A 56,977-nucleotide genomic window follows, 5' to 3' on the forward strand; every position below is an offset into this window, starting at 1 on the left:
ACCTGGACCTGATTTCCCGACAGGTGCCATTATCCAAGGTCGCGATGAGATCAAGAAAGCCTATGAAACTGGTAAGGGACGGGTGGTTGTCCGCTCTAAGACAGAGATCGAGCAACTCAAAGGCGGTAAGCAACAAATCGTCGTCACTGAGATTCCTTATGAGATCAACAAGGCCGTCTTGGTCAAGAAGATCGACGATGTTCGTGTCAATAACAAGGTGGCCGGTATTGCAGAAGTTCGGGATGAGTCTGACCGGGATGGTCTTCGCATTGCCATTGAGTTGAAGAAAGATGCCAATGCAGATCTAATCTTGAACTACTTGTTCAAGTACACAGATTTACAGGTCAACTACAACTTCAATATGGTGGCAATTGACAACTATACCCCTCGTCAAGTGGGGATTCTACCGATTTTATCAAGCTACATTGCTCACCGTCGAGATATTATTGTCGCTCGCTCGCGCTTTGACAAGGAAAAGGCTGAACGACGTCTTCACATTGTAGAGGGACTGATCCGTGTCATTTCCATCCTTGATGAAGTCATCGCCTTAATCCGTGCTTCTGAAAACAAGGGAGATGCTAAGGAAAACCTTAAGATCAGCTATGATTTCACAGAAGAGCAAGCAGAAGCCATTGTCACCTTGCAATTGTACCGTTTGACCAATACAGATATCGTCACCTTGGAAGAAGAGCATGCTAACCTCAAGGAGCAAATCGCGACCTTGGCCGCTATCATTGGGGATGAACGGACCATGTTCAATCTCATGAAGAAGGAATTGCGTGAAGTCAAGAAGCTCTTTGGCAATCCGCGTCGTAGTGAGCTACAAGATACTGCTAAAACAATTGAGATTGATACAGCCAGCCTCATTGTCGAAGAAGAAACCTTCGTGAGCGTGACCCGTGCTGGTTATATCAAACGAACCTCTCCTCGTTCTTTCAATGCATCTACGGTTGAAGAAGTCGGTAAGCGTGACGACGATGAATTGATTTTCGTAGAGCCTGCTAAGACTACCCAGCATCTCTTGCTCTTTACCAACTTGGGAAATGCCATTTATCGACCTGTTCATGAATTGGCAGATACCAAGTGGAAGGACATCGGCGAGCACCTCAGTCAAACCTTGACCAATTTTGATCAGGAAGAAGAAATACTTTTTGCAGAGATTGTGGATCAGTTTGAGGGCGTGACCTACTTTGCAGCAACTCAACAAGGGCAAATCAAGCGTTTTGAACGTAAGGAATTGAGCCCATGGCGGACTTATCGTTCTAAATCAACTAAGTATGCTAAGCTAAAAGACCAAGACGACCGTATCGTAGCAGTAGCGCCAGTTGTCCTCGAGGACATCATGATCATTACTAAGAATGGTTATGGTCTCCGATTCAATATTGAAGAGGTTCCGGTTGTAGGTGCCAAGGCAGCAGGTGTCAAAGCCATTAACCTGAAAGACGGGGATAAAGTTGCAGCTGTCTTTAAGTCTACAACACCAAGTATGTACATTCTGACACAGCGAGGCAGTCTCAAACGGATGTCCCAAGATGATATTCCAGTGACCAGCCGTGCAAAACGTGGTCTTCAAGTCTTACGTGAACTGAAGTCTAAGCCACATCGTGTCTTCATGGCAGGACCAGTCTATACAGATCAGGGAGATTTTGATCTCTTTACGAGCCAGGAAGAAGTGGGAGAGCAGGATCAAATCCTTCAGATTACCTCCACAACAGGTCAGGTGACAGAGGTTGATCTGACTCAATTAAGTCTTTCAGAAAGAACAAGTAATGGATCCTTCATAAATGACACCATTTCGGATCATGAAGTTTTTTCTGCCACCATCAAATAAAAGAAAGTGTCGGTCTGTTACAAGACTGACTTTCTTTAAAAATAAATTTTCTGAAAATTGAAAATATCACTTGAAATTCTCATGAAATGGTGTACAATAGTCTACATAGATTGAGAAATTGAATGGACCTGAACCAGGTCGAATAGAAAGAATTTAAGGAGTACGATCATGACAGTATCACTTGATTGGGAAAACCTTGGCTTTTCATATATGAAATTACCCTTTCGCTATTTAGCTCATTACCGCAATGGAGCATGGGAAAAAGGCGGATTAACTGAAGATGCGACTTTGCATTTGTCAGAGTCGTCTCCTAGCTTGCATTACGGTCAGCAAGCCTTTGAAGGGTTGAAAGCCTACCGTACAAAAGATGGAAGCATCCAATTGTTCCGTCCAGATGAAAATGCCAAACGTTTGCAACGGACATCCGATCGTTTGCTGATGCCACAAGTTCCAACGGACATGTTTGTCGATGCTTGTAAGGCAGTTGTGAAAGCCAACGAAGATTACGTTCCACCGTATGGTACTGGAGGAACTCTTTACCTCCGTCCGCTATTAATTGGGGTTGGAGATATCATTGGAGTCAAGCCTGCTGATGAGTATATCTTTACCATCTTTGCTATGCCAGTTGGAAACTACTTTAAAGGTGGTTTGGTGCCGACTAATTTTTTGATTCAAGATGAATATGACCGTGCTGCTCCTCATGGTACAGGTGCAGCCAAGGTTGGAGGGAACTATGCAGCTAGCCTTCTACCTGGTAAATTAGCTAAATCTCGGAATTTTTCAGACGTAATTTATTTGGATCCAGCAACCCACACCAAGATTGAAGAAGTCGGATCGGCCAATTTCTTTGGAATCACAGCCAACCATGAATTTGTGACCCCATTGAGTCCTTCTATCCTACCATCGATTACCAAATATTCCTTGCTCTATCTAGCAGAGCACCGTCTTGGTATGACACCGATAGAAGGGGATGTTTATATCAATGAATTAGATCGCTTCGTTGAGGCAGGAGCTTGTGGTACCGCAGCTGTCATCTCCCCAATCGGTGGTGTCCAACATGGAGATGATTTCCATGTCTTCTATTCAGAAACAGAAGTAGGACCTGTCACACGGAAACTTTATGATGAATTGACAGGGATCCAATTCGGAGATGTTGAAGCGCCTGAAGGATGGATTATCAAAGTGGATTAACATTTAGGAATCTGCTACTAAGGTTCTCATTCAAGCTCATAAGGGTTCAAAATACCCTTGTGGGAGTGGGATTACGAAGGAATTCCTTTCTAACCCATTCCCTTTTTTCTTGCGTCATTATAAGAATTTTTGTAAAATAGAAAAAGTGAAAAGAGGTTTGAAATGAGTAAAAAAGATAAAAAAATTGAGATTCAAATCGTGGATAGCAAAGTGACAGTTGGTAAAGATACCTTCGATGGATTTACCTTGTCTATTGGAAAGAAAACGATTGGTGAAATTGCAGATATGGGAGAGCAGTTTGCCATTATCAAGAATGGAAATGTTGATTCCCTTTACAAAAAACTTGAAAAAGCCGTTGAAATTTTAATAGAAAATTATAATTTGAACAAATAAGGGCTTGCAATCATAATAAATCAATGGTATAATAGATCCTGTTGATTTATATGGAGAGATAGCGAAGAGGCTAAACGCGGCGGACTGTAAATCCGCTCCTTCGGGTTCGGGGGTTCGAATCCCTCTCTCTCCATTTCATTCTTGGGGTATAGCCAAGCGGTAAGGCAAGGGACTTTGACTCCCTCATGCGTTGGTTCGAATCCAGCTACCCCAGTTCTAGGTAATATCAGATAAGGTGGTAAAATATCTACTCAGGTATTTTATTTCTTTATATGAAGATGTCGTTGTAGATCATTTTGATTACGTTGCGAGTGCTTGCTTAGGAAAAATAATTATAAGTATGTCAAGTTTAGAAAACTTGATTGTTGGAGGATTTTTTAGATGAATGAATTTGAAGATTTGCTAAACAGTGTTAGCCAAGTTGAACCAGGTGACGTTGTTACTGCTGAAGTATTGACAGTTGACGCTAACCAAGCTAACGTTGCAATCTCTGGAACTGGTGTCGAAGGTGTTTTGACTCTTCGCGAATTGACAAACGATCGTGATGCTGACATCAACGACTTGGTAAAACCAGGTGAAACACTTGAATTGCTTGTTCTTCGTCAAGTAGTTGGTAAAGATACTGATACAGTAACTTACCTTGTATCTAAAAAACGTTTAGAAGCTCGCAAAGCATGGGACAAATTGGTCGGACGTGAAGAAGAAGTTGTGACTGTTAAAGGAACTCGCGCTGTTAAAGGTGGCCTTTCAGTTGAATTTGAAGGACTTCGTGGATTTATTCCAGCTTCAATGCTTGATACTCGTTTTGTACGTAACACTGAACGTTTCGTAGGTCAAGAATTTGATGCAAAAATCAAAGAAGTAGATCCAAAAGAAAACCGCTTTATCCTTTCTCGTCGTGAAGTTGTTGAAGCTGCATCAGCTGCTGCTCGCGCAGAAGTATTCGGTAAATTGAATGTTGGTGATGTTGTAACTGGTAAAGTTGCCCGTATCACTAGCTTCGGTGCTTTCATCGACCTTGGTGGTGTTGATGGATTGGTTCACTTGACTGAATTGTCACATGAACGCAACGTTTCACCTAAATCAGTTGTTACTGTAGGTGAAGAAATCGAAGTGAAAGTTCTTGACTTGAACGAAGAAGAAGGTCGTGTATCACTTTCATTGAAAGCTACAACACCTGGACCATGGGATGGTGTAGAACAAAAATTAGCTGCTGGTGATGTCATCGAAGGTACTGTTAAACGTTTGACTGACTTCGGTGCATTCGTTGAAGTATTGCCAGGTATTGATGGACTTGTTCACATCTCACAAATTTCACACAAACGTGTTGAAAATCCAAAAGATGTTCTTAAAGTTGGACAAGAAGTAACTGTTAAAGTTCTTGAAGTAAATGCTGCTGATGAACGTGTATCACTTTCTATCAAAGCTCTTGAAGAACGTCCAGCTCAAGAAGAAGGCGAAAAACAAGAAAAACGTCAACAACGTCCACGTCGTCCAAAACAAGAAAAACGTGATTTTGATCTTCCAGAAACTCAAACTGGATTCTCAATGGCTGACTTGTTTGGTGATATCGAATTATAATATTTTTAAAGCTTACCTTTTGGTAAGCTTTTTTTACTTGTAATATACTTAAAAATTTGATATACTATAACAGTTGCCACCCTTAGTGTAATGGATATCACGTAAGATTCCGGTTCTTGAGATGGGGGTTCGATTCCCTCAGGGTGGAAAGAAAAAAAGGTTGAGTTTCTCAACCTTTTTTGTTTTTCCAGAGTAAAAAAAGACTCTCTATCATTAGAGAGTCTTATCACTGATTGATTAGTTTTTAGATGCTTCTTGGAATTCAGGGTTTTTCCATGCTTCATCAATGATGGCTTGTAATTCTTTTGCAGAAGCGTGCATTTTTTGAAGTTCAGCATCATTCAATGGGATATTTACTGGACGTACGATACCGTGTCCACCCACAACAGCTGGTTGACCGATAAAGACATCGCTGATACCATATTGGCCTTCTTGGAATACTGAAAGTGGAAGCACTGCATTTTCATCATCAAGGATTGCTTTAGTGATACGAGCAAGGGCAACTGCGATACCGTAGTATGTAGCACCTTTTTTGTTGATGATAGTGTAAGCAGCATCACGAACACCTTCGAACAATTCTATCAATTCAGTTTCTTGAACGTTTTGAGTGTCTTTAAGGAATTCTTCAAGGTTTACACCGGCGATGTTAGCGTGTGACCATACGGCGAATTCTGAGTCTCCGTGTTCACCCATGATGTAGGCGTGCACTGAACGAGCATCGACATCCAATTTTTCAGCAAGAGCTTGACGGAAACGAGCTGAGTCAAGTGAAGTACCTGAACCAATAACGCGTTCTTTAGGGAATCCAGAGAATTTCCATGTAGAGTATGTCAAAACGTCAACTGGGTTAGCAGCGACAAGGAAGATACCGTTAAATCCTGATTCAACAACTTGTGTTACGATTGATTTGTTAATGGCAAGGTTTTTACCAACAAGATCAAGACGAGTTTCACCTGGTTTTTGAGGAGCACCTGCAGTAATTACAACAAGATCAGCGTCTGCACAGTCAGCGTACTCAGCCGCATAGATCTTCTTAGGTGAAGTAAAGGCAAGGGCGTGGCTAAGGTCAAGCGCATCTCCAACAGCTTTTTCGTGCAATTGAGGAATTTCAATAATTCCAAGCTCTTGTGCAATTCCTTGGTTGACAAGTGCAAATGCGTAAGATGAACCTACAGCACCGTCACCGACAAGGATAACTTTTTTGTGTTGTTTAGTCAAAGTCATGAGTCTAAACGTCTCCTTCTTATTTTTTTGAGATAGATTCTCATACGATTTCATTCTACCACTTTTGCCAGTCTTTGTCATCTGATATAGTGGCAATCCTTTATGTAAACGTTTTTACTCTTGTGTTCGTTAGAAGAAAAAAAGGCTAAAATGTGTTATAATAGTATGGTGAATTAAGTAAAGAGAGGCATTTTTTGAATGCAGGATAATAATCTAATTGATGTTAATTTAACATCAGAAATGAAGACGAGTTTTATTGATTATGCCATGAGCGTAATCGTGGCTCGTGCGCTCCCTGATGTTCGTGATGGCCTGAAACCCGTTCACCGTCGTATTTTATACGGAATGAATGAATTGGGTGTCACTCCTGACAAACCACATAAAAAATCAGCCCGTATTACAGGGGATGTTATGGGTAAATACCACCCACACGGAGATTCCTCTATTTATGAAGCCATGGTTCGGATGGCGCAATGGTGGAGCTATCGCTATATGCTAGTGGACGGACATGGGAACTTTGGTTCTATGGACGGAGATGGGGCCGCTGCACAACGGTATACAGAAGCCCGTATGAGCAAGATCGCACTTGAGATGTTGCGGGATATCAATAAGAATACAGTTGATTTTGCAGATAACTATGATGCCAGTGAACGGGAGCCCTTGGTGCTACCAGCACGCTTCCCTAACCTTCTTGTAAATGGAGCTACAGGGATTGCTGTAGGGATGGCTACTAATATTCCTCCTCATAATCTCGGTGAAACGATAGATGCCGTCAAATTGATGATGGATAATCCTGAAGTGACCACTCGTGAACTCATGGAAGTGCTGCCTGGTCCAGATTTTCCAACTGGAGCCTTGGTCATGGGAAGATCAGGTATTCATAAGGCCTATGAAACAGGGAAAGGCTCAATTGTTCTTCGCTCTCGTACAGAAATCGAGGAAACAAAGAGTGGCCGTGAACGCATTGTCGTAACGGAATTTCCTTATATGGTGAATAAGACCAAGGTCCACGAACATATCGTGCGCTTGGTGCAAGAAAAACGAATCGAAGGGATTACCGCTGTACGAGATGAGTCTAACCGCGAAGGGGTTCGATTTGTCATTGAGGTACGTCGAGATGCCTCTGCCAGTGTTATTTTGAACAATCTTTTCAAGATGACGCAAATGCAGACCAACTTTGGTTTCAATATGTTGGCCATCCAAAATGGTGTTCCAAAAATTCTTTCTCTTCGCCAGATTTTGAGTTCTTATATTGAGCACCAAAAAGAAGTAGTGACTCGTCGGACCATCTTTGATAAAGAGAAGGCGGAAGCTCGTGCGCATATCTTGGAAGGTCTCTTAATCGCTCTTGATCACATCGATGAAGTTATCCGGATTATCCGCAATAGTCAGACTGACGCGGAAGCCCAAGCTGAATTGATGTCTAAATTCAAACTCTCTGAACGCCAAAGCCAGGCTATTTTGGATATGCGTCTTCGTCGTTTGACTGGTTTGGAACGCGACAAGATCCAAAGCGAATACGATGATTTGGTTGCCTTGATTGCTGATTTGACGGATATTTTAGCAAAACCAGAGCGTGTGGCTGCAATCATCAAGGAAGAATTGGAAGAAGTCAAACGCAAGTTTGGTGATCCTCGTCGCACAGAATTGATGGTTGGAGAAGTTCTTTCTCTTGAAGATGAGGACTTGATTGAAGAAACAGACGTCTTGATTACCCTGTCCAACAAAGGGTACATTAAACGCTTGGATCAAGCTGAATTTACTGCTCAAAAACGTGGTGGTCGTGGGGTTCAAGGTACAGGAGTCAAGGATGATGACTTTGTTCGTGAATTAGTTTCTACAAGCACCCATGATCACTTGCTCTTCTTTACTAATAAAGGGCGTGTCTATCGTCTAAAAGGCTATGAGATTCCCGAATATGGTCGAACAGCCAAGGGTCTACCGATTGTTAACCTGTTGAAATTGGACGATGGAGAGTCCATACAAACCATTATCAATGTTGAGCAAGACCGAAGTGATGAAGCCTATCTCTTCTTTACGACTCGACAAGGTTTGGTGAAACGGACCAATGTAGCAGAATTTTCTAATATCCGTCAAAATGGGTTGAAAGCCTTGAACCTACGAGACGAGGATGAATTGATCAACGTCTTCCTTACAGACGGAAATACAGACGTTATTATTGGTACCAAGTATGGTTATTCTGTCCGCTTTAACGAATCTGTTGTACGTAATATGGGACGCTCTGCCACAGGGGTACGTGGGGTTAATCTCCGCGAAGGTGACAAGGTTGTTGGTGCAAGTGTCGTCACCGATCAGGATGAAGTATTGATTATTACCGAAAAAGGTTATGGAAAACGCACCATAGCGAGCGAATACCCAACTAAAGGCCGTGGCGGTAAAGGAATCAAGACAGCCAATATTACAGAGAAAAATGGTGCATTAGCTGGTCTTTTAACTGTTAAAGGAGATGAAGACCTGATGATCATTACTGATACTGGGGTCATGATCCGGACGGGTGTAGCCAACATTTCTCAGACAGGTCGTTCCACTCAGGGAGTGAAAGTGATGCGACTTGATCAGGATGCTAAAATTGTGACCTTTACAACGGTGCAACCTGATGAAAAGGATGAAGAAGTAGTGGAAGAAAACGAATAGATAAGGGGACAGCATGTCACGCAAAAGAAAAAAGAAAAAGAGTTTACGTAATACTCTTATCAATATCGTTGCAACACTCTTGATTATTCTCTCACTTCTCTTGATTTTCAATGCTCCGATCCGAAATATGATCATGGTATGGCATACCAACCAATACCAGGTTAGCAAGGTCGACAAAAAGACCATTGATAAGAATAAAGAAGTGAAGACGAGCTTTGATTTCCAAGATGTTGAGTCGCTCTCAACGGAAGCTGTTATCAATGCCCAATGGCAGGCTCAACAGCTTCCTGTAATCGGGGGGATTTCGATTCCTGAATTGAATATGAACCTTCCAATTTTTAAAGGACTGGAAAATGTCGCGCTCTACTATGGAGCGGGTACCATGAAGGAAACTCAAGTCATGGGACAAGGGAATTACTCTCTCGCTAGTCACCACGTATTTGGCTTAACTGGAGCAAATGCCATGTTGTTTTCACCGTTAGAGAAAGCCAAAGCTGGTATGAAGATCTACATCACAGATAAAGAAAAAATCTATACCTATGTGATTTCCTCTGTGGAGACAGTGACACCAGACCGTGTCGATGTCATTCAAGACCGTGAAGGTGTTAATGAAATTACACTGGTGACCTGTGAGGATGCGGCAGCAACTTATCGTACGATTGTAAAAGGAAATTTGGAAACTTCTGTTGACTACGACAAAGCTCCAAAAGAGATCCTGGATTCATTTAGCAAGTCCTATAATCAAATGCAACTATAAAAAAATAAAGCCCAAGGCAGTAATGCCTGGGCTTTATGTATATGGCTAGAACTTTGTGAAGGAAGAAGCATTCTTGTAAAATTGTAAGAGATTGGTAATATAATGTAAGGAAGTTGTCATAATATAGAGGGATTTACAGTATATAATAGGATTAGAAAGAGTATGATAAGGAGGTAGAGTAGTGACGAAAGAGCGAATTTATCATCTCTTGCATCATTTCTACAATCTCTTAGTAAATGATTTTCCGCGAAACGGATTAATTACGAAAGGCATCTACGAAGTAGAGCAAGTCTACCAAGCACTAGAGGCGATTCCTCAGAGTCAGGAGTACTTGATTCGATGTGAAATTCAACAATTTTTGAAGGAGTTAGAACAAGTTCAAACGGGTTACCAGATTCGTTTCAATAAGGATGAAGTCTTAGTGTTAGACAATTTGAAACAAGAAATCGCTTGTAAATAATGAAAAGTCGTCATTTTCTCATTTTATTACGAATTAATAGGTGAGGAGGAAATTATGTACGACATTTCATTTATTGAACCATCTTTACTTCCCAGAGAACGTTTGATTTCTGAAGGTGTGGAGAAGTTGAGTCATCAGGAATTGCTATCTATTCTCTTACGGACTGGCAATAAACAACAGAGTGTTTACGAGATTGCACAAGGTCTTTTAAGTTCAGTCACTAGTTTAAAGGAATTGGGGCAATTGACTTTGGAAGAACTCCAAGAAATCTCTGGAATTGGTCGTGTTAAGGCCATCGAACTTCAGGCTGTTTTTGAGTTTGGTCGGAGGATTCATAAAGATGAATTAATGAGTTCTGAACAAATCATGAGCAGTCAAAAACTGGCCCATAAAATTCAACAGGAAATCGGCCATAAGAAGCAGGAGCACCTGGTTGCCCTCTATCTGAATACACAGAATGAAATTATTCATCAACAGACCATTTTTATTGGAACGGTAAATCGGAGTATTGCAGAACCACGAGAAATCCTACATTATGCACTGAAACACATGGCAACCTCCATTATCTTAGCGCATAACCATCCGTCTGGTGCTGTATTTCCCAGCAAGAATGATGATGAAGTAACGCATCGCGTTCTAGAGGCCTGTGAGTTGATGGGCTTAACCTTATTGGATCACTTAATTGTATCCGAAGATGACTATTATAGTTATCGAGAAGAGACGGATTATTTAGTTTAAAAAGGGTTGGAACTAGCTGTTCCAACCCTTTAGTTGTTATTGTTTTAATGCTGATCTTTATTCTTCATTTTTACGCATGAAATAAAGAAGTGTCTGTAATTCACTAGTAAGGTCGACATATTGAACGACGACGTCTTTAGGAACTGTCAAATGTACTGGTGAAAAGCTTAGAATGCCTTTGATACCAGCTTCTACCAAGAGGTTTGCAACTTCTTGAGCCTTGACACTTGGAACCGTTAGGATAGCTGTTTTAATCCCTTCTTGTTTGAGTTTTTCTTTAATGGTTGAAATACCAAAAATAGGAATACCATCTTTACTCTTAGTATTAATCAATTCATGATCATCTAAATCAAATGCCATGACAATTTTCATTTTATTGCGCTCATGGAAACGATAGTTGAGGAGGGCACTCCCCATATTTCCGATCCCAATGATAGCAACATTGGTAATCGCATTGTCATTCAAAAGATCTGCAAAGAAGTTCATTAGTTTTTTTACGTCGTAACCAAATCCCCGTCTTCCCAATTCCCCGAAATAGGAAAAATCTCGGCGAACGGTAGCAGAGTCAATCCCTATCGCATCAGCAATTTGTTTGGAATTGGCGCGCTCAATTTTTTCAGAATTAAACCGTTTAAAAATCCGGTAGTAGAGCGATAAGCGTCTTGCTGTTGCACGTGGAATTGGAGTATTTTTATCATGTTTCACAATATCACAACCTTTCCCTCTTATTGTATAGAAAGATTGTGAAAAAATCAACTATCTACAATGATTTTTCAAAAATATTTTTATGGAAAGAAAAAAGCTGATGGCGGTGGAGAGGTCCATCAGCATCAGCTTAGTTTTCAGCTTGTTCTATCTTTTTCAAAAAAGCGTAAAGTCCATCGACACGTCCAGTATAGGGGAGGGAATCTCCCTTGTATGTAATCGATACGATCTTATAATTGTCTGGTAAGGTTACACAGCCCGAAAAAGCTAGAATGCAGGCTGCAAGGTTGGAGTAGGTAATGGTCCGTTCCACTTGATAAGCATCGATATAAGTTAGGGTTACCATATTAGGCCTCAGTTTTGTTAAAAATTTCTCTCTCTACGAGACTATCCATTAAGAAATAGAATTTTTGTTGAATGATATCATTCTCTGGATTTTTAAAGATATTAACCAGGCGAAGTCCAGACTTGTCTGTAATATTGATTTTAAATCCAGTCAGATCTTTGTTGAAGATGATTTTTAACAAGAAACCTTCCCCGCTGTTTGGAACAGCTTCAAGCAAACGATTTAACTCGTAATTACCAACTTTTGTGACTGCAAAGGTATTGTCACGAAGGGTATATTTCTTAACGTTGGGATGTAGACTATAGGTATATTTGCAGTCTTTCAATGAGACACTTGTTTCAAATGCCATATAATTCTCCTATGATAAAATTTCTTTTAGTTTTGAGAGGAAGTGTTGAACCTCCTCTAAAGTATTGAGTTCTGAAAAACTAATTCGAAGGGATTCTTTTAAGCGTGAACTATCTTTTCCGTAAAGGGCCTCAAGAACATGGCTGGGTTGCACGGTACCAGCAGTACAAGCAGAACCAGTGGATACGGAAATACCAGCTAAATCCAGTCTCATCAGTAAGACATCATTTTGCACCCCTGGAAAACCAAGGTTCCATACGAAGGGAAGATGATGATCACTCGCATTTAAGTAGTAGTTGTAATCAGCTAACCCATTGAGCAATTCCTGACCTAGTTTTTGAACCTGGTGGAAATTTTCTTCTTGATGAAGGGTAGCTTCTTGGAGAGCTGTCGCCATTCCAGCAACGGAAATAAGATTTTCGGTACTAGCTCTCATCTTGCTTTCTTGATCCCCACCATGTAAGAGGTTGTCAAAATCAGGGATAGAAGCATAAAGAAAGCCAACTCCCTTGGGACCATGGAATTTATGAGCAGAAGCACTGAGAAAATCGATTCCAAACTCTTCAGGATAGACAGGAAGCTTTCCGATTGCTTGGACAGCATCGACATGAAAGGCAGCTGGATGATCTTCTAACAGTTCTCCAATTTGCTTAATTGGCAAGAGATCCCCAGTTTCGTTATTGGCAAACATGGTAGAGACGAGAATGGTATCTGGTCTAAGTGCTGCTTTGATATCACTTGCTTGAATACGCCCTTCTCTTGGTTGAACGATCGTGACTTCAAATCCGAAACGATCCACAAGGTATTCAATGGGTTCTAAAACAGCATGGTGTTCCAAAGCGGTCGTAATGATGTGTTTGCCATCTGCCTGGTGTTTCAAGCAATAGCCTTTAATAACAGTATTATTACTTTCTGATCCCCCAGAAGTAAAGAAAATACGATTTGGAAGGGTATGGAGAGACTGAGCAATTTGCTCACGAGACTCTCGGAGGAGCTTACTAGCCATTCGTCCATGAGCATGAAGACTGGATGGATTTCCAAATGTGGAAGCCATCGTTTCCGTCATCTTGGAGATAACTTCTGGAAGCAGGGGGGTTGTTGCGGCATTATCAAAATATATCACATTCAGACCTTATTTCTTATGGTAGGCAAATAGAGGACTAACAGGTTTTCTTTCTTGAATGCGAACAATAGCTTCAGCGATTAGTTCGCTAGCTGTCAGATAGTTAATGTTTTTAGGAGTTGGTCCATTTGGAGCAACAGAATCCGTTACCAAGATTTCCTTGATTGGAGCTTGGTCTAGTAGTTCAACAGCGCCTTTTACAAATAAGCCATGGCTTGAAACAGCATAAATCTCAGTAGCGCCTTCGCGTTCAACGATTTTCGCAGCTTCTGAGAAAGTTTTCCCAGTATTGAGGATATCGTCAATCAAGATGGCTTTTTTATCTTTGACATCTCCGATGATATAGCCATAATCACGATTAGCATCATCTTGTTCATAATCAATAATCGCGATTGGAGCATCAAGATATTCAGCCAAACTACGAGCACGTTTAACTCCAGAGTTTTTAGGACTCACGACTACGACATCTGGACCTGTCAGGCCTTTGTTAATGTAGTGCTCTGCAAAGAGTGGAATGGTAAAGAGGTTATCCACGGCAATATCAAAGAAACCTTGAACTTGCACTGCATGGAGATCTAGTGTTACGACGCGATCTACCCCAGCTTTGACCAACATGTTTGCAACGAGTTTAGCTGTAATTGGTTCGCGAGGAGCGGCAGTTCGGTCTTGACGAGCATAACCAAAATAAGGCATGACCACATTGACAGTATTCGCACTAGCCCGCTGGCAAGCATCGACCATGATTAACAGTTCCATCAAGTGATTGTTGACAGGGAAACTGGTTGATTGGATGATATAAATATCATATCCACGAACACTCTCTTCAATATTGACTTGGATTTCCCCATCTGAGAACTGACGGGATGAAATTTTCCCAAGTGGAACCCCAGCATGATCCGCTATTTTTTGCGCAATCTCTGGGTTTGAATTGAGAGAGAAGAGTTTCATATTTTTTTTATCTGACATGTGATTCTAACCTCATTTAGATTTTTAATCTTAGCACTATTTTAGCAAAAATTTGCGATAATTTCAGCTATTTTACAATCTTTCCGCTAATCTAGCGATTTTATTTTTTGCAGCCTTGTAGACGATTCCATGGTCTGAAATGAACTGATGAAAATTTTCTTCCTGTTCAGCAGTTTCCACCTCAATTTCCAACTCATAGTCTTCAGTGTCTAGATATAGACTGTGGTCGAGTGCCACCAAGCCTGCAGCTGTTTCTTTTTCGAATCGTTCTGTTGTCAGGCTTCCCCAGACAGCAAGTTGTTCAACTGGGATTCCTTTTGACTCCAAGAGGTTTTTGATTTCTCCATCAGGAAACTCTTTATGCTGAAGGATGGCTTTGGTTTCTTCTTGACTTAGATTTTGATTGTATTCAAAATGGCCAACTGTTTCTGGGACTTTGAGAGTCAATTCCGCCTGATTGGTGAAGGTACGAACCCGTAAGGCCATTTTTTCTTGGCGGATGAGCTGGTCTGGTGTGTCGATATAGTGGTTGGTTTGGACAACCAATTCTGTATCTGTAAAAAGTGGAAGGAGGGATTGGTATTCGTCCTTGTCTAGCAAGGTTTTGTATTCAATTTCTAAATGATTCATTTTATAGTCCTTTGCTTTTTTTCGAAAGCGATTCATGATATAATAAGAGATGTGTTTATTGTATACAAAAATGGTTCAGATTACAAGGTGGTAGGATGGCAATTGATTGGGAAAACTTCTTAGACCCTTATATCCAAGCAGTTGGGGAATTAAAAATCAAACTGCGTGGGATTCGTAAACAATATCGTAAGCAACAAAAGCATTCTCCAATTGAGTTTGTCACTGGCCGTGTCAAACCGATCGAGAGCATCCGAGAAAAGATGATCCGGAGAAATATCTCTGAAGAAAATCTGGCACAGGATATGCAGGATATTGCAGGTCTTCGCATCATGGTCCAGTTCGTAGACGATGTCGAAGAGATCCTAGAAGTTTTGAGACAACGGCAGGACATGCACGTGGTCCAAGAGAGAGATTACATCCGCCACAAGAAATCAAGTGGTTACCGGAGTTACCACGTTGTGGTAGAGTATCCGGTCGATACCATTGATGGTAATGAGACAATCTTAGCAGAAATTCAAATTCGGACCTTGTCCATGAATTTTTGGGCAACGATTGAACACTCGCTCAATTATAAATATAAAGGAGACTTTCCAGACGAGATCAAAAAACGCTTAGAGACGACTGCAAACCTGGCCTATCTCTTGGATGAAGAGATGGGAGCGATTCGGGATGCGATTCAGGAGGCTCAAGCCCTGTTTGATCCACTTCATCGTAAGTTAAATGATGGCGTTGGAAATAGTGATGACACAGATGAAGACTACAGGTAAAAAAGTATCCATTATTCGCAATCGCAAGCGTCAAAGTGAAGAGGTTTTTCAGCAGTTGCGCTACAAGCTTCGAAAAAATAATTTTATTTTGACGGAAAAGCATCCGGATATTGTGATTTCCATTGGTGGAGATGGGATGTTGCTATCGGCTTTTCACAAGTATGAACACCAGTTGGATCGGGTTCGCTTTATTGGCGTCCATACTGGACACTTAGGATTCTATACGGATTACTTGGATAGTGAGATCGATAAGCTAGTTGAGAATTTAAAGTATGATACCGGGGCTAAAGTTTCCTACCCTATTTTGAATGTCAAGTTAACGTTTGACAATGGTGAAACCCGTACCATGAGAGCCTTGAACGAAGCAACGATCAAGAGAAGTGACCGGACCATGGTAGCGGATCTTACCATCAATGGAGTTGATTTTGAGCGCTTCAGAGGAGACGGGATTACTGTTTCGACTCCTACAGGAAGTACGGCTTATAATAAATCCTTGGGAGGAGCCGTTCTTCACCCAACCATTGAGGCACTGCAGATTGCGGAAATTGCCAGTCTCAACAACCGAGTTTACCGTACCTTGGGTTCTTCTGTTATTGTCCCTAAAAAGGATAAGATTGAGATTACACCGACGAGACCTGGCTTCCACATTATTTCTGTTGACAATTCAACTTATTCCTATCGCAATATAGCAAAGGTGGAGTACCAGATTGACAACCATAAGATCAATTTTGTGGCTAGTTCTAGTCATACCAGCTTCTGGAATCGGGTCAAGGATGCCTTTATCGGAGATGATCGGGAATGAGATTTGAATTCATTGTCGATGAGCATGTCAAGGTCAAGACTTTCTTGAAAAAGCACGAGGTTTCTAAGGGGCTCTTAGCCAAGATCAAGTTTCGTGGTGGCCAGATCCTTGTCAATGGTCGGCCAGAAAATGCTGTTTATTTGTTAGATATTGGCGATCACTTGATCATTGATATTCCAGCAGAAGAAGCTTTTGAAACCTTAAAACCCCTGGATCGTCCTTTGGATATTTTGTTTGAAGATGATCATTTTTTGGTCTTAAACAAACCCTTTGGCATCGCCTCGATTCCAAGTGCAATTCATTCCAATACCTTGGCAAACATTGTGAAGGGCTATTATGTAAAACAGGGATATGAGAATCAGCAGGTACATATTGTTACGCGCTTGGATAAGGATACGAGTGGCGTTATGCTCTTCGCCAAACACGGCTATGCTCATGCCCGTTTAGATAAGCAATTACAGGCCAAGACCATTCAGAAACGCTACTATGCCCTGATTAAGGGAGAAGGCCAGTTAGACCCTGTTGGTGATATCATTGCACCCATTGCACGGGATGAAGATTCGATTATTACTCGAAAGGTCGCTAAGGGTGGTAAATATGCCCATACTAGCTACCAAGTCGTTCAATCTTTTGGCAAGATTCATCTGGTAGATATCCAGTTGCACACAGGTCGGACCCATCAAATTCGGGTTCATTTTTCCCATATTGGTTTTCCACTGTTAGGGGATGATCTTTATGGTGGGAGTTTAGAAGATGGCATCGAGCGTCAGGCTCTCCATTGTCACCGTTTATCTTATTATCATCCATTTTTAGGGGAGGAGTTGGTCATAGAAAGTCCCCTGCCTCCCGATTTTCAAGCTGTATTAGAGCAGCTCAAAAAGAGTCATTAATTATTAGAAGGAGAAACTCATGGAAGTTTTTGAAAATCTCAAAGCCAATCTTATTGGTAAAAATGCTCGTATTGTATTACCAGAAGGTGAAGAGCCTCGTATTCTGCAAGCAGCAAAACGCATTGTCAAAGAAACAGACGTAACACCTGTATTGCTTGGGAATCCTGACAAGATTGGTATTTATCTTGAAATTGAAGGAATTTTAGAAGGATATGAAGTCATCAATCCTCAAACGTATCCCGATTTTGAAGAGATGGTAGCTTCCTTAGTTGAGCGACGTAATGGGAAAATGACAGAAGAAGAAGCCCGTCAAATCTTGAAAGATGACGTTAACTACTTTGGGGTTATGTTGGTTCATATGGGAATTGTCGACGGTATGGTCTCTGGAGCCATCCACTCAACAGCTGCAACCGTTCGTCCGGCTCTTCAAATCATTAAAACACGTCCAAACGTTAGTCGGACATCTGGTGCCTTCCTCATGGTCCGTGGTTCTGAACGTTACTTGTTTGGGGACTGCGCTATTAATATTAATCCAGATGCTGAAGGCTTGGCTGAAATTGCCATTAACTCTGCCATTACAGCAAAAATGTTTGGTATCGATCCCAAAATCGCTATGTTAAGCTATTCTACAAAAGGTTCTGGTTTTGGTGAGAGTGTTGATAAGGTAGTTGCAGCGACCAAAATCGCTCATGAGCTTCGTCCTGACTTAGAAATTGATGGAGAATTGCAATTTGATGCTGCCTTTGTACCGGAAACTGCAGCTTTGAAGGCTCCAGGAAGCAAGGTAGCAGGACAAGCCAATGTCTTTATCTTCCCTGGTATCGAAGCAGGTAACATTGGGTACAAGATGGCAGAGCGTCTTGGTGGTTTTGCGGCGGTTGGTCCAGTATTGCAAGGGTTGAACAAACCAGTAAATGACCTCTCTCGTGGCTGTAATGCTGATGATGTTTACAAACTGACCTTGATTACAGCGGCTCAAGCAGTTGAACAGTAAAAAAGAATTAGACTCAGGACTTCCCTGAGTCTTTTTATGTGCAAATCAGAATTCCTTTCCTCAATACGATTCTGTGGTATACTAGGAATATGATGGATTTAAAAGACTATGGGATTACCATGTGGGAAGAGGAAAAAATTGCCTCTTTCCGAGAAAAATTATTAGCTTGGTATGATGGCAATAAACGAGATCTTCCTTGGAGAAGGACGCAGGATCCTTATAAAATATGGATCTCAGAGATTATGCTCCAACAGACACGAGTGGATACAGTCATTCCCTATTATGAGCGTTTTTTGGATTGGTTTCCGACGATCGCTGATTTGGCTCAAGCTCCTGAAGAAAAACTCTTAAAGGCTTGGGAAGGCTTGGGCTATTACTCACGGGTCCGTAATATGCAGAAAGCTGCACAGCAAATCATGGAGGACCATGAGGGTGTGTTCCCAGCCACTTATGAGGCTATCTCTAAACTCAAGGGAATTGGACCTTATACAGCTGGTGCCATTGCCAGTATTGCTTTTGGCTTACCAGAGCCAGCAGTGGATGGCAATGTCATGCGGGTTTTAGCTCGTTTGTTTGAGGTGGACTACGATATCGGAATCCCGACCAATCGCAAGATTTTTCAAGCCATGATGGAAATCTTGATCGATCCAGAGCGTCCTGGTGATTTCAACCAGGCTTTGATGGATTTGGGCTCAGATATTGAATCTCCAATCAATCCACGGCCGGAAGAGAGTCCTGTAAAAGAGTTTAGCGCGGCTTATCAACATGGAACCATGGATCGTTATCCCATTAAGGCTCCTAAGAAGAAACCGGTACCTGTCTATCTAACAGCCTTTATTATCAAGGATAGCCAAGGGCGCTATTTGCTGGAGAAAAATGAGCGAGAAGGGCTTTTGTCAGGTTTTTGGCATTTCCCTTTGATCGAAGTGGGTAGCCTATCTGAGAACCTAGGCCAATTGTCACTACTGGATGGGCAGGGTCATTTAGTAGACAACCCCGAAATTCTCTCCTTTGAGCAGGACTATGATTTGGTCATTGATTGGCAGGATAGGTCTTATCCTATCGTTCAGCATGTTTTTTCGCATCGCAAGTGGCAGGTTCAACTTCGATACGGCTTGGTAAAAGAAGGAGAGCAATCAACCAGTGAATCGACTGTTTGGTTGCTACCAGAAGAATTTTCGGCCTATCCTTTTGCCAAACCCCAGCAAAAGATTTGGGAAGCCTTTAATAAATAAAGGTTCATCTCAATTTAGAGCATAAGTTTATGAAGAAAGAATAGGATTATGTAACTTATATGGAGTATAGACCAGATTATTCAGATAAAAATTTTATTGGACCTCGTAGTATATTTGCTAGTATTCTCTATTTTATATTAGCTTGTTTCAATTATTTTTTAGGTCTTGTATATTTCATTATCATTCGTCAATTATATACGAATCATGCAAACATCATTTCTATTCTAATTTGTTGTTTTATCTGTTACAATTTATTTTTCTTGATTCGTGAGTTGAATTTTAAAATCCTTCACTGGTGTGGTTACCACGCCTCACCAAAATATAATAGATTTGGCAGAGGGAGATTTCCTTTATTTAATAAAATAACAAGATCATATAAAATGCATTACATGAAAAGATCAAAGAAACACCAATTTCTATTCCTACTCAGTTATTTGCTTTATTTAAATTTATTACCCATCTGTACCTTTATATATTTTTATTTTATAATACATTTTAATATAACAGAGTTCAATAACGAAAATAAAATCTATTTTTGTATCATCTTCATCCTGTTATTTGTGCTAATCGCTATATTAGAATTACTTTTTAAAAGATATAGAAAATGGTATACAAAACATTTTAATCTTGATGATAGGCTAGAGGAGCATGAATTTCCAATATTTTTCTTAAAAGAAAAGGATATTTATTATAATAGTTCGATTAAAAGATTTTGACAATTTTTATTGAAAACGAAAAATAGCTAGAGAATCATCTCTAGCTATTTTTTCTTATAAATGAGCAAAGACTTTGATTTCTTCTTCTGACATAGAAGAGTCACAACGCACGCTGACTTTTCCGTCTTCTGTATGAAGGAAGCCTGGAACAGTTGGAATACCATAGGTAGAACGGAAGGCTTGCAAAGCATCAAGTTGACTTGGTTCTTCACTATTAATAAAGTAGATATGAGCTTTTGTTTCAGCTACGACTGTTGCTAGTTTAGCAGCGAACTTCCGGCAGTAAGGACAAGTCTTGCGTCCAATAAAGAAGGTCGCTGTTTCTTTTGTGTCGATAGCTTCTTGCGCACGCGCAACAGTGGTTACTTCAAGATCTTTAATATCTTCTAAAAATTGTTCCATGAGATTACCTCGCTTTCTTATAAATCTAGTATGCCATAAAGGACGAAAAAATGCTTTATTTTGATACGAAAAAAGATGAGATTGCTTGATCTCATCTTTTATCTTGCTCATTTTACAAAGGCATTGATTTCTGCTTCGATGTTAGCAATTTTTTCTTTAGCATCTGCTTCAGATTCACCAACTGTAGCGATGTAGAATTTGATTTTTGGTTCTGTTCCAGAAGGACGCACGGCAAACCATGAATCATCAGCCAAGATGTATTTCAATACGTTACTTGGAGGAGTTGTTAATTTTTCAACGCCGTCAGCAGTAGTAGCTGTTTGTTCTAAGAAGTCTTCTGTCTTAGCAATGTCAGTGTTGTTGAATTGTTTAGGAGCGTTACCACGGAATTTATTCATGATTTTCTTGATTTCAGCAGCTCCATCCACACCTGAAAGGGTAACAGAGATGGTCTTTTCTGCGAAGTAACCATATTGTTTGTAGATTTCTTCGATACCATCTGCCAAAGTCATACCACGTGAGCGGTAGTAAGCTGCGATTTCAGCAACGATCAATACGGCTTGGATAGCGTCTTTATCACGTACAAATGGTTTGATGAGGTAACCGAAGCTTTCTTCAAAACCGAGCATGTATGTGTGGTTGTGTTGAGTTTCAAATTCATGGATTTTTTCACCGATAAATTTGAAACCAGTCAAGACGTTAAACATGGTTGCGCCGTAGCTTTCTGCAATCTTAGTCACCAATTCAGTTGATACAATTGATTTACAAAGGGCAGCATTAGCAGGGAGTGTGCCTGCTGTTTTGTGGGCTTCAAGGATATATTTGGCAATGATTGCCCCAATTTGGTTACCGGAGAGGTTGAGGTAAGAACCATCTGGTTGGCGGATTTCGACACCAAGGCGGTCAGCGTCTGGGTCTGTTGCAACTAAGACGTCGGCATCCACTTCTCGACCAAGTTCTTCAGCAAGAGCAAAGGCTGCTTGGCTTTCAGGGTTAGGAGATTTAACAGTTGAGAAGTCAGCATCAGGAACCGCTTGAGCTTCAACAACTTGAACTGCTTCAAATCCAGCTTGAGCAAGGGCACGGCGTGCCAACATTTCACCAGTACCATGAAGTGGCGTGTAGACAATCTTCATGTCGCGACCGTACTCATTGATCAAGTCTTGGTTGATGTTAACGTCTTTCACTTCTTTAAGGTATTCGGCATCAACTGCTTCACCAATCACCTCAATTAAGCCACTGGCTTTGCTTTCTTCGAGGTTAGCTAATTGAACAGTGAAAGGATTCTCAATGGCACGGATGTAGTCTGTCAAGGCATCGGCATCTGCTGGTGGCATTTGTCCACCGTCTTCGCCATAAACTTTGTATCCGTTAAATGGAGCTGGGTTGTGGCTAGCAGTTACCATGATCCCAGCAAATGTGTGGAGATGACGTACTGCGAATGACAATTCAGGTGTTGGACGAAGGCTCTCAAATACATAAGATTTAATACCGTGAGCTGCCAAAACTTGAGCGGATTCAAAAGCGAACTCAGGAGAGAAGTGACGGCTGTCATAAGCGATAGCAACACCGCGTTTTTTAGCTTCCTCCCCTTTTGAGTCAATCAATTGGGCTAAACCTTCAGTTGCTTGGCGAACCACATAAATGTTAATACGGTTAGTACCAGCACCGATCAAACCACGCATACCTGCTGTACCGAATTCAAGGTTAGTATAGAAGGCATCTTCTTTGGTTTTTTCGTCCATTGCGACCAACTCTTCACGAAGGTAAGCTGGTAATTCAGCAAAGTCGAGCCATTTTTGGTAGTTTTCTTGATAAGTCATGCAAGCGTCTCCTTTTTGCTATATATTTAATCGCTTTCATTATAGCAAATTTTTTCAGAAAATTCTAGCGATAATTGTAAATCTTTTCAAAAATAAAGAGGGAATTTTGGATAGAAAAAAGGTCCAGACAAATCTGTCTCGACCTAATTTTCTATTTTAATTTTTCAAGGGATGGGACGACTGCACTAGTAATGAGTACTGTCGCAATGACTTCGATGAGTGAGTTAGTAGACACAATCAAGCCAAGGAAATTTTGAATTCCGCCTCCAAAACTGTTCCCAAAGAAGAAGTAAATCCCGCTTAAAACGAATACAGTATTGGTCATAGAACCGATCATCCCCGCTACCATAAGTCCTGTACGATTGTGGAACCATCGATAGACGAAATAAGGTGTTACCCCGATGAGAATACGTGGTACTAAAGCGATGAGAAGGGAGTAGAGATTTCCGTGAGGGACAAAAGGACTAAAGAGATAACTTGCTGGGGTTAAAACCAGTGTATTCATGGTGAGGCTAAAGAGTCCCATGAGTAGTCCTAGAATAGCACCTGTACGAGGTCCATAAATGATAGATGCGATCACGACAGGGATATGAACCAAGGTTGGTTGGATTCCTGATGGAACAAATTGCAGAATGAAGGATGTCACAAAATGAATGGTAATCATGACTGCAAAGAAGATGGCAATTCGTGAAATAGAAGATGATTTTCTCATAAACAATGCTCCTTAACGGCTTTTACAATAGATTCTACAGTTGCTAGAGCTCCAGACCCTTGATCGCCACAAGCGAGAGTAGCATGGCGAGGTTGAATAATCTGATAGCCGTAGTCTTGTAAGAGTTTTAGATTTCGTTGGGTAGCTGGGTGTTCCAGCATTTTTGTATTCATAGCGGGGGCTAGTAATTTTTTTGTTCTTTGAGGCAAGGCTAGAGCTGTACCTGTCACCATATTATCTGCTAGCCCCATGGCAAGTTTAGCAATCGTATTGGCACTAGCCGGTGCTACAAGAAAGATGTCCGTTTCTTTCCCGATGTCGATGTGCTCAATCCGCTGTGGATCCTCTTCAATCATGACATCTAGACCGACTGGATTTTTTGAAAGAACCTGAAGAGTTAGGGGAGTAATAAATTTTCTAGCTGCAGGAGTCATAAGAACTTTGACTTCCAGTCCTAATTTGGTTAGTTGACTGGTAATATCAGCTGCTTTATAGGCGGAAATACTCCCGGTAACGGCTAATGTAATCTGTGTCATATATTCCTTCTTACTCTATAAATCTTAGAATGGTTTCTGCGATTTCATTTTTGGTCGAGGCTTCTAGGACGCGATCATCTGTCACTAGATAGGCTTGATGCTGACCATCTTGTATCTTGGTAAGATCATTGGCTACAATCATGTTGGCATGATTTTTCACTAAACTTTCAAGTGCTACCTGAATCAATTCTTCAGAAGGAACAGCAACTAAGAGTTTAAAGCCAATCAGTTGAATAGAGGGATTCCATTCTTTGACAAGTGAAATAATCTTTGGATTTTTCTTTAGAAAGAGCACTTGATACTCTTCTTTTGAAGAAATCTTGGTTTCCTGATTCTTTTGTTGTAAAAATCTATGAAGATCTGGAGCTTTTTCAACAGCCTCAAGTCCAGTCATATAAACCGGTGTGTAGTCTGAAACAGCCATGGCATGAATCAAGACTTGATGATGTGGAACTTCCTTTTGCATGTGTGTGTGAAGCTCCTCGACATTATTGATGACTAGAAGTTTGAGCTGTGGGTGAGGTTGAGGTTTGAGGGCAGTAGGGGTTGTGATCAAAGTTACCTGATGGCCCTTTGTAAGAGCAGTTTCTGCTATGATTTTGCCCAGACTCCCAGTGGAATGATTGGTGATCGAACGTACGCTGTCGATGGCTTCGCTAGTCCCACCAGATGTAATTAAAATATGCATATGCTTATTTTACACAAAAAAGATACGTAAGTAAAGTTCTGAAGATCTAAAAAATAGCTATGGAAAGATATAAAATTTACATAAATAACGAACGTTTCATTCCAAATATGGAAAAACAATTTTATTTTCGCGAATTTTAGGTATAATAGGTCTATCAAATATAAAGGAGTCCCTTATGAAAACAGATATCGAAATTGCTCAAAGCATTGAACTTCAACCGATTGTGGATGTTGTGAAGAAAATTGGTTTGGAAGACGATGATCTTGAATTGTATGGAAAATACAAAGCAAAATTGAGCTTTGATAAGATTCGAGAAGTTGAGAAAAATCCGGTTGGAAAGCTCATTTTAGTCACTGCCATCAACCCGACACCTGCTGGAGAAGGGAAGTCAACCATCACCATTGGTCTAGCAGATGCTTTGAACAAAATTGGTAAAAAAACCATGATTGCCATTCGCGAACCTTCTTTAGGTCCAGTTATGGGAATTAAGGGTGGGGCTGCTGGAGGTGGTTATGCCCAAGTTCTACCCATGGAAGACATCAACCTTCATTTCACGGGTGACATGCATGCTATTACAACGGCAAATAATGCACTTTCAGCTTTAATCGACAATCATTTGCATCAAGGAAATGAGTTAGGTATTGACCAACGCCGGATTATCTGGAAACGGGTAGTGGACTTGAATGACCGTGCTTTGCGTCACGTATCGGTCGGTCTTGGTGGACCGCTCAATGGGATTCCGCGTGAAGATGGGTTCGATATCACCGTTGCTTCTGAAATTATGGCTATCCTTTGCCTGGCGACAGATATTGAAGACTTAAAACGCCGTTTGGCTAATATTGTCATCGGTTACCGCTATGATCGAAGCCCAGTTTATGTCCGCAACTTAGAAGTGGAAGGAGCGCTTGCCTTGATCCTGAAAGATGCGATCAAGCCAAACTTGGTTCAAACCATCTATGGAACGCCTGCCTTTGTCCACGGAGGTCCTTTTGCTAATATTGCTCATGGATGTAACTCTGTATTGGCGACGACAACAGCTCTTCACCTAGCTGACTATACGATTACAGAAGCAGGATTTGGTGCTGACCTTGGTGCTGAAAAATTCCTCGATATTAAAACTCCAAACTTGCCAACCTCACCAGATGCTGTCGTCATTGTTGCAACCCTTCGTGCTCTTAAGATGAATGGAGGAGTTAGCAAAGATGCTCTTGCACAAGAAAATGTTGACGCTGTTCGTGCTGGTTTTGCAAACTTGAAACGCCACGTTGAAAACATCCGTAAGTTTGGTATTCCTGCAGTAGTAGCTATCAATGAATTCATCACCGATACAGAAGCAGAAGTTGCTGCTTTGAAAGAATTGTGTGCTGAAATTCAAGTACCAGTTGAGCTTGCGAGCGTATGGGCGAATGGTGCTGACGGTGGGGTTGACCTTGCTGAAACTCTGGTTCAGACCATCGAAACCACTCCAGCTCAATACACACGCTTGTATGATAACAACCTTTCTGTAGAAGAAAAAATTGAAAAGATTGTGACGGAGATTTACCGCGGGACTAAGGTGAACTTTGAGAAGAAAGCCAAGACACAAATTGATCAAATTGTTAAAAATGGTTGGGACAAGTTGCCGATCTGTATGGCCAAAACCCAATACAGCTTCTCAGACAATCCAAATGCCTTGGGAGCTCCTGAAAACTTTGAAATCACTATCCGTGAAGTAGTACCAAAATTGGGAGCCGGCTTTATCGTCGCTTTGACTGGGGATGTCATGACCATGCCTGGTTTACCAAAACGACCGGCTGCATTGAATATGGATGTGGCTACTGATGGAACAGCCATCGGCTTGTTCTAATAGACGTCTTAAAAAAACAACTTCTGTTCAATGGAGCAGAAGTTGTTTTGCTGTTTACTAGTAACGTTTTATGGTGCAAGAAGCTTTTGTCTGGCTTTCTGGTAGGTAAACCACAGTTGAAGGGTCATTGGAATCCAAATCAAGGGCTCACAAAGGATGACTCCTATATAGCCTGTATGAGGGATAATCAAGAGCACAAAGAGAATTTTTCCAGTCAACTCAATAACGCTAGAGATCAAGGGGGGCAATTTGTGGCCAATACCTTGAAGGGTGTTTCCTAAAATTAAGAGACAGCCTAAAACTGGATAGAAGAAAGAGCTGATCTGCAGATAAAGACTGGCATTTGCGATTAATTTAGGATCGCTAGATCCAGATATGAGGCTTGTAAAGAAGGGGCTTGTAAAGAAGAGGAAAACTGCAACAAAAATGGACCAAATAAGAGAGAGGAGACAAGCTTGTTTAACGCCTTTTTGAATGCGTCGGAATTGTTTAGCACCAAAGTTTTGCGAGGTAAAGGTCGTCATACTTGTAGAAATAGCGGCCATTGGCAGAAGGGCAAAGGACATGATCCGGCGAGCTGAGATTTGAGCACTAATGATGGTCATTCCAAGCTTGTTGATAGCTGATTGCAAGATGACGGTTCCAATAGAGACAATCGAAGACATGAGGCCCATGGTCAGTCCTTGGCTAATCAAATCCTGATACAGCCTTTGATCCCAGACAAAATCTTTTCGACTTGGTAGAAGAAAAGGGACCTTTTTGCGGATATAAAAGAAACAAAGAAGTGCGGAGAAACTTTGAGCAATAATAGTCGCAATTCCAGCGGACTGGACTCCAAGATGGAGCTGGGTAATAAAAAGAAGGTCCAGAAGGATGTTGAGGATGGCGGCGATAATCAAGAAGTAGAGAGAGGCCAAGCTATCACCAACTGCTCTAAGAAGTCCGGCACAAAGATTATAGGCAAAGGTTACAGCCACACCATTCACAATGGTGGAGATATAGAGATAGGACTGAGCTAAAATAACAGAAGGTGTCCCTAAAAACTGAAGGAGAGGATAGAGTCCGACAGCACCGATAAGCATAACAAGGAGACTTAATACTCCACCAATCATAGCAGTTGCTGCAACAGATTTTCTTAATTGGTCTTCGTTTTTTGCTCCGTAATTTCTCGCAATAATGATGCCCATCCCATTGCTAACACCGACAGAAAATCCGACGATTAAATCAAAAATGGCAGAGGTCGCTCCAACAGCAGCTAGTGATCTTTGACCTAAAAAACGACCTACAATCATAACATCCGATATATTGTAGACTTGTTGGAAGATATTGGATAAGAGAATAGGGAAGGCAAAACTCAAAAGAGCTGGTAAAATAGGATCATCAGTGAGATTGACACGTTGAATTCTTTTCATAGTGCCATTATACCAACTTCACAAAACAGCGACAAGCGTCTTTGGTTGAATGCCCTTACATTTTTTGGTATAATCAGGGAAGAAACGGAGGCTTTATGAGCTTAACCAGCCAATTAATTACTGAAACATTTCCAGATTTGGATAAAGTCGAGCGGTTGAATATCGAGGCTTTCCCTGAAGAGGAACGGATTCCTTTATCAGAATACTTACGCTATACAGATAATGACGATGCCAATTTCTTTGCTTTTTATAACGAAGAAGAATTTGTTGGTTTTGCTTTCTCTATCTATAATCAGAAAGCTTTTTACGTCAGCTTCTTTGCCATCATGCCTCACTTACGGAGTCATGGGTATGGCCAAGAAATCATTGAAAAATTAGTCGAGTTTTACCAACGGACCATGCTCCTAGAGGTTGAGCGACTGGATGAAGAATGTGATAATCTAGAGCAACGTCAGGCACGGATGGATTTCTATATACGAAATGGCTTTAGAACAGCCAATGCTTTTCTTGAATACGACGACCTTAGTTTTGAGATTCTCTATCGAGGAGAGGGCTTCGATGAGGAGGCCTACCGTGATATCTTCCATAAACTGCAAGCAGAGAATTATTTTGATTTCCGCATCCAATACCGACGGTTTAGTGAAGATTAGATACAAAAAGAGCCTCTCTGTTTCTTGGCAGAGAAGCTCCTTTTTAGTTGATGGATGAAGAAGTATATATAATTCTATGGTAGCATCTTCTTTTTCTAATAATATACCTTGATTCATAAGTTGTTCCTAAATGCAATAAATCAGGTAAAAAGAATTGCCGTGGTGACAGAAAGCTGTTATACTAGAAAAGATTCAACATAAAAAGGAGAACATATGTTACGAAAAGGTTCCTTAACAGGTTTGCTGTTATTTGGTATTTTCTTCGGTGCAGGGAATTTGATCTTTCCACCTGCGCTAGGTGCCCAGTCGGGTAGCCATTTTTGGCCAGCTATTGCTGGATTTGTCTTATCAGGAGTAGGAATTGCGATTATTACCTTGATCATTGGGACGCTCAATCCTAAAGGCTATATTCACGAGATTTCACGTAAAATCGCCCCTTGGTTTGCTATCGTTTATCTGGTAGCCTTGTACCTCTCTATTGGCCCCTTCTTTGCCATTCCAAGAACGGCTACTGTTTCCTACGAGGTTGGAATCGCCCCCTTGTTAGGAAATGCCAATGGAGGACTTGGTCTCTTCATTTTTACCTTGATTTATTTCTGTTTGGCCTATTTGATTGCCTTGTATCCTTCTAAAATCTTAGATAGTATTGGTCGGATTTTAACACCTGTCTTTGCTATCTTGATCGTTGTACTGGTTGTCCTAGGTGCTCTCAAGTACAGTGGACACGCGCCACAAGTGGCAACAGCAGCCTACCAAGCATCTGCCTTTGGTCAAGGTTTCCTTGAAGGCTATAATACCTTGGATGCCCTTGCTTCAGTGGCCTTTAGTGTGATTGCGGTAACCACCCTCAATCAACTTGGTTTTACCAGCAAGAAAGAGTACATTAAAACCATCTGGATCGTTGGGATCGTCGTAGCCATTGGCTTTAGTATTTTATACATTGGCTTGGGTTACCTTGGAAATCATTTCCCAATTCCAGCAAAAGTGATGGCATCTGATGCCAATAAAGGTGTCTATGTCCTTTCAGAAGCGACCAAGGCTATCTTCGGTCCAGCTGCTCAAATCTTCCTCGCAGGTATGGTGACGGTGACTTGTTTCACAACAACAGCCGGTTTGATCGTGTCAACTGGGGAATTCTTCCATAACACCTTCCCTAAAATCTCTTACAAGGTCTATGCGACAGTCTTCACTTTGATTGGATTCTCAATTGCCAATCTTGGTTTGAGTGCCATTATTGCCTATTCATTGCCTGTTTTGATGGTCCTCTATCCAATCACCATTACTATTGTGTTGATTGTGATTGTAAATAAATTTACTCAACTATCAAAACCAGGAATGCAGCTGACTATGTTCCTAGTTAGCTTGGTTGCGATTGCAGATGTTCTTGCAAGCACCTTTAAACTTTCAGGCTTAGCTAACATCATTAAAACTTTACCATTTGCTGCGGAGTCTCTTCCATGGTTACTTCCAGCAGTAGTCGGGATTATCTTTTCTCTGTTCTTACCAAATAAACAAAGCGCAGAAGAAGAATAGGATTTGCTAGAAACTCTAAAGTTCCCCGCTTTAGAGTTTTTTTGATTTTGAAACTAGTAACGAAATGGATTCTTTAAAACCAAAACGTAGCAGAAATTTTTAATTTAAGGAAAGGCATGTTATACTATTTCTAACATATCAATATACGGAGCATTTTATGAATCAAATCGTTTTCTCTTTCACTGTCTTTTTGGCAGGGATTCTCTCCTTTTTCTCTCCCTGTGTCTTTCCTTTGCTCCCGGTCTACATCGGCGTTTTGCTAGGAAGTGATCAGGAAAAATCCATTCAGATTTTTGGGAAAAAGATACGCTGGCATGGCATCGTTAAGACCTTGTGTTTTATCGCAGGTATTTCTGTTATTTTCCTTATCATAGGTTTCGGAGCTGGCTTATTGGGGCAGGTTATGTATACCAACTGGTTCCGCTACGTAATGGGAGCGCTGATCATTATCCTTGGTCTTCATCAGATGGAAGTCTTTCACTTTAGCTTCTTAGAAAAGCAAAAAACAATGGATTTCGGGGCGAACAAGCACAAGAATGAATTGTTTTCAGCTTTTCTACTTGGACTTGGATTTAGTTTTGGCTGGACGCCTTGTATCGGGCCTGTTCTTGGCTCTGTTCTTGCCTTAGCAGCATCCAATGGACAAGATGCCCTCGTAGGTGCTCTCTATCTCTTTATCTATACACTAGGGATGGCCATCCCATTCTTGCTCTTAGCACTGGCATCAGGCCTTGTATTGCCTTATTTCAATCGTCTCAAACCCCATCTCTTGTTGCTGAAGAAAATCGGTGGAGCCATCATCATTATTATGGGGATTCTATTACTCTTGGGACAATTAAATAGCTTGTCTTCAATCTTTTCATAAATCAAATGGAGGTATTATACCTATGAAATTTATCAAATATACGTGTTTTTCAATCCTCTCAATCGCTTTACTGTCTGCTTGTTCGATGGAGCAATCAAGTGAGAGTGGTATGAACAATATGAGCAATCAAACCATGACCAACACAACCTCAAGTAAACATCCCTTAGTAGGAAAAGAAGCCAGTGACTTTGAACTAAAAGACATGAAGGGGAATACAGTCAAGCTTTCCGATTATAAAGGAAAAAAGGTTTACTTGAAATTTTGGGCTACCTGGTGTGGTCCTTGTCGCCAAAGTATGCCTGAACTTAATAAATTAGTTGAAGAAAAGGATCGCGACTTTGAAATTCTCACAGTTATGGCGCCTGGAATGCAAGGTGAAAAGACAGAAAAAGAGTTCGTCGAATGGTTTGCCCAACAAGACTATCCATCAGTGCCCGTCTTGTATAATCCAGATGGCTCTGCCTTTGCGAACTATCAAGTACGTTCCATTCCTACAGAAGTCTTCATTGATAGCCAAGGGAAGATTGGTCATGTGCAGCTAGGGGCGATTTCAAACGAAGATGCCAAGAAGATAATCAGTGAGTTAAAATAAAAAAATGAAGCATCAAGCTTCATTTTTTTGTAGTTTTTTAGTTACTTGCACCAGATGTAGCATCTGTATCCCCTTGGCCTCCGTCGCCGTGGCCCCCAGCATCAGAGGCACCTGAAGTTGCATCTGCATCCCCATGACCGCCAGCAGGAGCAATTGGGCCACTACCGCCTACAAGACGTTGACCAGTTGTTTGAAGGTACCAGTCCAACCATGGTTTAAAGTTAAAGACAATTTCATTAATACCAGCGTAAGAACCATCTTCATAGTACATAGCTTGGTAGTTGTGGGTGTTGATCACCCCTTCAGGTGATCCCGGAACAATAGTACGGACATAGTCTTGGTTTCCATTACGAAGGGTCCCAATCACCCATTCTACATTTTTCATACGTGCTGGTGGAAGAGATCCATGAACCGTTGACATACGGCTACCTGATTGAGGTGGTACCCGTTTGGCAAACATACTATCTGGATCTTGATGGGCATTGTTGTAGTAGAGGAATTGGTTGTTATCATCTGCGTAGGTTAACTCAAAAGGCATAGCTTTCAAGAACATATCAATTTGATTAACAGTTAGGATACCATGGTCTAGTTTCACATAGGTATCACCAGACACAGCTCCTGTGATTTCTGCAACCTTTTCAACCCAATCTGGATCATCCGGATCGACCTCAGTGACAGTAGTAGAAATTGGATGATTACAATCCAAGTCTTCAGGTTCAATTGGCTTTGGTTTTTTCAATTTGGACACAACCTCAACGTATTTGATAAAATTATCTAAGCAAGTTTCAAGGAATTTAACGGTTCCTTCATTTTTGATATTCCCATTTTCGTCAAAAGCTTCTTTGGCTTTTCCGAGAAGGAATTCATTTCCTGGAAGGGTATAGGCATTGACACCCGGAGCGTCAAGGATCTTGCGGAGGTGAACCTGAGCTCGTGAAGTTCCTTGATCATAGTAGGAAGCCCCAACGACCATGACTGGTTTATTTTCAAAAGGGTGTACTTCAAAGGAAAGCCATTCGAGGACTGATTTGAGAGCAGCTGAAATGGTATGGTTGTGCTCTGGGGTTGCAATAATCACACCATCTGCACGAGTGATTTTATTGTACAAAAGACGCAATTGGAAACTTTCGTCCCATTTTTCATCTTGGTTAAACATTGGAACTTCATCAATTTCAAGAATTTCCAATTCAAATTTAAGCTTAAATTGGCGTTGCATGAATTCCAAGAGTTTACGGTTATATGATTGATCATAGTTTGAGCCTAAAATTCCAACAAATTTCATTCTTATCGTCTCCTATTCTACAAGTTTTCCCAGTTAAATTTTTCAGCAGATTTGCGAATTAACTCATGAGCATTCCGTAATTTGTCTGTAATCTTGACAAAAATACGGAAGTCATCGAAGATGGCATCCAATTGTTGAATGACTTCTAAATCTACCAGATCTCCATATTGGTCGAAGGCTTGCAATGAATGTGAAAGTAAGAATTCATCTGGTAAAACATTTGCTTTAATTTCTGGAGCGTTTAAGATTTGACGAAGTTGCAATTGGGCACGTGAAGATCCTAAAGTACCGTAGGAAGCACCCGTGATCATAACTGGTTTGTTCAATAAAGGAAAGACCCCGTAAGAGAGCCAAGCTAAAGCGCTCATCAGAACAGCTGGAATAGAGTGATCGTATTCAGGAGTACCGATGATGACACCATCAGCTTGCTCGATTTTGGCAACAATTTCTAAGATAGCTTCTGGTACTTTCTTGTCAGCCGGTTTGTCAAAAACTGGGATGTCTTTGATTTCGACCAATTCAATATCCGCCTTATTAGCGAAATGTTTTTGCATGTATTGAAGTAGTTGACGGTTTGTAGAACGTTTGGAGTTGGTCCCCACAATCGCAATTAGTTTTGTCATAAAAATTTTCCTTTCTGATGTAGCGTTATATATAGGACTGAAGCCCACTTGTAAAGGCGATCTTGCCTGATTGCGAAACCAATAAGGTATCGATACCAGGGAGCGATTCAACAATATTGAGAATAGAAGAAGGGGTTTCCCCAAATAGTCGAGTAGTCCAAATCTCTCCATCTACGGATTGATCAGATATGATGGTAATGCTGGCCAAGTCTGTCTCAACAGGATAGCCTGTCTTGCTATCAAATATATGGTGAAAGGACTGGCCATCCACCTCTAGATGACGCTCGTAAATCCCTGAGGTTACGACAGACTTGTTCTCGATTGAAAGAGAGAGCAAGTGGTGACCTCTTGGTTTAACAGGATTTTGAATCCCGATTCGCCAGGGCTGTTTTCGAATTGGATTCTGACCGACTGTCAGAATATTGCCACCCAGGTCGATCAAAGCATCCGAGATTCCTTGACTCTTTAGAAATGTAGCAATGAGGTCAGCACTGTAACCCTTTGCCAAAGCCCCTAGATCAACTTTCATACCAGGATGTGTTAGATAGACAGCATGGTTTTCATGATCTAGTTGGATTTGTTGAGGGTTGATCTTCAACAAGGCTTGGTCGATTTCTTTCTGGTCAGGACGCCTAGCATCAGCAAATCCAATTCTCCAAGTCTGAACAAGAGGACCAATTGCAATATTTAAATGGCTATTTGGTGCCTGACTGTGCCGGGTACCTAAAGAGATGAGTTCAAAAAGATCTGGATGGACTTGAACTGCTGAGATACCCGCTCGATGATTGACCTCCATGAGTTCAGAGCTTGCATCATTGGCACTGAAGCGGTGTTCATAAGAACGGAGAAGCTCAAAACATCGAGCGAGAAGGTTATCTGCTTGTGGGTGCAGGATCGAAACAGTAATCGTTGTTCCCATCAAGCGTTCAGATTGACTGCTTAGGTCCACTGAAAATCTATCCTTTCCTATTTTCACTTACTTACAGTATATCAAAAAGATATCGTTTTCACAATCGTTTTAAGCATATTATTTGACTTTTTTTACAGTATGTGAAATCTATATTTCTTTTTAATTTGAAAAAAAAATCACAAATTTAAGCAAAATCATTGTAAACGATACCATTTTTATGATATACTCAAGAGGTAAATTAAATTAAAGGTAGGATTTTTTCTATGAGTAAAATCGTTGTTGTAGGGGCAAACCACGCCGGAACAGCATGTATCAACACTATGTTAGATAATTTTGGATATGAAAATGAAATTGTAGTTTTCGACCAAAACTCTAACATTTCATTCCTTGGTTGCGGAATGGCGCTTTGGATCGGTGAACAAATCGATGGTCCTGAAGGTCTTTTCTACTCTGACAAAGAAAAATTGGAAGCTAAAGGTGCAAAAGTGTATATGAACTCACCTGTTCTTTCAATCGATTATGACAAAAAAGTTGTGACAGCGGAAGTTGACGGGAAAGAACACAAAGAATCATACGAAAAATTGATCTTTGCGACTGGTTCAACACCAATCATTCCTCCGATCAAAGGAGTTGAAATTGTTCCTGGTAACCGTGAGTTCAAGGCGACTCTTGAAAACCTTCAATTTGTAAAATTGTACCAAAATGCTGAAGAAGTTATTGAAAAATTGAAAGACAACAGCAAACACTTAAACCGCATTGCCGTAGTTGGTGGTGGGTACATCGGTGTTGAGTTAGCTGAAGCTTTCGAGCGTCTTGGCAAAGACGTTGTCTTGGTTGATATCGTGGATACTGTCTTGAACGGATACTACGACAAAGACTTTACAGACATCATGGCGAAGAACTTGGAAGACAACAATATTCGTTTGGCTCTTGGACAAACTGTTCAAGCGGTTGAAGGAAATGGTAAAGTGGAACGCCTTGTGACTGACAAAGAAACTTTCGATGTAGATATGGTGATCTTGGCAGTTGGTTTCCGCCCTAACACAGCTCTTGCTGATGGTAAGATCGAACTCTTCCGCAATGGTGCCTTCCTTGTTGATAAGAAGCAAGAAACTTCACTTCCAGGTGTATACGCTGTTGGTGACTGTGCGACAATCTACGACAATGCGCGTGATGAAATGAGTTACATCGCTCTTGCATCTAATGCTGTTCGTTCTGGTATTGTGGGTGCTTACAACGCAACTGGTCACGAATTGGAAGGAATCGGTGTTCAAGGTTCTAACGGTATCTCTATCTACGGCCTTCACATGGTTTCAACTGGTTTGACACTTGAAAAAGCAAAAGCTGCTGGTTTCAACGCTGGTGAAACAGGATTCAACGACCTACAAAAACCTGAATTTATCAAACACGATAACCATGAAGTTGGAATCAAGATTGTCTACAATAAAGACAACCGTCAAATTCTTGGTGCTCAAATGGTATCACGTGATAGTGCAATCTCAATGGGAATTCATATGTTCTCACTTGCGATTCAAGAACACGTGACAATTGATAAATTGGCTTTGACTGACTTGTTCTTCTTGCCACACTTCAATAAACCATACAACTACATCACAATGGCAGCTTTAACTGCTGAATAATGAATTTTAAACAGGACTAGTAGTGGACTAGTTCTGTTTTTTATTTTATTTCATGTATTCAGAGGCGGTGAAATGAGGTATAATAAAGAAGATTAGAATGTGAAGGAGTTAGGGAATGTCTGAAAAAGAAGAAGATTTAAAAAAGGAATTTCATTTTGCCTCTAGTTCGATTGTGGCACATATTGTCAGAGGTGTTCTGGTTGGGATTGTGGTAGGATGCATTGTCTCAAGTTTTCGCTTCTTGATCGAACATACTTTTCATTTTGTTCAAGGGGTTTACACGGAAATGCCTCGTCATCCTCTCTATTTTTTAGCAATGCTTGGTGTGTATGTCTTGATCGTACTTCTAGCAGGTCGCCTGATTCGCTCCAATTGGGATATCAAGGGATCCGGAATACCGCAAGTAGAAGCAGAACTTAAGGGCCTCTTGGCCGTAAGTTGGTGGGATACCTTATGGAAGAAGTACATCCTAGGGATTTTAGCTATCGGTAGTGGCCTGATGCTTGGTCGTGAAGGTCCTAGTATTCAATTAGGGGCTATGGGAGGAAAAGGTATCGCTCATCATTTGAAGGTCAGCCCAGTAGAGGAGCGCTCATTGATTGCGAGTGGTGCCGCTGCAGGTCTTGCTGCAGCCTTTAATGCACCGATAGCGGGGCTCTTATTTGTAGTCGAAGAGGTCTACCATCATTTTTCACGTTTTTTTTGGATTTCAACCCTTGCGGCTAGTTTGACTGCTAACTTCATTTCACTCAATATCTTTGGTCAAACGCCAGTTCTCCATATGCCACAAAATATTCCTCCTCTTCCTCTCTCCCAGTATTGGATTTATCTTTTTCTTGGGGTCTTTTTGGGAGCAGCAGGCTATGTATATGAAGTAGTGGTGCTGAATATCGGTCGATTGTATCGTTTACTTGAGAAGATTTTTCATGTTCCTTCTCATTACTCTTCCTTATTTGCCTTTGTCTTGATTATTCCAATCGGCTATTTCCTTCCACAAATTCTTGGTGGCGGGAACCAATTGGTTTTGGATTTAGCTCGAGTACCGTATCCAGTTCTATCGATCCTTCTCTATTTTATGATCCGTTTTATCTGGAGTATGTTGAGTTATGGTAGTGGTCTACCTGGCGGAATTTTCTTGCCCATTCTAGCTTTAGGATCTCTTTTAGGTGCGATCGTTGGAACTTTCCTCCAAAACATTGGCTTTATCTCTCAAAATCAATTACCTCTCTTCATTATTTTAGGAATGAGTGGGTATTTTGGGGCTATTTCGAAAGCTCCTTTAACAGCTATGATTTTGGTAACAGAGATGGTCGGTGATATTCGTAGTTTAATGCCACTGGGAATGGTCACCTTGCTGGCTTACATGATCATGGATCTCTTCCATGGAGCACCAGTCTATGAAGCCATGCTGGAGCAACTCTTACCTGATAAGGCGCAAGAAGAAGGAGAGTTGACCTTGATTGAGATTCCTGTATCCGAAAAGATTGCAGGGAAACAAGTTCATGAACTCGAACTTCCTCAAGATATTTTAATTACTACGCAAATGCGAAGTGGTAAGAGCTATACGGTCAATGGTGCGACCCGCTTGTATCTAGGTGATAGCATCTTTGTGGTGGTGAAAGAATCTGAAATTGGACGAGTCAAGGATATTCTTTTGTAAAAGACAGTTTCTTAGAAAAGTCTTTCTATTATTAAATTTTCAGACAATTGTTGAAAAATGAGAAAACTTCTGGTAAAATAAGTCCAAGAACAAAAGAGGAGAAGTCTTTCATGAAAAAATATAGTCTACTCTTATTGAGTGTTGCTCTTTTAGCAGGGTGTGCAAATTCTACTAGCAAACAGTCGAGTCAAAAGACGCAAACCAGCTCAACGATGCAGTTGTCAAAGGCTGACCAGAAGACCTTGGACAATGCGACAGCTGAATACAAAGACTTTGTCGAAATGCAAATCGACCAATTGCTCAAGGATACAGAAGGTTTCCGAGATACCCTAAAAGCTGGGAATTTGGAAGAAGCTAAAAAACAATATCCCCTGATCCGCATGGCCTATGAACGCTCAGAACCGATTGCTGAAACCTTTGGGGAGTCTGATGTGAAGATTGACTATCGTTTGGTGGACTATGTGGATGAAAATAAATCAGAAGAAGGCTGGTCTGGCTTTCACCGGATTGAGCGCATCCTTTGGGAAAACAATACCACAGATGGCACAGAAAAATATGCAGACCAACTGGTGAACGATATCAAGGAGTTGAAAGCTAAGATCGCAACCGTTGATGTGACTCCTGATGTGATGCTAACTGGGGCTGTTGATCTGCTAAATGAAGTAGCAACGCAAAAGATCACGGGTGAAGAAGAAGTCTTCTCTCATACAGATCTGTACGACTTCCGTGCCAATATTGAAGGAGCTGAAAAGATTTTCTCTCTCTTTAAACCTTTGATTGAGAAAAAAGATGCCAAGTTGGTTAAAACCTTGGAAGCAGAATTCAAAAATGTCAATGATTTATTGGACAAACACATGACTGATGAAACAAATTACAAGTCTTACACAGATTTGACCAAGGAAGATACCAAGGAATTGGCCGAAGCGGTGACCAAACTTGGTGAACCTTTGTCTCAAATGGGTGTGATTTTAGATGGGAAATAAGAAAAATGGCTGACGAAAAATTTTTAGATAAAAAAATGGACCGTCGTGAATTTCTTAAAAAAGCAGGTATTGGAGGGGCCGGTCTAGCACTAGGCCTCTCTGGTGCATCTGCTTTTTTCGCTAATCAAGACAGTTCCAGTAAAAAAGCTTATGATGGGGATGAAGACATCTCCTTTTATGGCAAGCATCAAGCAGGGATTACGACGGCCATGCAGAAGGCTTGCTACTTGGTGGTGCTGGATCTTCACACGACGGACAAAAAAGAAGTCATCCAGCTTTTTAAAGATTGGACCGACTATAGTAGTAAATTAGTCGAAGGGCATTTGGTTAAAAAAAATGGTGCTAATGCCCTCTTGCCGCCAACAGATACAGGTGAAACAGTAGGACTCAACCCCTATCGCTTGAGCCTGACTTTTGGAGTTTCGGCTGATTTTCTTAAAAAACTTGGTTTAGAATCCAAACGTCCCAAGCTCTTTCGTGATTTGCCTCCATTTCCAAAGGAGCAGTTGCAGGACAAATACACAGGTGGCGATATCGTCATCCAGGCCTGTGCCGACGATGAGCAAGTAGCCTTTCATGCGGTGCGAAATCTCATCCGCAAAGGTCGCAATACCATCACCATGAAGTGGAGTAAGTCCGGTTTTGCGGCGATTGGTGACAGAAAAGAAACGCCGCGTAACCTCTTTGGCTTTAAAGATGGAACAGCAAATGTCACGACGGAGAAGGACTTTGATAAGGTCGTCTGGACTGACAGTAAGGACTGGATGAAGGGTGGTTCCTATATGGCTCTTCGCCTAGTCCAAATGCACTTGGAAACTTGGGACCGGACCAATTTGCAAGAGCAGGAAAATACTTTTGGTCGCTACAAGGAGTCAGGGGCTCCATTTGGGAAAACCAACGAATTTGATGAAGTAGATTTATCTAAACTACCAGTTGATTCACATGTCCGTTTGGCCAAAGAAGTGGATCGTCCGATTTTACGGCGTTCCTATTCTTATTCAGATGGCATCAATGAACAGACTGGGCAATTTGATGCAGGCTTGATTTTTATCGCCTTTCAAAAAGATCCAAACAGTTTTGTTAAAATCCAAACCAATCTAGGTGCAGTGGATAAAATGAACGAGTACATCACCCATATTGGAAGTGGACTCTTTGCTTGCTTTGCAGGCGTAGAGAAAGGAGGCTACCTTGGTCAAGCACTCTTTGAATAAACTCTTGATCTTGTTCGGCATTCTTGCCTTGTTCTGGACTCATCCAGTGGCTGCGGAATCTTATAGCGATCTCTTTATCAAGATCACAGATGCAACAACCGCTGTAGAAAATAAAAACCAGGATAAGGCCAAGGAATTGATCGCTGAGATTCAGGCTGATTTTAAAACCAAGGACCACCATGATTCCAAGGCAGGAAAAAAAGTTAGCCAAGCTCTAGCTATAAAAGGGGAGGTAACCAAAGAGGATCTCACTAAGATCTCATCAGCCTTGCTAGCTTTTGAAAAAGAGCAAAATCCGATCGATTTAGAGGCGGAAAAAGACAAACTCGTTAGTCGCCTCGCTCCTTATTTTAAGAACTTACAAGATGCCATTACAGCTAAGGATCTGGATAAAACCCGTCAAACCTATGCAGATCTCAATAATACCTGGACACGAAACGAAGCAGTGGTAAGGGATCATAGCACAGCCTACTATGGCAAAATCGAGACGGCCATTTCGCTCTTACGTAGTAGCATTGAAACAGAGCCTACTGACTTCACCAGCATCCAGTCCTCCTATGATGACCTCAAAAATGGGATTGATGCCTTTGTAAAAGGAGAAGCGATTAGCAGTGCTAGTACGGATTTGACACTGAAAGATGGGATCAAGCTTTTGGAGAAGGCGCAAAACCAATTCCAATCCGGCGACGATAAATCTGCTGCAGCAACTATGAAGCAGTTCATCACCATCTGGCCAACTATCGAGGGGGATGTCAGCACGACCAATCCAAGTCTCTACACGCGCGTAGAGAGTGAATCCCCGGTCATTATGGTTAAGGGGACAGAAAAGACCTACCAAGAGAAATTACAAGCCTTGATCAGGGACCTTTCTGCGATCGATACGACAGCTTCTTACAACGCTTTTGATGCTATGTTGATTCTTCTGCGTGAAGGAGTAGAAGCGCTTCTGATCGTCATGGCTCTTGTGACGACCCTTAAGGCTGCTAAGATGAGGAAAGGCCTCAAATGGGTCTATGGTGGAGCTCTTGCTGGTGTTCTTGCCAGTGCAGCGATCGCTCTTGTTTTGCAAGTAGCTTTTCCAGCTGTGACTTCGGGGTCTAACCGGGAAATCATTGAAGGGGGCGTTGGGATTTTCGCTGTAGTCATGATGATCCTCGTAGGAATTTGGCTACACAGCAAGTCCTCTGTCAAACAGTGGAATGCCTTTATGGACCGTCAGATGAAGACGGTAACGGCTACAGGAAGTTTTGTCTCTATGTTTGCCCTCAGTTTCTTAGCAGTCTTTCGTGAAGGGGCTGAGACCATTCTCTTCTATGTTGGGATCATTCCACGGATTACAACCGCTCATTTCATACTAGGAATCGGGCTTGCCATAGCCGTTCTCATCATCATTGCAGTGGCGATGACCAAGGCCAGTCAAGCGATCCAACCTCATCGAATCTTTTTCATTCTGACGTGGTTGATTTACGCCTTGGCCTTCAAGATGCTCGGTGTCAGCATCCACGCCCTACAGTTGACCAATATTCTACCTAGTCATTTGGTCAATGGACTTCCTACCATTGATTGGGCGGGTATCTATCCAAGCTGGGAAGTTCTTCTTCCTCAACTACTCTTTGTGGCCCTGATCGCCCTTATCACGGTGAGACAACATGGCAAAGAGTAGAGCAGATAAAATGACCATTGTCGAGCACTTGGTCGAATTTCGAAAACGATTGATCGCGGTTGTCTTGTGTTATATTATCGTCTTCATCGTAGCCTTTGTTTTTGCTGGAGAACTCTACCAAGTATTGACGGCTAGCCTCCATCAAAAACTGCTGGTACTAGGGCCAAATGATATCCTCTGGATCTATGTTTCGCTGGCCAATCTCACAGCCTTTAGCCTGACCCTGCCCTTTATTGTCTACCAGATTTGGCAATTTGTGAGGCCGGCTTTGAGGGAGAAGGAGGCGCGTGCAGTCTTTGCCTACATCCCAGCTAGCTTTATTTGCTTTGTGCTGGGGCTTGCATTTGGTTATTTCTTTGTCAGCCCTGCGATTTTAGAGGTCTTGATGCGCTTGGGAGAAGGACTGTTTGATACCCAATTGACGGCGCAAAATTATTTAACCTTCTTATTGCACACCACCCTGCCTTTAGGAGTCTTGTTCGAGTTACCAGTTTTAGTCGCTTTTCTGACCTCAATTGGGCTGTTGACACCACAATTTTTAATCACCTACCGTCGTTATGCTTACTTTGTCCTGCTGGTCTTAGCCGTCGTGCTAACCCCTGCAGACTTTATCAGTGACTTGGCCATGACGCTCCCTTTGATCCTCTTATTTGAAGTGAGTGTCGCCATCAGTAAAGTCATCTATTCGAGAAAAAGGAGAAACTAATGGGAATTTTACGTGATATTGGAGCACCAGGTTTGATCATCATCATCCTGGGTGCCCTTTTGATTTTTGGACCAAAACGCCTGCCTGAATTGGGCCAGTCTATCGGCAAAATGTTTGCTGAATTTAAGACAGCTGTCAATAAAGGCAGTGAAGAAGCTGATCAAGACGCAAAAGAAGACAAGAAAGAAAAAGAATAATCAGACAATTTTCAAAATTCTATTGAGTTCGATTGCATAAAAAGGTATAATAAGACAAGGACTTGCAATCGACGAAGGAGGAAACCATGATTATTACGATTTTGTCACTCATTTTCTATTTTACCTATATCGGATTCTTATGCTGGTTGGTCGTAAAAATTGTCGAAAAATTGTTCAATTTCTTGTTGAACCGTTAATAAAGAAACAATCCATTTCACCTCAAGTGAGTGGATTTTTTTGTGTCCTGTTTATTTAGAAGAAAGCAAATAGCAGGAGAGAGCTCAACGGTCTGAGATTGAAGACAAGTCGTATCAAAAACTTTCCTTAGGTGAGTACGGACGTCAGCGAACTTCTTCGAAGTTCCATGACTAATTATTGAGCCTAAGGTCTCAATAATTCCGAGTGCCTGAAACGTTATTGTTTCAGGCACTTTTCCCACAGCGGAAAGTTTCGATATTTTATCACCTTATTCTACTTTATAATAGTTTATTTACATTCTAAGAGACCCTTGTGGTCTCTTTTTGTGTATCTATTTCCCCTAGCTAGTGACTAACTTGAACTTCAAACTGTATTTCGGTATGATAGTAGGGAGTAGAACGACAGTTTATTTGTGTGGCCTGACTGAGTAATATACAAGGGGCTGTAAAATAATTATCCAGTAGTGATTAATACAGAAGATATTTTTAAATTTTTTTGGTCACACAACGCGAAAAAAAGTTACAAATACCAAAAGGAGAAAAATGATGAAAAGGGATAATATCTTTATAGAAGAAAAAATTAATGAACTCATTACATTTAATGAAATGATGATTAAAGAATGGTTACAAGAGTTAGACCAACTTAAGCAAGGGATTAATCCTTATAAACGTCCAATTGAAGAAGTTATTAGACTAACTAAAGAAGATATTTCTATTTATCAAGAAAGGAAAATGATAGCCACCTACACTGCAGGTTATCCTATTGAAAAATTCAAAGAAGAGTACCTTACATTTGTCGATAGCCTTGTCCCTGTTTGGCATAGTAATTCGGGATATGATGAGATGCTATGGGCCCTTTCCATTGGTATTTTGTTAGAGATTGATGAAATGACTTTTGAAAAATTGGTAGATTTGGTAAGGAAAGATGATCCAGAGGACTATTTGATCGATTACCTTATCCAGTCTCGTCATCCAGAATGGACAATTCGGATAAACTATAATTTCCCAAGACCTTATGGCTTTACCCGAAAGATTATAGAGGAAGAAAATTCTGAACAGGCCCTCAAACTGCTGAAAGAATATGTAACTAAGAAATGGTATCCTGGACATCGGGATACTGGTTGGTATGACTTGCATAAGTACAACATTGATAATTATTATGGCTACTGGTCTTTTGAATCAGGCGCGCTCTGCAAATTGAAGGAATTGGATTATAAACAGTTAGAAGGGCTTCCGTATTTTCCATATGATTTGGTTGCGGAAGGTGGAATAGATTAAGATGAACTACGGATCAATAGGATAAAGCACATATAAATCCATAGGAGTAAATAATGATTTTAAGAGATGAAATAACAACGAGCGATAAAATACTAAAAATAATTGATTTTGAAAAGAAAACAATAAACGAAAAGCAAGAAAAAATTCAAAATCTAATAAAAGATAATGAGGAAGGAGTTCAAAGATACAAGCTAACAAATGACAAAGTTATTGCAAATACAAAGAGGACAATTAAAGTATTAACTGAAAAAGTTCTAGTAGCTACCTATACGGCAGGTTATCCAATTGAAGATTTTAAGGAGGAATATATTAATTTTGTTAATAGCCTTCTTCCAGTTTGGCAGAGCAATTCTGGCTATCTTCAAATGATTTGGGCTCTTTCTATTGGTATTCTGTTAGAGATTGATGAGGAGATTTTTGATCAGTTAGTTAGCTTAGTCAAAAAGGATGATCCAGAGGATTATTTGATCGATTACTTGATTCAATCTCGTCATCCAGAGTGGAAGATTCGATTGAATTATAATTTTCCAAAGCCTTATGGTTTTACCAGAAAAATTATTGAAGAAGAGGATTCTGAACAGGCTCTAAAATTGCTTAAAGAATATGTGACCAAGAAATGGTATCCTGGACATCGGGATACTGGTTGGTATGACTTGCATAAAGAGAATATTGATAATTATTATGGTTACTGGTCCTTTGAATCAGGCGCTCTCTGCAAATTGAAGAGATTGGATTATAAACAGTTAGAAGGACTTCCGTATTTTCCTTATGACTTGGTTACTGAAGGAACGCTATAAAATGAATTCTAAGGTTGAAAAATGATGGAAGATAAGATTTTAACAAAAGAAGAAGTGCTTCAAAATGGTATTTGTTTTGAAGAAGAGCTTGATTGGGGTGGATGGTATTGTTAGCAGATTGTTTCTGAGAATGAATCTGGCGAAGAAATTCCATTTACAGGTTTAGCTTATGATTTATACCCAGATGGTAAATTAGAGTATTATGGCTATATTAAAGATGGGCTCCGTCATGGAATGAATGTATGGTTTTATCCTAATGGAAATATTGAAAGCATCAATCCTCAAGATTGCGGTGCGGCTGATGGGCTTCAAAAGAAATACTATGAAAACGGCGCATTAAAATCACAGACATATTGTGTTTTAGGGGCAAGAGTAACTTATATTGAGTACGATGAGGCTGGCCATATTATCGATGAAAAATTAGAACCGACTGAGGCAGATATTGAGAGAGCAAGGAAGTGGGGTGTTGATTTATCGAAACGAGACATGACTTTGAAATAGAACAAAATCGATTGAGGTCTCAGATTGACTTAACGAATCATTTCATTCCCTCTGGTATCCAATATGTGGCAGGAGTGGACCTTGCTTATTGGAAAGAAGGAGACAAGGAATATGGTGTCGCTTGTATCGTTGTGATCAACCGTAAAACTATGGAAGTGTTGGAGGAAGTGAGTTACTCTGACGAAATCCATGTTCCTTATCTTCCTAGTTATTTAGCTTTTCGAGAGTTACCTTTGATTTTAGAGGCAGTAAAACTTTTAGGTGTTATACCAGATTTGTATATGTTTGATGGAAATGGATATTTGCATCCGCGCAATATGGGGATAGCGACACACGCTTCTTTCTACTTAAATAAGCCGACGATTGGCGTCGCTAAAAACTATTACCATATTGACGGCGCACAATATACCGTCCCTGAAAATCGTGAGGGAGCTTATACAAATATTGTAAAAGACGGTGAAATTTATGGGCAAGTTTTACGGACTCATCAAGATGTCAAACCAATCTGTATTTCTTGTGGGAATTGGATTGATCTGGAAACAACCCGGGAATTTGTTTTAGAATTTGTGACAAAAGATAGCAGATTACCAATCACAACACGATTCGCTGATATCATGACACACCGGGAAAGAAATAAGAGAAAAATTTGAAATCAGATTGGAGAAAATATGAGTAACAAAGTATCAATTATGCAAGAAATGTTTAAAAAAGAGGGTTCAGATGAACTTGTTCCTGCTGTAACCATTATATTGGATGGCCAAATTAGAAATATCATCGACGCCCTTTCAGAACAGAATGGTTATGAAGGCTATCCAGAGGCTATTTCAGAAATTCTTTTCAAAGGGATAGAAGGTATGATAAAAAAATAAATCGGGCAAATCGTGTCTAGACTATGCGGAAGAATATTCTTGGAGAAGTGGGCTCCTTGATATAATAAAGGAGTATGAATATGGTAGAAATAATGAGAGTTTATGATTTAGAGTCGTCTATTAGAAATGCAGATTTAAAATCATTTCAGAAATACTATAATGGGGAGATTCATCAAGAATTTACAAATGATAGTCTTTCTATGTTAGAGTTACTATATACCGAATCTAGTAATTATCCTGATAGAATGCAAATTGCAGAATATTTGATTCATCAAGGAATTGATGTAAATCATCAATCAAAAAGAATGAGCACTGCTCTTCACTTACTTTTAGGTTCTGCAAAAGCAAATTGGCCTGCTGATCCAAAATATCTCTTTGAGGAAGCAGAATTTCTTATACAGAATGGAGCAGATGTGAATGTGAAGGATTCTCATGGTGGAACACCTCTATCATATGCAATTGCAACATTGAAAGCCTCTACTGAAGATTTACTTCCTTTGTACAAAGCTCTTTTAAACGCTGGGGCATATGTATATGAACGTTCAAGGGGAACTTCGTGTATAGAATTGACAAAGAAATTTCCTTGGAGAGCAGATTTACTTCCCTTGCTGGAGGACTATCAGAGAAAATCACAATGATTGTAGTGATTTTGCTACTTCCAGAAAAGGAGTAAAGTAAAATTTGATAAATTCTGACAACGGTTTAGCCTTTCTAACAATTGTTCAGAAGTCTTTGCAAGGAACAGATATGAGCTTGAAGATAGAAGTACCGGAGTAATACAAAACCCCCTTGTTTAATCGAAATAGTTTGTGTAAAAAACTAAGAATTGATTGATCGCTAAAAATAGATAGGAGTATATGAATCGAATGAAATACCTAAAGGTCCTCAGCTTTCGAACTAAGGTGATTATGGGTTTGGCTTTGTTAGCTCTCTTTACCTACTCAGCTTATTCCTACGCCTGGCCTAAATATGTTCAGTGGAAGGAAGACTATGAAGTACAGATTGTTAAAACAAAGGTGGAAAGAATAGAAACTTTTGGATCTCAGAATCGCTATGTATACTATAAAACAAAGAACTCAATTCCGGCAGATGTTTTATCCAATCACTTTGTCACAAGTAATGCAAAATTTGTTGGCATAGGGAACAGTCGGTTAGTTGAATTATCCGTAAACGTCTATGATCTCAATCATATAAACAATCCTCCGAAGAGAATTGATGTTGTTAAACTTATACAAAAATATAATCAGGATTATAAATTGGATTTTTACTCGACAAGAGATTATACAGTTAACGGGATAGATTATTTAGTTTTTTCCATAACGAATAAGGAAAACAAGGAAGATAAGAAAGAGATTGCTTTAGATGTTGATACAGAGCAGATAGGAGTGGCACTTCCTGAAGACAAGTTAATGGAACAAGCAAAAAGTAGTAATAAAGTTTTTGCTTTCTTTTACACTAATTTAGATAATATTATAGAAAATAACGGAATTACGGGGTCGTTTTATCTAAGCTATAATAAAAATAAAAACGGATTGAAGAATGACTCTTTCAATTTTATCAAAGAGTTTCCAGAAATCTTTGATAAATTAGAAAAAGGAGGACGGATTGTAGTTCGCAAAGGAGAATACAATGATCCGGAAGCTATTTTTCAAGATATGCGCCATTGGTTTGCACCAATTGGTCAGGATAAATTAGATGTTATTGCAACAGATCCAAAAACAAATGAGCAAACTCCGATCCATACGTATAAAGAATACAGGGAGTGGTACGAAAAACATCGAGATCACTTATAGTTTTTAGAATTTTAACAGTTAGGACAAAACACATGCAATATTATTTTATTGGTGGCCTAGGTAGCAATAGCTACCATCTGGCTCCGCTTATTGAAGAGCTTGGCTTTCCTGTGACCTTTCTAGATCCCTACGGGGAAATGATTCAGACAGAAAAAGATCTCCATGCTTGGTTTCAAGGTCAGATTGGCCAGGCGGAAGAGATCTGTTTATTGGGGCATTCTTTGGGTGGAGATTTGGCTCGTTATCTTGCTGCAGCGTTCCCTCAGATCCAGGCTCTGATTCTCTTGGATGGGGGCTATCTGGATATGGAAAAGATCCTGCCTCTTGAAGAAGAACTAGAAGGTACATCGTCCTTCATGCAGCAGCAAGTCTTTTCGACATTGGAAGAAGCCGTGTTAGCAGAATTCGGTGATGGAGCAGATCCTACTCCTATAGCGCGAAAAGCAGTAGAGGCTAGCACTCGCTGGAATCCAGCGAGTGAACAATATGAATTAAATCTGGATCTAGAAAAGGTCTTGGCCTTATTGCGTCTACGGCGTCAGATCAAGACTTACCAGATTCCACTTTCGGACCAGTCTGTCCTCTTTATTGGCCCTCGATACCAAGAAGAACCTGAATGGAGGAAAGTAGCTCTGAATCAACTAGATCCCAAGATCAAGCAAGTCTTGCTAGAAGGCTTGGGGCACGAACTGTATACAGAGGCACCAGAAATTGTAGCTAGAGAAGTCAACAATTGGCTCCAAAATGTTCATAAATAAAACCTGTTTCTCTGTTTGAAACAGGTTTTATTCTTGTAATTTCCGAACATTATTTCCTATAAAATCATTCCCGTTGCATTAAGTCCGTATCTTTGATATAATCTATCAAGGAAACGTCAAGAGACGTAGCGATGCGCTTGTGTGCATAGGTAGGTCAATTTTTAGAAAAGAGATTTTTCAATCTATGTTAAATGAATTTCCTATTTTCGACTATGAAGATATCCAGTTGATTCCCAACAAATGTATCATCAATAGCCGGTCTGAAGCAGACACGACCATTCAATTTGGAAAGCATACCTTCAAGCTACCAGTTGTTCCAGCTAATATGCAGACGATCTTGGATGAGAATGTAGCAGAGCAGTTGGCACGTGGTGGTTATTTCTACATCATGCACCGCTTTGATGAAGCAGGTCGGATTCCTTTTGTCAAACGCATGCATGAGCAGGGTTTGATCGCTTCGATTTCGGTCGGTGTTAAAGAATACGAATACGACTTTGTGAGTCAATTGAAGGCAGATGCGCCTGAGTACATTACCATTGATATCGCACATGGTCATGCGGATAGTGTCATTCGAATGATCCAACACATCAAGAAAGAATTACCAGATACCTTTGTCATTGCTGGAAATGTCGGAACACCTGAGGCTGTTCGTGAATTGGAAAATGCGGGAGCTGATGCGACTAAGGTCGGAATCGGCCCTGGTAAGGTTTGTATCACCAAAGTTAAGACTGGATTTGGTACAGGTGGTTGGCAATTGGCTGCCCTTCGCTGGTGCTCAAAAGCAGCGCGTAAGCCAATCATTGCGGACGGTGGGATTCGGACCCATGGCGATATCGCCAAATCGATTCGTTTCGGGGCGTCTATGGTCATGATCGGTTCTCTCTTTGCAGGTCATATCGAAAGTCCTGGTAAAACAGTCGAAATCGATGGAGAGTCTTTTAAAGAGTACTATGGATCTGCTTCAGAGTACCAAAAAGGTGCTTATAAAAACGTCGAAGGCAAGAAGATTTTATTGCCTGCCAAGGGTCATTTGCAAGATACCTTGACAGAAATGGAACAAGATTTGCAAAGTTCGATCTCTTATGCTGGTGGCCGGAGATTAGCAGATTTGAAACATGTTGACTATGTGATCGTTAAGAATTCCATCTGGAATGGCGATGCACACTAATTGAATTACTTATTTATTTCACGAATGGGCGTGATGTTTCTACAAGGTGCCGGAACACCTAACAATAAGTAAGTCGAGATAAATCCTTTTGTTAGAGGATATTCAAGGCTTGCTTTGCAGGCCTTTTTGTGTTTTGTGAAGAAGTAACGGATTTTATAGAAAGTAGGAGGAAGTATGAAATTACTTGAAGAACGCATCTTAAAAGATGGCAACGTTTTAGGTGAGAATATCCTCAAGGTGGACTCCTTTTTGACCCACCAAGTGGATTTCAAACTCATGAAAGAAATTGGCCAGACCTTTGCGGACCGGTTCAAAGATGCGGGTATTACCAAAGTCGTCACCATTGAAGCATCTGGGATCGCGCCAGCCCTTTATGTAGCAGAAGCACTGGATGTCCCTATGATTTTTGCGAAGAAAGCGAAAAACATCACCATGAATGAGGGGATTTTGACAGCTGAGGTTTATTCCTTCACCAAGCAAGTCACCAGTACGGTTTCAATTGCTGGTAAATTCTTAGATCCAGCGGATAAGGTTTTGATCATTGATGATTTCCTTGCAAATGGCCAAGCAGCTAAGGGCTTGATTCAGATCATCGAACAAGCTGGTGCTCAAGTGGAAGCCGTTGGAATCGTCATTGAAAAATCCTTCCAAGATGGACGGGGATTATTAGAAGAGTTGGGATTTCCAGTTGTATCCCTCGCGCGTTTGGACCGTTTTGAAAATGGTCAGGTTGTATTTAAGGAGGCAGACATCTAATGCAAAAACAAGAAAGCCATTCACAGGCCGCTGTTCTAGGCTTGCAGCACTTATTGGCCATGTATTCCGGTTCTATTTTGGTGCCGATCATGATCGCGGGAGCTTTGGGCTACAATGCTCATCAGCTAACCTACCTCATCTCTACAGATATCTTTATGTGTGGGGTGGCGACCTTCCTGCAAGTCCAACTCAATAAACACTTTGGAATTGGTCTTCCAGTGGTCCTTGGGGTTGCCTTCCAGTCTGTGGCACCTCTCAGCATGATCGGGGCTAGCCATGGTAGTGGGGCCATGTTTGGTGCCTTGATTGTTTCAGGGATTTACGTGGTTCTGGTCTCAGGATTCTTCTCGAAAATCGCCAACCTCTTCCCATCCATTGTGACGGGATCTGTCATTACGACCATTGGTTTGACATTGATTCCGGTAGCCATTGGTAACATGGGCAATAATGCTGACAAACCAACGGTGCAAAGTTTGCTCTTGGCCGTGATCACTATTCTTATCATTCTTGTGGTAAACATCTATACAACTGGCTTTATCAAATCCATCTCGATTTTGATTGGCTTGATTGCAGGGACTGCTATGGCAGCTTCTATGGGCTTGGTAGACTATACACCTGTGGAACAAGCCCCTATCCTTCATGTTCCAACACCTTTCTTCTTTGGAGCCCCTAAGTTTGAAATCACCTCAATCTTGATGATGTGTATTATCGCGACGGTTTCCATGGTCGAGTCAACTGGTGTCTATCTTGCTCTTTCTGATATTACCAAAGATCCAATTACTAGCACGCGCCTTCGCAATGGCTACCGCGCTGAAGGGTTGGCCGTTCTCCTTGGTGGTATCTTCAACACCTTCCCTTACACTGGATTCTCACAAAACGTTGGTTTAGTGAAATTGTCTGGTATCAAGACTCGTCTTCCAATCTATTATGCGGCTGGTTTCCTTGTTCTACTCGGTCTCCTTCCAAAGTTTGGAGCTTTAGCACAAATCATCCCAAGCCCAGTTCTTGGTGGAGCGATGCTGGTCATGTTTGGTTTTGTATCTATTCAGGGGATGCAGATCCTTGCGCGTGTTGATTTCGAACACAATGAGCACAATTTCCTCATCGCGGCTGTATCAATTGCAGCAGGGGTCGGCTTGAACAACAGCACTCTTTTTAATGGCTTACCAAGTGAATTTAAAATGTTCTTTGCTAACGGGATTGTCGTCGCAAGTGTCTTGGCAATCGTACTCAACGCTATTTTAAACCGCCATAAAAACTAATTACAGATGAACCGGAGATCCTTGGATCTTTGGTTTTTTTGACTTTTAAGGAAACATATAGTAGAGTGGAAGGAGAAAAAATTCAACTTGATTAGAAGAAAGTCAGAACCATGTATCTAACCCATCACTTTAAAGAGCGTTTGCGCTTGTTTGTCAGTCTGTTTTTGCCGATTTTAATCTACCAATTGGCTAATTATTCAGCCAGCTTTGTTGATACAGCCATGACGGGACAATACAATACCTTGGACTTAGCTGGAGTCTCAACTGCCACTAGTCTATGGAATCCCTTTTTCACCTTCTTAACAGGGATTGTATCAGCTTTAACACCAATTATCGGTCATCATTTAGGGCAGGGAAATAAAAAACGAATCGCTTCTGATTTTTATCAATTCGTTTATCTATCCTTCATGATGGCTCTCCTATTGATCGTTTTTGTACTAGTTATCGCACCAGTCGTCTTAAGAAAAATCGGTTTAGAAAGTGTCGTAGCAGGGATTGCAACCCATTATTTAGCCTTTCTGTCTCTAGGGATTTTGCCTCTTTTACTCTTTAGCGTGGTCCGTTCCTTGCTGGATACCTTGGGCCTCACTCGCTTGTCCATGTACCTCATGCTTCTCTTATTGCCTTTAAATGCAAGTTTCAACTACATGCTGATCTATGGAGCTTTTGGTCTACCTGAGTTAGGAGGAGCAGGAGCAGGATTAGGAACCTCCTTGGCCTACTGGGTTCTCCTCATCATTGCTTTCTTGATCCTTTTCAAACACCCTAAAGTAGCTATCTACCAACTTTGGAAGATTCAACCTCTCAATCTCAAAGAGATGAAAGAGACCATTCGATTGGGCTTACCGATTGGTGGAATTGTGTTTGCTGAAGTGATTATCTTCTCTGTAGTAGGGTTACTCATGGCTAAATTCCCATCTATGACCATCGCCAGTCACCAGTCGGCCATGAATTTTTCAACTCTCATGTACGCTTTTCCAGCTAGCATCTCCAATACCATGGCTATTATTGTATCCTACGAGATTGGAGCTGGTCGTCCCGATGTCGTTCGCCAATATTGTCGGATCGGACGCTGGACAGCCTTTGGATTTGCCTTCTTTACCCTTACTTTCCTCTATCTGTATCGCTATCAAGTGGCAGGACTCTATGGAACTGACTCAGAATTTATTCATCAGACAGCCATCTTTATGACCTATAGCCTACTGTTCCAAATAGCAGATACGGTCGCAGCACCGATTCAAGGGATTCTTCGAGGCTACAAGGATACAACTGTCCCTTTCCTACTTGGAGTCTTTAGTTACTGGTGTGTCTCTATTCCCTTGGGGATCCTTTTAGATCATGTCACTAACTTAGGTCCGTACGCCTACTGGATTGGTTTAATTTCGAGCATTGTCGTTAGTGGGTTTTGTTACCAGATGCGACTTTGGCAGATTCAAAAGAAATACCAAATTTCCTAAAAACAAAAACAACCAGAATATGCTTCTGGTTGTTTTGTTTATTTGGTACGCATTTCACCTTGAGGGAAGTAGGTTCCTTCAGGCATGTCGTTGATGATAACGTGAACAGCAGATTGAGGAGCGCCAGTATTGCGGACAACAGCCTCGGTTACTTCTTTAGCGAGGGCTTTCTTTTGTTCCAAAGTGCGTCCTTCAAATAAATCAATTCGTACAAATGGCATAGGGCCACCTCCTAAATTTTTTATAGGACTATTTTATCACATTTTGGGATACAAAGGTCAGCAAAATTATGGTAAAATGATAATGAAACACATTTTAGAGAGAACAGAAGGAAAATGGCACAATTATATTATAAATATGGGACCATGAACTCAGGGAAAACCATTGAGATCTTGAAGGTGGCCCATAATTATGAAGAGCAAGGCAAGAGCGTCGTCATCATGACATCGGCAATCGATACACGAGATGGAGTTGGAGTAGTTTCTAGCCGGATCGGTATGAGACGAGAAGCCATGGCCATCGAAGATGAGACAGATATCTTCGGTTATATCCAAAGGCTAGAAAAGAAACCCTACTGTGTCTTAATCGATGAAGCTCAGTTTCTCAAACGCCACCATGTCTATGACTTGGCTAGGGTTGTAGATGAACTGGATGTGCCGGTGATGGCTTTTGGCCTCAAAAATGATTTCCGAAATGAACTCTTTGAAGGTTCCAAACACCTCCTCTTGTTAGCGGACAAGATCGAGGAAATCAAAACCATCTGCCAATACTGTTCCCGCAAGGCGACCATGGTCTTGCGCACACAAGCGAGCAAACCTGTCTACGACGGAGAGCAGATCCAGATTGGTGGACACGAGACCTATATCTCGGTTTGCCGCAAGCATTATTTTAATCCGGACATACCAACTGAAAGCGTCTAGAACGTTTTAGAGAGGATAAAAATGTCTATTTGTTTAAAATATATTACAATAGAAAATTATTTTGACGTTTTAAATCTAGAAGTTCATCCAAACCAAAGGAATTTTATTGCATCCAATTCCATTAGTTTAGCTGAAGCCTATGTATATGATAAAAATGGTGATTTTATAGCTCCCTTAGCAGTTTATGATAAGGAAGTATTAGTTGGTTTTGTTATGATTGCCTATGACCGGAAAATTGGGATCAGTAAGGGGAACTACTTGTTATTTCGTTTTATGATCGATAAACGATTTCAAGGTTTAGGCTATTTTAAACCGACTATGGATGCAGTCATTGACTTTGTTCGAACAGAGCCAGCTGGAAAAGCAACAAGTCTTTGGTTATCATATGAACCAGAAAATAAACATGCGAGATCTTGTTATCTCCATTATGGATTTAAAGAAACTGGCCAAGTCATAGAAGACGAAATTGTAGCAATCTATGATCTAACAACCAAGAATTAAGGAGCAAACATGAATATCTATGATCAACTACAAGCTGTAGAAGACCGATACGAAGAGTTAGGAGAATTGTTGAGTGACCCAGATGTGGTCTCTGATACCAAACGCTTTATGGAGCTTTCAAAAGAAGAGGCATCCACTCGTGATACGGTGACAGCTTATCGGGAATACAAACAAGTACTCCAAAACATCGTCGATGCTGAAGAAATGATCAAGGAAGCAGGTGGCGATGCAGATTTGGAAGAAATGGCCAAGCAAGAGCTCAAAGATGCCAAGGCTGAAAAGGAAGAGTACGAAGAAAAATTGAAAATCTTACTTCTTCCAAAAGATCCAAACGATGACAAGAACATTATCTTGGAAATTCGTGGGGCAGCAGGAGGAGACGAAGCACAGTTGTTTGCTGGTGACCTCTTGCAGATGTACCAAAAATACGCGGAAAGCCAAGACTGGCGCTTTGAAGTCATGGAAGCGTCCTACAATGGCGTTGGTGGGATCAAAGAAGTTGTGGCCATGGTTTCTGGTCAATCAGTCTACTCGAAACTCAAGTATGAATCTGGTGCTCACCGGGTACAACGCGTTCCTGTGACGGAAAGCCAAGGTCGTGTCCATACCTCTACAGCAACCGTTCTGGTCATGCCAGAAATCGAAGAAGTCGAGTATGACATTGATCCAAAAGACCTTCGGATTGACATCTACCACGCATCTGGTGCGGGTGGACAAAACGTTAACAAGGTCGCAACAGCCGTTCGTATCGTCCACTTGCCTACCAACATCAAGGTAGAGATGCAGGAAGAACGGACGCAACAAAAGAACCGTGAAAAAGCCATGAAGATCATCCGTGCGCGCGTGGCTGACCACTTTGCTCAGATTGCCCAAGATGAGCAAGACGCTGAGCGGAAGTCAACTATCGGTACTGGTGACCGTTCAGAGCGGATCCGGACTTACAACTTCCCTCAAAACCGTGTAACCGATCACCGGATTGGCTTGACCCTTCAAAAACTGGATACTATCTTATCTGGTAAACTGGACGAAGTGGTCGATGCTTTGGTCTTGTATGATCAAACACAAAAATTAGAAGAGTTGAACAAATAATGTTGTTGGGACCATTATTAGCCCAGTATGAAGAAGCATTAATAGCCGTTGGAGAGGAAGCAGAAAGCCTCTCCTTCGCATATCGTGCTTTAAAAAACTGGACCTTTACAGACTTTGTCCTTGCCCTGCAAAAAGAGGTGGAATCGGAGGACCAGGCCTTGCTCAAATCCATCTTTGAGCAGCTAAAACATCACGACCCTGCCCAGTATATTATTGGCAGCGCCGAATTCTGTGGCCATGCTTTTACAGTTGATGAGCGCGTGCTGATTCCACGCCCAGAGACTGAGGAGTTGGTGGCTCTTATACTTGAGGAAAACGACGGAGAAACCCTACGAGTTCTGGATATTGGAACAGGAAGTGGTGCCATTGCCATTAGCTTAGCCCTCGCTAGACCTACCTGGCAGGTTCAAGCTAGTGATGTGTCAGAAAAGGCTTTGGAGCTTGCTCAAGAAAATGCTCAACAATTAGAAGCAGTCCTTTCCTTTAAATCTTCAGATGTATTGGATGATCTAAAAGGTCCTTACGACCTGATTGTGTCCAACCCTCCTTATATCTCTCGTGATGATGCAGAAGAAGTCGGAGTCAATGTATTAGCCTCTGAACCCCACTTGGCTCTCTTTGCGGATCATGATGGATATGCCATCTACGAAAAGATTGCTCAGCAAGCACCAAGTGTTTTAATACCAGATGGAAAGATCTATCTAGAAATCGGCTATAAACAAGGAGAAAAAGTAAAGGAGCTCTTTCAAGAGACTTTTCCCAACAAACGAGTTCGCGTTCTGAAAGACCAATTTGGACAGGATAGAATGGTGGTGGTGGACAATGGATCTATTTGAGAAAGAATTAGAAGCTGGCCGGGCAGTCATTCTACCAACTGAAACCGTCTATGGTATTTTTGCCAAAGCTTTGGATCAAGAGGCAGTTGATTATATTTACGAATTAAAACGTAGACCGAGAGAGAAAGCTCTAAACTTGAATGTAGCTGACGAAGCTTCTGTTCGAATTTATTCGAAAAATCGACCTAGCTATTTAACAAAACTGATTGATTCATTTTTACCTGGGCCTTTAACTATTATTCTTCAAGCAAATGAAAAGGTGCCTGACTGGATTCATTCAGGGATGGATACAGTTGGTTTTCGGATGCCAGCCCATCCAAAGACCTTGGAATTAATTCGTAAATATGGTCCTTTAGTTGGTCCTTCTGCAAATCTATCTGGACATGCTAGCGGAACAAAGTATAAAGCTATTGTAAAAGAATTTGATCAGGTAATTCCTGGCTTTGAGGACGATGCTTTCCTTACTGGCCAAGATTCAACTATCCTAGATATCTCTGGGGCCAAAGCAA

General features: G+C 41.1%; 59 protein-coding genes, 3 tRNA genes, 2 pseudogenes and 1 riboswitch (2 of these 65 cut by a window edge). Of the genes and pseudogenes, 47 read left to right on the forward strand and 17 right to left on the reverse strand.

Annotation, left to right across the window (positions count from 1 at the left end):
• The 7 genes from parC to HMPREF9186_RS00990 all read left to right on the forward strand — a co-directional run.
• Positions 1–1,831, forward strand: partial view of a DNA topoisomerase IV subunit A gene (parC, locus tag HMPREF9186_RS00960; RefSeq protein WP_037613846.1) — the 3' portion only. The gene continues 623 nt to the left of window position 1, outside the view; only the last 1,831 of its 2,454 coding nucleotides appear in the window; the start codon falls outside the window, past its left edge; the stop codon is at positions 1,829–1,831.
• Positions 1,832–1,996: 165 nt separating this feature from the next.
• Entirely contained in the window at positions 1,997–3,022 is a 1,026-nt protein-coding gene (locus tag HMPREF9186_RS00965) for a branched-chain amino acid aminotransferase (protein WP_332251623.1), read from the forward strand.
• Between the two features lie 162 nt (positions 3,023–3,184).
• Positions 3,185–3,415 carry a DUF2969 domain-containing protein gene (locus tag HMPREF9186_RS00970; RefSeq protein ID WP_009730965.1) on the forward strand — a complete coding sequence of 77 codons (231 nt, stop codon included), beginning with the start codon at positions 3,185–3,187 and terminating at the stop codon, positions 3,413–3,415.
• 52 nt (positions 3,416–3,467) lie between these two features.
• Positions 3,468–3,548, forward strand: a tRNA-Tyr gene (locus tag HMPREF9186_RS00975).
• A 9-nt stretch (positions 3,549–3,557) separates the two neighbouring features.
• Positions 3,558–3,629, forward strand: a tRNA-Gln gene (locus tag HMPREF9186_RS00980).
• A 167-nt stretch (positions 3,630–3,796) separates the two neighbouring features.
• Positions 3,797–4,996 (forward strand): 30S ribosomal protein S1, encoded by a 1,200-nt coding sequence (gene rpsA / locus HMPREF9186_RS00985; RefSeq protein ID WP_009730966.1) that lies wholly within the window; start codon positions 3,797–3,799, stop codon positions 4,994–4,996.
• Positions 4,997–5,072: 76 nt separating this feature from the next.
• Positions 5,073–5,144 (forward strand) — tRNA-Arg (locus HMPREF9186_RS00990).
• Positions 5,145–5,233: 89 nt separating this feature from the next.
• On the opposite strand, the gene HMPREF9186_RS00995 is transcribed toward HMPREF9186_RS00990, so the two are convergent.
• Positions 5,234–6,220, reverse strand: a complete 987-nt coding sequence (locus HMPREF9186_RS00995; protein WP_009730967.1) for an L-lactate dehydrogenase — start codon at positions 6,218–6,220, stop codon at positions 5,234–5,236.
• Between the two features lie 198 nt (positions 6,221–6,418).
• Between HMPREF9186_RS00995 and gyrA the strand changes: the two genes are divergently transcribed.
• From gyrA to radC, 4 genes are all read left to right on the forward strand, one after another.
• Positions 6,419–8,875, forward strand: a complete 2,457-nt coding sequence (gene gyrA, locus HMPREF9186_RS01000) for a DNA gyrase subunit A (protein WP_009730968.1) — start codon at positions 6,419–6,421, stop codon at positions 8,873–8,875.
• Positions 8,876–8,888: 13 nt separating this feature from the next.
• Positions 8,889–9,632 (forward strand): class A sortase, encoded by a 744-nt coding sequence (locus HMPREF9186_RS01005; RefSeq protein ID WP_009730969.1) that lies wholly within the window; start codon positions 8,889–8,891, stop codon positions 9,630–9,632.
• A 181-nt stretch (positions 9,633–9,813) separates the two neighbouring features.
• Positions 9,814–10,092: a hypothetical protein gene (locus tag HMPREF9186_RS01010; protein WP_009730970.1), complete on the forward strand. Its 279-nt coding sequence runs from the start codon at positions 9,814–9,816 to the stop codon at positions 10,090–10,092.
• Positions 10,093–10,146: 54 nt separating this feature from the next.
• Positions 10,147–10,830, forward strand: a complete 684-nt coding sequence (gene radC, locus HMPREF9186_RS01015) for a RadC family protein (RefSeq protein WP_009730971.1) — start codon at positions 10,147–10,149, stop codon at positions 10,828–10,830.
• Positions 10,831–10,887: 57 nt separating this feature from the next.
• Here radC and HMPREF9186_RS01020 read toward each other — a convergent pair whose 3' ends face one another.
• The 6 genes from HMPREF9186_RS01020 to HMPREF9186_RS01045 form a co-directional block, all read right to left on the reverse strand.
• On the reverse strand, positions 10,888–11,535 hold the full coding sequence (locus HMPREF9186_RS01020; RefSeq protein WP_009730972.1) for a redox-sensing transcriptional repressor Rex: 648 nt from the start codon (positions 11,533–11,535) through the stop codon (positions 10,888–10,890).
• A 130-nt stretch (positions 11,536–11,665) separates the two neighbouring features.
• On the reverse strand, positions 11,666–11,881 hold the full coding sequence (locus tag HMPREF9186_RS01025; protein WP_009730973.1) for a DUF4649 family protein: 216 nt from the start codon (positions 11,879–11,881) through the stop codon (positions 11,666–11,668).
• Position 11,882: 1 nt separating this feature from the next.
• Entirely contained in the window at positions 11,883–12,230 is a 348-nt protein-coding gene (locus tag HMPREF9186_RS01030; protein WP_009730974.1) for a DUF1831 domain-containing protein, read from the reverse strand.
• Positions 12,231–12,239: 9 nt separating this feature from the next.
• On the reverse strand, positions 12,240–13,352 hold the full coding sequence (locus HMPREF9186_RS01035; protein WP_009730975.1) for a cysteine desulfurase family protein: 1,113 nt from the start codon (positions 13,350–13,352) through the stop codon (positions 12,240–12,242).
• Positions 13,353–13,361: 9 nt separating this feature from the next.
• Positions 13,362–14,318 (reverse strand): ribose-phosphate diphosphokinase, encoded by a 957-nt coding sequence (locus tag HMPREF9186_RS01040; RefSeq protein ID WP_003007186.1) that lies wholly within the window; start codon positions 14,316–14,318, stop codon positions 13,362–13,364.
• Between the two features lie 72 nt (positions 14,319–14,390).
• Entirely contained in the window at positions 14,391–14,948 is a 558-nt protein-coding gene (locus HMPREF9186_RS01045) for a CYTH domain-containing protein (RefSeq protein ID WP_009730976.1), read from the reverse strand.
• A gap of 95 nt (positions 14,949–15,043) precedes the next feature.
• Between HMPREF9186_RS01045 and HMPREF9186_RS01050 the strand changes: the two genes are divergently transcribed.
• From HMPREF9186_RS01050 to mutY, 5 genes are all read left to right on the forward strand, one after another.
• Positions 15,044–15,715, forward strand: a complete 672-nt coding sequence (locus HMPREF9186_RS01050) for a GTP pyrophosphokinase (RefSeq protein ID WP_009730977.1) — start codon at positions 15,044–15,046, stop codon at positions 15,713–15,715.
• Complete coding sequence (locus HMPREF9186_RS01055; protein WP_332251624.1) at positions 15,699–16,517, forward strand: NAD kinase; 819 nt, start codon at positions 15,699–15,701, stop codon at positions 16,515–16,517. Before HMPREF9186_RS01050 ends, HMPREF9186_RS01055 begins: the two co-directional genes overlap by 17 nt.
• Positions 16,514–17,407 (forward strand): RluA family pseudouridine synthase, encoded by an 894-nt coding sequence (locus HMPREF9186_RS01060; RefSeq protein WP_009730979.1) that lies wholly within the window; start codon positions 16,514–16,516, stop codon positions 17,405–17,407. The genes HMPREF9186_RS01055 and HMPREF9186_RS01060 overlap by 4 nt, the downstream gene beginning before the upstream one ends.
• Positions 17,408–17,426: 19 nt before the next feature.
• Positions 17,427–18,401: a phosphate acetyltransferase gene (gene pta, locus HMPREF9186_RS01065; RefSeq protein WP_009730980.1), complete on the forward strand. Its 975-nt coding sequence runs from the start codon at positions 17,427–17,429 to the stop codon at positions 18,399–18,401.
• Between the two features lie 89 nt (positions 18,402–18,490).
• The gene (gene mutY / locus HMPREF9186_RS01070) at positions 18,491–19,636 is read left to right on the forward strand and encodes an A/G-specific adenine glycosylase (protein WP_037613850.1); all 1,146 of its coding nucleotides are present in this window, start codon (positions 18,491–18,493) and stop codon (positions 19,634–19,636) included.
• 770 nt (positions 19,637–20,406) lie between these two features.
• Here mutY and HMPREF9186_RS01080 read toward each other — a convergent pair.
• The 5 genes from HMPREF9186_RS01080 to HMPREF9186_RS01100 all read right to left on the reverse strand — a co-directional run bounded on the left by HMPREF9186_RS01080 (position 20,407) and on the right by HMPREF9186_RS01100 (position 24,513).
• Positions 20,407–20,754, reverse strand: coding sequence for a thiol reductase thioredoxin (locus tag HMPREF9186_RS01080; RefSeq protein WP_009730983.1), 348 nt, complete (start codon positions 20,752–20,754; stop codon positions 20,407–20,409).
• Between the two features lie 107 nt (positions 20,755–20,861).
• Entirely contained in the window at positions 20,862–22,577 is a 1,716-nt protein-coding gene (locus HMPREF9186_RS01085; RefSeq protein ID WP_009730984.1) for a phospho-sugar mutase, read from the reverse strand.
• Between the two features lie 151 nt (positions 22,578–22,728).
• Positions 22,729–23,289 carry an ECF transporter S component gene (locus tag HMPREF9186_RS01090; protein ID WP_009730985.1) on the reverse strand — a complete coding sequence of 187 codons (561 nt, stop codon included), beginning with the start codon at positions 23,287–23,289 and terminating at the stop codon, positions 22,729–22,731.
• The gene (coaC, locus tag HMPREF9186_RS01095) at positions 23,286–23,825 is read right to left on the reverse strand and encodes a phosphopantothenoylcysteine decarboxylase (protein ID WP_009730986.1); all 540 of its coding nucleotides are present in this window, start codon (positions 23,823–23,825) and stop codon (positions 23,286–23,288) included. The genes HMPREF9186_RS01090 and coaC overlap by 4 nt, the downstream gene beginning before the upstream one ends.
• Positions 23,826–23,835: 10 nt before the next feature.
• On the reverse strand, positions 23,836–24,513 hold the full coding sequence (locus HMPREF9186_RS01100) for a phosphopantothenate--cysteine ligase (protein WP_009730987.1): 678 nt from the start codon (positions 24,511–24,513) through the stop codon (positions 23,836–23,838).
• A gap of 175 nt (positions 24,514–24,688) precedes the next feature.
• Between HMPREF9186_RS01100 and HMPREF9186_RS01105 the strand changes: the two genes are divergently transcribed.
• Positions 24,689–26,359 (forward strand): formate--tetrahydrofolate ligase, encoded by a 1,671-nt coding sequence (locus HMPREF9186_RS01105; RefSeq protein ID WP_009730988.1) that lies wholly within the window; start codon positions 24,689–24,691, stop codon positions 26,357–26,359.
• A gap of 68 nt (positions 26,360–26,427) precedes the next feature.
• Here the strand turns inward: HMPREF9186_RS01105 and HMPREF9186_RS01110 are convergent, their stop codons facing one another.
• Entirely contained in the window at positions 26,428–27,771 is a 1,344-nt protein-coding gene (locus tag HMPREF9186_RS01110; RefSeq protein WP_009730989.1) for an MATE family efflux transporter, read from the reverse strand.
• Positions 27,772–27,866: 95 nt separating this feature from the next.
• On the opposite strand from HMPREF9186_RS01110, the gene HMPREF9186_RS01115 reads away from it, so the two are divergent.
• From HMPREF9186_RS01115 to HMPREF9186_RS01130, 4 genes are all read left to right on the forward strand, one after another.
• Positions 27,867–28,421 carry a GNAT family N-acetyltransferase gene (locus HMPREF9186_RS01115; RefSeq protein WP_009730990.1) on the forward strand — a complete coding sequence of 185 codons (555 nt, stop codon included), beginning with the start codon at positions 27,867–27,869 and terminating at the stop codon, positions 28,419–28,421.
• 213 nt (positions 28,422–28,634) lie between these two features.
• Positions 28,635–29,954, forward strand: coding sequence for a branched-chain amino acid transport system II carrier protein (gene brnQ, locus HMPREF9186_RS01120; protein ID WP_009730991.1), 1,320 nt, complete (start codon positions 28,635–28,637; stop codon positions 29,952–29,954).
• 157 nt (positions 29,955–30,111) lie between these two features.
• On the forward strand, positions 30,112–30,819 hold the full coding sequence (gene ccdA2 / locus HMPREF9186_RS01125) for a thiol-disulfide oxidoreductase-associated membrane protein CcdA2 (RefSeq protein ID WP_009730992.1): 708 nt from the start codon (positions 30,112–30,114) through the stop codon (positions 30,817–30,819).
• A gap of 22 nt (positions 30,820–30,841) precedes the next feature.
• Complete coding sequence (locus tag HMPREF9186_RS01130; protein ID WP_009730993.1) at positions 30,842–31,411, forward strand: TlpA family protein disulfide reductase; 570 nt, start codon at positions 30,842–30,844, stop codon at positions 31,409–31,411.
• Between the two features lie 37 nt (positions 31,412–31,448).
• Here HMPREF9186_RS01130 and HMPREF9186_RS01135 read toward each other — a convergent pair whose 3' ends face one another.
• Genes HMPREF9186_RS01135 through HMPREF9186_RS01145 form a run of 3 tightly spaced genes read right to left on the reverse strand, consistent with a single transcriptional unit; the run spans position 31,449 to position 34,265 of the window.
• The gene (locus HMPREF9186_RS01135) at positions 31,449–32,693 is read right to left on the reverse strand and encodes an NAD(P)H-dependent oxidoreductase (RefSeq protein WP_009730994.1); all 1,245 of its coding nucleotides are present in this window, start codon (positions 32,691–32,693) and stop codon (positions 31,449–31,451) included.
• A 17-nt stretch (positions 32,694–32,710) separates the two neighbouring features.
• On the reverse strand, positions 32,711–33,316 hold the full coding sequence (locus HMPREF9186_RS01140) for an NADPH-dependent FMN reductase (RefSeq protein WP_009730995.1): 606 nt from the start codon (positions 33,314–33,316) through the stop codon (positions 32,711–32,713).
• A 25-nt stretch (positions 33,317–33,341) separates the two neighbouring features.
• The gene (locus HMPREF9186_RS01145; RefSeq protein WP_009730996.1) at positions 33,342–34,265 is read right to left on the reverse strand and encodes an FAD:protein FMN transferase; all 924 of its coding nucleotides are present in this window, start codon (positions 34,263–34,265) and stop codon (positions 33,342–33,344) included.
• A gap of 224 nt (positions 34,266–34,489) precedes the next feature.
• Between HMPREF9186_RS01145 and nox the strand changes: the two genes are divergently transcribed.
• The 21 genes and pseudogenes from nox (at position 34,490) to HMPREF9186_RS01240 (ending at position 53,122) form a co-directional block, all read left to right on the forward strand.
• Positions 34,490–35,866, forward strand: a complete 1,377-nt coding sequence (gene nox / locus HMPREF9186_RS01150) for a H2O-forming NADH oxidase (protein ID WP_009730997.1) — start codon at positions 34,490–34,492, stop codon at positions 35,864–35,866.
• A gap of 115 nt (positions 35,867–35,981) precedes the next feature.
• Positions 35,982–37,526: a ClC family H(+)/Cl(-) exchange transporter gene (locus HMPREF9186_RS01155; RefSeq protein WP_009730998.1), complete on the forward strand. Its 1,545-nt coding sequence runs from the start codon at positions 35,982–35,984 to the stop codon at positions 37,524–37,526.
• A 110-nt stretch (positions 37,527–37,636) separates the two neighbouring features.
• On the forward strand, positions 37,637–38,509 hold the full coding sequence (gene efeO / locus HMPREF9186_RS01160) for an iron uptake system protein EfeO (RefSeq protein WP_009730999.1): 873 nt from the start codon (positions 37,637–37,639) through the stop codon (positions 38,507–38,509).
• A 5-nt stretch (positions 38,510–38,514) separates the two neighbouring features.
• The gene (efeB, locus tag HMPREF9186_RS01165) at positions 38,515–39,720 is read left to right on the forward strand and encodes an iron uptake transporter deferrochelatase/peroxidase subunit (RefSeq protein ID WP_009731000.1); all 1,206 of its coding nucleotides are present in this window, start codon (positions 38,515–38,517) and stop codon (positions 39,718–39,720) included.
• Positions 39,698–41,383, forward strand: a complete 1,686-nt coding sequence (locus tag HMPREF9186_RS01170) for an FTR1 family iron permease (protein ID WP_009731001.1) — start codon at positions 39,698–39,700, stop codon at positions 41,381–41,383. The genes efeB and HMPREF9186_RS01170 overlap by 23 nt, the downstream gene beginning before the upstream one ends.
• Positions 41,370–42,089 (forward strand): twin-arginine translocase subunit TatC, encoded by a 720-nt coding sequence (gene tatC, locus HMPREF9186_RS01175; RefSeq protein WP_037613852.1) that lies wholly within the window; start codon positions 41,370–41,372, stop codon positions 42,087–42,089. The genes HMPREF9186_RS01170 and tatC overlap by 14 nt, the downstream gene beginning before the upstream one ends.
• Complete coding sequence (locus tag HMPREF9186_RS01180) at positions 42,089–42,286, forward strand: Sec-independent protein translocase subunit TatA/TatB (RefSeq protein WP_009731003.1); 198 nt, start codon at positions 42,089–42,091, stop codon at positions 42,284–42,286. Before tatC ends, HMPREF9186_RS01180 begins: the two co-directional genes overlap by 1 nt.
• A 740-nt stretch (positions 42,287–43,026) precedes the next feature.
• Positions 43,027–43,761 carry a PoNe immunity protein domain-containing protein gene (locus HMPREF9186_RS01185; protein WP_037613854.1) on the forward strand — a complete coding sequence of 245 codons (735 nt, stop codon included), beginning with the start codon at positions 43,027–43,029 and terminating at the stop codon, positions 43,759–43,761.
• A 53-nt stretch (positions 43,762–43,814) separates the two neighbouring features.
• Positions 43,815–44,558, forward strand: a complete 744-nt coding sequence (locus HMPREF9186_RS01190; RefSeq protein ID WP_009731006.1) for a PoNe immunity protein domain-containing protein — start codon at positions 43,815–43,817, stop codon at positions 44,556–44,558.
• A gap of 234 nt (positions 44,559–44,792) precedes the next feature.
• Positions 44,793–45,059, forward strand: coding sequence for a hypothetical protein (locus HMPREF9186_RS11595; protein ID WP_009731008.1), 267 nt, complete (start codon positions 44,793–44,795; stop codon positions 45,057–45,059).
• A gap of 11 nt (positions 45,060–45,070) precedes the next feature.
• A complete protein-coding gene (locus tag HMPREF9186_RS01200) occupies positions 45,071–45,709 on the forward strand; it encodes an endonuclease V (RefSeq protein WP_009731009.1) in 639 nt (212 codons plus the stop codon).
• Between the two features lie 18 nt (positions 45,710–45,727).
• Complete coding sequence (locus tag HMPREF9186_RS01205) at positions 45,728–45,928, forward strand: hypothetical protein (protein WP_009731010.1); 201 nt, start codon at positions 45,728–45,730, stop codon at positions 45,926–45,928.
• A pseudogene (locus HMPREF9186_RS11715) lies at positions 45,921–46,034 on the forward strand (ankyrin repeat domain-containing protein); the annotation flags it as partial. The gene HMPREF9186_RS01205 and the pseudogene HMPREF9186_RS11715, both read left to right, overlap by 8 nt.
• The gene (locus HMPREF9186_RS01210) at positions 46,009–46,566 is read left to right on the forward strand and encodes an ankyrin repeat domain-containing protein (protein WP_009731011.1); all 558 of its coding nucleotides are present in this window, start codon (positions 46,009–46,011) and stop codon (positions 46,564–46,566) included. The pseudogene HMPREF9186_RS11715 and the gene HMPREF9186_RS01210, both read left to right, overlap by 26 nt.
• Positions 46,567–46,618: 52 nt before the next feature.
• Positions 46,619–46,705, forward strand: a pseudogene (locus HMPREF9186_RS11720) (DUF6572 domain-containing protein); the annotation flags it as partial.
• An 80-nt stretch (positions 46,706–46,785) separates the two neighbouring features.
• Positions 46,786–47,721, forward strand: coding sequence for a hypothetical protein (locus HMPREF9186_RS01215; RefSeq protein ID WP_232198421.1), 936 nt, complete (start codon positions 46,786–46,788; stop codon positions 47,719–47,721).
• A 32-nt stretch (positions 47,722–47,753) separates the two neighbouring features.
• Complete coding sequence (locus HMPREF9186_RS01220; RefSeq protein ID WP_009731013.1) at positions 47,754–48,479, forward strand: alpha/beta fold hydrolase; 726 nt, start codon at positions 47,754–47,756, stop codon at positions 48,477–48,479.
• A 184-nt stretch (positions 48,480–48,663) separates the two neighbouring features.
• Positions 48,664–49,647: a GMP reductase gene (gene guaC, locus HMPREF9186_RS01225; RefSeq protein WP_009731014.1), complete on the forward strand. Its 984-nt coding sequence runs from the start codon at positions 48,664–48,666 to the stop codon at positions 49,645–49,647.
• Positions 49,637–49,732, forward strand: a riboswitch (purine riboswitch). It overlaps the preceding gene by 11 nt.
• An 89-nt stretch (positions 49,733–49,821) precedes the next feature.
• The gene (locus HMPREF9186_RS01230; RefSeq protein ID WP_009731015.1) at positions 49,822–50,403 is read left to right on the forward strand and encodes a xanthine phosphoribosyltransferase; all 582 of its coding nucleotides are present in this window, start codon (positions 49,822–49,824) and stop codon (positions 50,401–50,403) included.
• Complete coding sequence (locus tag HMPREF9186_RS01235) at positions 50,403–51,665, forward strand: nucleobase:cation symporter-2 family protein (protein ID WP_009731016.1); 1,263 nt, start codon at positions 50,403–50,405, stop codon at positions 51,663–51,665. Before HMPREF9186_RS01230 ends, HMPREF9186_RS01235 begins: the two co-directional genes overlap by 1 nt.
• A gap of 110 nt (positions 51,666–51,775) precedes the next feature.
• Positions 51,776–53,122: an MATE family efflux transporter gene (locus tag HMPREF9186_RS01240; RefSeq protein ID WP_009731017.1), complete on the forward strand. Its 1,347-nt coding sequence runs from the start codon at positions 51,776–51,778 to the stop codon at positions 53,120–53,122.
• Between the two features lie 38 nt (positions 53,123–53,160).
• Here HMPREF9186_RS01240 and HMPREF9186_RS01245 read toward each other — a convergent pair whose 3' ends face one another.
• Positions 53,161–53,343, reverse strand: a complete 183-nt coding sequence (locus HMPREF9186_RS01245) for a 4-oxalocrotonate tautomerase (protein ID WP_001117401.1) — start codon at positions 53,341–53,343, stop codon at positions 53,161–53,163.
• Between the two features lie 114 nt (positions 53,344–53,457).
• On the opposite strand from HMPREF9186_RS01245, the gene HMPREF9186_RS01250 reads away from it, so the two are divergent.
• The 5 genes in view from HMPREF9186_RS01250 to HMPREF9186_RS01270 are tightly spaced (at most 21 nt apart) and all read left to right on the forward strand, a layout consistent with a single transcriptional unit that may run on beyond the window.
• The gene (locus HMPREF9186_RS01250; RefSeq protein ID WP_009731018.1) at positions 53,458–54,042 is read left to right on the forward strand and encodes a thymidine kinase; all 585 of its coding nucleotides are present in this window, start codon (positions 53,458–53,460) and stop codon (positions 54,040–54,042) included.
• Positions 54,043–54,063: 21 nt separating this feature from the next.
• The gene (locus HMPREF9186_RS01255) at positions 54,064–54,543 is read left to right on the forward strand and encodes a GNAT family N-acetyltransferase (protein ID WP_009731019.1); all 480 of its coding nucleotides are present in this window, start codon (positions 54,064–54,066) and stop codon (positions 54,541–54,543) included.
• A 9-nt stretch (positions 54,544–54,552) separates the two neighbouring features.
• Positions 54,553–55,632, forward strand: coding sequence for a peptide chain release factor 1 (gene prfA / locus HMPREF9186_RS01260; RefSeq protein WP_009731020.1), 1,080 nt, complete (start codon positions 54,553–54,555; stop codon positions 55,630–55,632).
• On the forward strand, positions 55,632–56,468 hold the full coding sequence (gene prmC, locus HMPREF9186_RS01265; protein WP_009731021.1) for a peptide chain release factor N(5)-glutamine methyltransferase: 837 nt from the start codon (positions 55,632–55,634) through the stop codon (positions 56,466–56,468). Before prfA ends, prmC begins: the two co-directional genes overlap by 1 nt.
• Positions 56,455–56,977 carry the 5' portion of an L-threonylcarbamoyladenylate synthase gene (locus tag HMPREF9186_RS01270; RefSeq protein WP_009731022.1) on the forward strand. The gene runs 92 nt beyond the window's last position, so 523 of the gene's 615 nt are visible here — the first part of the coding sequence; its start codon is at positions 56,455–56,457; its stop codon lies beyond the right edge, outside the window. The genes prmC and HMPREF9186_RS01270 overlap by 14 nt, the downstream gene beginning before the upstream one ends.

This window comes from Streptococcus sp. F0442 (genome assembly GCF_000314795.2).
Lineage (GTDB): Bacteria > Bacillota > Bacilli > Lactobacillales > Streptococcaceae > Streptococcus.

Coding starts and splice junctions, on each gene's coding strand:
- efeO (WP_009730999.1), top strand. CDS start 37,637: ATGAAAAAATATAGTCTACTCTTATTGAGTGTTGCTCTTTTAGCAGGG.
- HMPREF9186_RS01090 (WP_009730985.1), bottom strand. CDS start 23,289: ATGAGAAAATCATCTTCTATTTCACGAATTGCCATCTTCTTTGCAGTC.
- HMPREF9186_RS01080 (WP_009730983.1), bottom strand. CDS start 20,754: ATGGAACAATTTTTAGAAGATATTAAAGATCTTGAAGTAACCACTGTT.
- HMPREF9186_RS01060 (WP_009730979.1), top strand. CDS start 16,514: ATGAGATTTGAATTCATTGTCGATGAGCATGTCAAGGTCAAGACTTTC.
- mutY (WP_037613850.1), top strand. CDS start 18,491: ATGATGGATTTAAAAGACTATGGGATTACCATGTGGGAAGAGGAAAAA.
- HMPREF9186_RS01230 (WP_009731015.1), top strand. CDS start 49,822: ATGAAATTACTTGAAGAACGCATCTTAAAAGATGGCAACGTTTTAGGT.
- ccdA2 (WP_009730992.1), top strand. CDS start 30,112: ATGAATCAAATCGTTTTCTCTTTCACTGTCTTTTTGGCAGGGATTCTC.
- HMPREF9186_RS01045 (WP_009730976.1), bottom strand. CDS start 14,948: ATGAATCATTTAGAAATTGAATACAAAACCTTGCTAGACAAGGACGAA.
- HMPREF9186_RS01040 (WP_003007186.1), bottom strand. CDS start 14,318: ATGTCAGATAAAAAAAATATGAAACTCTTCTCTCTCAATTCAAACCCA.
- HMPREF9186_RS01205 (WP_009731010.1), top strand. CDS start 45,728: ATGAGTAACAAAGTATCAATTATGCAAGAAATGTTTAAAAAAGAGGGT.
- HMPREF9186_RS01050 (WP_009730977.1), top strand. CDS start 15,044: ATGGCAATTGATTGGGAAAACTTCTTAGACCCTTATATCCAAGCAGTT.
- HMPREF9186_RS01140 (WP_009730995.1), bottom strand. CDS start 33,316: ATGACAAAACTAATTGCGATTGTGGGGACCAACTCCAAACGTTCTACA.
- HMPREF9186_RS11595 (WP_009731008.1), top strand. CDS start 44,793: ATGAATGTATGGTTTTATCCTAATGGAAATATTGAAAGCATCAATCCT.
- HMPREF9186_RS01245 (WP_001117401.1), bottom strand. CDS start 53,343: ATGCCATTTGTACGAATTGATTTATTTGAAGGACGCACTTTGGAACAA.
- guaC (WP_009731014.1), top strand. CDS start 48,664: ATGTTAAATGAATTTCCTATTTTCGACTATGAAGATATCCAGTTGATT.
- prmC (WP_009731021.1), top strand. CDS start 55,632: ATGTTGTTGGGACCATTATTAGCCCAGTATGAAGAAGCATTAATAGCC.
- HMPREF9186_RS01255 (WP_009731019.1), top strand. CDS start 54,064: ATGTCTATTTGTTTAAAATATATTACAATAGAAAATTATTTTGACGTT.
- gyrA (WP_009730968.1), top strand. CDS start 6,419: ATGCAGGATAATAATCTAATTGATGTTAATTTAACATCAGAAATGAAG.
- HMPREF9186_RS01220 (WP_009731013.1), top strand. CDS start 47,754: ATGCAATATTATTTTATTGGTGGCCTAGGTAGCAATAGCTACCATCTG.
- HMPREF9186_RS01100 (WP_009730987.1), bottom strand. CDS start 24,513: ATGCATATTTTAATTACATCTGGTGGGACTAGCGAAGCCATCGACAGC.
- HMPREF9186_RS01025 (WP_009730973.1), bottom strand. CDS start 11,881: ATGGTAACCCTAACTTATATCGATGCTTATCAAGTGGAACGGACCATT.
- brnQ (WP_009730991.1), top strand. CDS start 28,635: ATGTTACGAAAAGGTTCCTTAACAGGTTTGCTGTTATTTGGTATTTTC.
- HMPREF9186_RS01210 (WP_009731011.1), top strand. CDS start 46,009: ATGGTAGAAATAATGAGAGTTTATGATTTAGAGTCGTCTATTAGAAAT.
- HMPREF9186_RS00995 (WP_009730967.1), bottom strand. CDS start 6,220: ATGACTTTGACTAAACAACACAAAAAAGTTATCCTTGTCGGTGACGGT.
- HMPREF9186_RS01105 (WP_009730988.1), top strand. CDS start 24,689: ATGAAAACAGATATCGAAATTGCTCAAAGCATTGAACTTCAACCGATT.
- HMPREF9186_RS01185 (WP_037613854.1), top strand. CDS start 43,027: ATGATGAAAAGGGATAATATCTTTATAGAAGAAAAAATTAATGAACTC.
- HMPREF9186_RS01115 (WP_009730990.1), top strand. CDS start 27,867: ATGAGCTTAACCAGCCAATTAATTACTGAAACATTTCCAGATTTGGAT.
- efeB (WP_009731000.1), top strand. CDS start 38,515: ATGGCTGACGAAAAATTTTTAGATAAAAAAATGGACCGTCGTGAATTT.
- HMPREF9186_RS01215 (WP_232198421.1), top strand. CDS start 46,786: ATGAATCGAATGAAATACCTAAAGGTCCTCAGCTTTCGAACTAAGGTG.
- HMPREF9186_RS01005 (WP_009730969.1), top strand. CDS start 8,889: ATGTCACGCAAAAGAAAAAAGAAAAAGAGTTTACGTAATACTCTTATC.
- HMPREF9186_RS01190 (WP_009731006.1), top strand. CDS start 43,815: ATGATTTTAAGAGATGAAATAACAACGAGCGATAAAATACTAAAAATA.
- HMPREF9186_RS01110 (WP_009730989.1), bottom strand. CDS start 27,771: ATGAAAAGAATTCAACGTGTCAATCTCACTGATGATCCTATTTTACCA.
- coaC (WP_009730986.1), bottom strand. CDS start 23,825: ATGACACAGATTACATTAGCCGTTACCGGGAGTATTTCCGCCTATAAA.
- HMPREF9186_RS01250 (WP_009731018.1), top strand. CDS start 53,458: ATGGCACAATTATATTATAAATATGGGACCATGAACTCAGGGAAAACC.
- HMPREF9186_RS00970 (WP_009730965.1), top strand. CDS start 3,185: ATGAGTAAAAAAGATAAAAAAATTGAGATTCAAATCGTGGATAGCAAA.
- rpsA (WP_009730966.1), top strand. CDS start 3,797: ATGAATGAATTTGAAGATTTGCTAAACAGTGTTAGCCAAGTTGAACCA.
- HMPREF9186_RS01235 (WP_009731016.1), top strand. CDS start 50,403: ATGCAAAAACAAGAAAGCCATTCACAGGCCGCTGTTCTAGGCTTGCAG.
- HMPREF9186_RS01155 (WP_009730998.1), top strand. CDS start 35,982: ATGTCTGAAAAAGAAGAAGATTTAAAAAAGGAATTTCATTTTGCCTCT.
- HMPREF9186_RS01055 (WP_332251624.1), top strand. CDS start 15,699: ATGAAGACTACAGGTAAAAAAGTATCCATTATTCGCAATCGCAAGCGT.
- tatC (WP_037613852.1), top strand. CDS start 41,370: ATGGCAAAGAGTAGAGCAGATAAAATGACCATTGTCGAGCACTTGGTC.
- pta (WP_009730980.1), top strand. CDS start 17,427: ATGGAAGTTTTTGAAAATCTCAAAGCCAATCTTATTGGTAAAAATGCT.
- HMPREF9186_RS01130 (WP_009730993.1), top strand. CDS start 30,842: ATGAAATTTATCAAATATACGTGTTTTTCAATCCTCTCAATCGCTTTA.
- nox (WP_009730997.1), top strand. CDS start 34,490: ATGAGTAAAATCGTTGTTGTAGGGGCAAACCACGCCGGAACAGCATGT.
- radC (WP_009730971.1), top strand. CDS start 10,147: ATGTACGACATTTCATTTATTGAACCATCTTTACTTCCCAGAGAACGT.
- HMPREF9186_RS01030 (WP_009730974.1), bottom strand. CDS start 12,230: ATGGCATTTGAAACAAGTGTCTCATTGAAAGACTGCAAATATACCTAT.
- prfA (WP_009731020.1), top strand. CDS start 54,553: ATGAATATCTATGATCAACTACAAGCTGTAGAAGACCGATACGAAGAG.
- HMPREF9186_RS01240 (WP_009731017.1), top strand. CDS start 51,776: ATGTATCTAACCCATCACTTTAAAGAGCGTTTGCGCTTGTTTGTCAGT.
- HMPREF9186_RS01135 (WP_009730994.1), bottom strand. CDS start 32,693: ATGAAATTTGTTGGAATTTTAGGCTCAAACTATGATCAATCATATAAC.
- HMPREF9186_RS01180 (WP_009731003.1), top strand. CDS start 42,089: ATGGGAATTTTACGTGATATTGGAGCACCAGGTTTGATCATCATCATC.
- HMPREF9186_RS01085 (WP_009730984.1), bottom strand. CDS start 22,577: ATGACTTATCAAGAAAACTACCAAAAATGGCTCGACTTTGCTGAATTA.